We start from the raw sequence: 57671 nt of genomic DNA, 5'->3' as shown, positions 1-57671 counted from the left end.
CTTTTGTGTTTACTGCCGGATAATGTAACGACGGAAGACAAGTTGAGGAAATAACAGCAATGAATCTGGGGGTAGTGGCGGCGATCGCCTATGGAGTGTTGGCTATTGTGGGCGGTGTTCTCGGGTATGCCCAGGCCAAGAGTAAGATCTCGCTTTTAGCGGGCTGTGGATGTGGTGCTTTGTTACTGATTAGTGCCTTGTTGCAAATTCAGGGGCAGTCCTGGGGGCTGATTGTTGCGGCTGTGGTGACGGTTGTCTTGTTGCTGGCCTTTATGATGCGATGGCTCAAAACGCGTAAGTTTATGCCCGCTGGCTTGATGCTAATACTGGGGGTTCCAGCATTAGGTGTCATCATTGGCCAGTTGATTCAAGGCTAATACCGATTCAATATGCTTTCTGTTCTACACACCGTCCAGGAAGGTTACAACAGTAGGCGCTCTTCATATCGAGACAATATTAGAACCTAAATTTAGCCCAAACATGAAATAAACGTGGCATGTCCGCCACGCTTATTTCATGTTTGGGCTTAAGGATTTACAAACTGCGTTTTCCAGGCTTCTTCCATTTGTTCGTAGCGTGTCCGGTTTTGCGGAGTTCCGCGCAGCTCCAGATGGTCAACAACGTGGGGATCGAGCAGAAGTACGACGAAGCAGGGTAGGGGGTTGATGGGGTCAGGGCTTACGTCGAAATCAGTATCGGCTGCACGTTCCTTGCCTGGATAAGGCCATCCAAACTGGCTACGGGCTGCATCTGATAGCTCCTGCCACAAACGCTGTCGCAGGGCTACCAGAGACTCATCGGATGCATCTACCCCGATCGCCTGAATAGGGCCGCTCAAACGAAACTGCTCTCGCGTTTTAGGGAAGTACCAGCAGGCCTCTCCCCAGGGGCGATCGCGCAACTGCTCGACTTTTTCGCTGCGGTCATCGGTGACAAACCGTAGCTGATTGGTATCGTCCCGAAACCCTCGAAATACAACGGTTCGGTTCGCTGGACGACCATCCGCTCGTACCGTTGCCAGTTGCAAATAGCGGGCATAGACCAGGGAGCGGTTCCGGTGGAGGGCGTGGGCCAGGGGCGATCGCCAGGGAGCCAGGGTCATTGACCTACCGTTAGCGTGTAGTTATGGCGAGCACCGGGGTCACTGGTTCCAACCCAGACCTCGTAGCTTCCCGCTGCCCAGTCAGTCCCCTGAAGGCGATCATCGGGGTTGCTGCGCGAGGTATCGTCCCCACAACGCACACCACCGGGACCACGCACAACAAGGGCCGTGTCGTTGCCACCGCTATTAACTTGAAGCGACAGAGTATCAAAACTTTGATCCAGCACCAAAATGTGATCGGGTACTGAACTGCCATAACCCAGGCAGAGGTTGCCGTCGCGATCGCGGGCTGTCACCATTTCGGGCAGGGAGTTACGCCCTCCGGTGTTGCCACGCATGGTTCCTTGAGCCACATTGAACCCGCGTTGTAGGGTAACACTACCAAAATTTGATTGGGCGATCGCAGGCAAGGCGATTAAACCTATTCCCAACAACACCCCAACCACAAGGGGTTTTCTTGAAAACAAATGAGACATGGGACTCCTGATGCGCTTGTTAAATCTATACCAGCTGGTAGATTCTCCTAGTTACTATTGACTATTCCTGGTCCATTGGAGTTCCACACTGGTTCAGGCGTTTTTTAACCCCTTCATTTTCTAGTCGTTCACTACAGGAATCCTGACAGGGTAGATAGGGCAGACCGAGTCTGCCCTGTCTACCCTGCGAAAATTAGTGCAGCCTAATACTAGGGTGCAACGTACACCCAATTCAAAACACTCTCTTAAGTATTGACTTGTGAAGTACAGCGTTTTTCAACCGCTTAAAACCTGGTTGTTTTTGTGAGAGCCGCGCTCCGCGCGGCTCTCACAAAAACAACCGTGTCTGACTCAAGCGCAAGGCGCTGTATTGACTTGTGAATGTTGGCCTCAGTTTGGTTTCAGGAACCTGCGTTCTAAAGATGCGTCCTAACAAATAAGCGGCGCAGAAACGAGCAACTTCTACACTAACTTCACCCGGTTGCTTCACCCGATTGGATAGAACTGTGGCGGGATTTGTGCCTTTTTGGCTGAATGCTACAGTTCTGTTAATTCCAAGGTGCAAGAAGCGATACCAAATTCAAAAACGACCTGGGCTTGAAGTTTGAGCAGGATCTTGTTCAAAGCTAAACGCAACATTTGTTTTCTAAATACCCTCGTGTAGCATTTTTCCTATGGCAATTCGATACGGTACTCCATTGAACGATCGCATCATCGGTACCACCAACGATGATCTAATTTATGGCTATGAAGGTGACGATCGCCTAGAGGGCGGTGGTGGCGAAGATGAGATTTACGGTGATGACGACGAAGATCTAATCTACGGCAATGATGGCGATGACAACCTGGATGGTGGCGATGATGATGACACCATTTATGGTGGGGGTGGCCGCGATGACGTCCTCGGTGGCAGTGGTAATGACACCGTTTATGGTGGCGGTAACGCTGATCGCTTGAACGGCCAGAATGGGCGCGATCGCATTGCTGGTGAAGATGGCGATGACCTGATTCGTGGTGGCAATGATAACGACGAACTCTACGGCGGTGATGATGACGACGTGCTGCTGGGAGACGCCGGAAACGACCTGCTCAAGGGTGAAGATGATCAGGACGAGCTATACGGCGGTATTGGCAACGATAGTGTTTACGGCGATGGCGGTAATGACAGCCTAAACGGGGGTGCTGGAAACGACACCCTGTATGGTGGTATTAGCAATGACCAACTTTATGGCAATGTTGGAACCGATGTATTGCTGGGTGAAAGTGGTGATGACCTATTAGTTGGCGTCAGCTCTGCCAGTACTCGGCCTGGTTTCAATGAACGGGACATCCTCAATGGAGGACAGGACCGGGATACCTATGCTCTGGGTGATGCAACTCGCGTCTACTACGACGATCTGCGGGCAGCTAACGCAGGCCTGAATGATTATGCCGTGATTGCCGGATTCAATACTCAACAAGATGTTCTTCAGTTAAGTGGAAACCGGAATAATTATTTTGTCAGACGTTTGGGAGCGGGTTTTAGTGACCAGGACCTAGGCATCTTCTTCGATAAGCCAGGAACCCAGCGTGATGAACTGATTGGAGTTCTCAAAAACACCACTCGCTTCAATCTGGGTGGAAGCTTTGTGCAATACCTCTAATCACAACTCTGTCGAGAACTAAAAGAAGTGCGTCGTGCAAAGCACGGCGCATTTTCTTTACGTCATGCGATTCGTAAATTGTTGAGTGTGTGTTTCACACGCCACACTCATCACAAGCATTTAGTAGGGGGCTCAGTCTTGCTCAATGACTAGCTTCTGGGAGCCAGACAATAAATGCAGTGCCGCGATCGCCATCCTCCTCGTCGGGCAGTAACCCACTGGCCCCCGCCGGACTGAATGCTTCAACTTCTCCTCGCATCCGCTGGATCAGGTCATGGGTAATGGCTAAACCCAGGCCAGTACCAGGAATATCGGAGGTTGCCTGGATACCTCGAAAGTGCCGCTCAAATAATCGGGTTTGGTCGCCTTGGGGAATTCCTGGACCGTTATCAATGATGGCAAGGCCCTGAAAGTTAATTCCATTCCGTTGACGCCTCAACCCTGCTAAAACTTCGACTTTCCCGCCAGATGGGGTGTATTTTAGAGCGTTATCGATCAAGTTGTTGAAGGCTTCCCGCAACGCTCCTGGATCGGCTTCAATGGCTGGCACGCCTTCGGGTATGAGGATGAGCAGTTGGAGACGACGATCCTGGGCGATCGCCCGAGCCGAATTCAGTAAGGGCTGCAAAATATCGGTTAACTCACAGGCGATCGGTTGCAGTTGTGCTGGGGTCAGGGCATTGACGCCCGGTAAGAGCGGTACTCCAGTAGAACTGGCCAGGGCCTTTGGGTTATTGCGCCAGTTTTCTGGAGGATGGCTCTCCTCTTGACCGGGTAAAAGTTCTACGGGCTGCAGATCAACCACTTGTTCAAATTGCTTGAGCAAGTCTTGTAAATGTTCGCTTTCTCGAACAATACCCTCAGCCAGGTCACGACTCTTGTTATTAGGGGCAAGCCGTTTCAGCAATACTTTTCCAAAGGTTCGCAACGCCATCAGAGGGTTTCGGAACTGATGAAGCAGGTTGTCGAAGAGTTCATGCTGCTGAGCTTGCAATTGTTGTAGCTGATGCAAGCTGTGATCGTTCCAGGCGGCACGACGATCCATGACACAGGCGATCGCCAACGTTCGGGCAACCCGTTCGATCTGATCCTGTTCCACTTCGCCCCACGGACGATCTGAGCGGGCCGTCACCAACAAGCCCAACACAACCCCTTCATGAACGAGCGGCACCATCATTCGCTGAGCCATGGGTAAGGGCATGCCAAAAATAGACGTTTGCTCCTGGGCTTCCACCTCCGGTGCGTTCCCATTGGGAGAACCCGGTAATACAGGCTGCCCCACTTGAGGAAATACCATGGCCTCCCCCTTATGAGAGGGATGAGGATGTAAGCCATCGGATGCATCTAGAGCAAGCAGGGAAAAGACACTGGCCGGATCACGGCTAAAAATGGTGTCTGGATGGGCGGCAATTGGTACCAGATTTGCAGTCGCATCTCCAGCTACCTCTTCCGTTAGGTAGACGACACTCAACGCTGCCCCTAACCCTTGTGTCAGTAGCGCAATCTGGGCCTGGCAAAGGGTGACGAAGTCTGGGCTCGCAAACATCACAACCAAGTTGAACCAAAATGAAGAATCTGTAAGGGATCAAGGCGATCGCATTGAGCTCTAGCCTAGGCTCGCTCTAAACCCGATCCGCCTACTATTAAGCATTAATAATAAAGATAGATAACGGAGTTTGTGTAATGTTTTGTAATGCAAGCTTAAAAGAAGTTGAAATCTCATACCTAAGACGGTATACTAGCGACCGTCAATCTATTTTGTAACCAGAGTTACATCTATCGTAGCAGAGAGGAGGTCAGGAGGTTGGCAAGGAGACGCAAACGTAAGAGCCGTCGTCGTTTGGAAGGCCGTCGGATATTAGAATCCGTACCTCAGTTTAGCATCGAGTGTGGCGAAGATAAGCCTGTAACTGCTGCCCGGAAGTTCATTCACGCTGAAGGAATTGCTCCTCCCGCACTATTGCTTGTAAAGCGTAACGAGCATACCACGGATCGGTACTTCTGGGCCGAGAAGGGTCTGTTTGGAGCGCAGTATGTGGAGGAGAACCATTTCCTATTTCCCAGCCTGCGCACGGATGAAGAGTCTGACATGCTGCCTGTTGCCTTAGGTAGCTAGTAGTCTTCTCTTGCATCGTTGCCTCCCGGTGCCGTGTTTTTCCCTGTTGTAGTCAGGCTGGAGACTCTACTCATCAGTCCCCAGCAGCTTTGTAAACTTCAGATGCCTTTGGTAGTTGTGGTATTTCAATTCTCTTCGAGTTACTGATGAATACAAGTTATTCCTTGGCAATTTCGGAAGATTAGAAAAAATACCGTTGCGGAACTGGAGTGGAATGGGTGGGTGTTACGCTCATCTAGTAAAGCTGTAAGGCTTACGGTTGGTTTATTGTTACCACCTGATTCGACATTGTTACGTAGCTTAAATAACGAAAATAGGGATTGATTCTGTCAATCCCTATTTTTTCAAGATTTTTCTCAGTGAAAGAAAGCGTGGAGCCATAGTTCTCACGCTTTTTTGTTGCCTCTCAGGGTTGGCGATCGCACCACCAGCCCTAAAAGGCTTTACTGAATGTCGCCTGTTGCCTGGGAAATTTCCTCCAGGGGCTCAGGGCTGTAGGAGTGTACCCGCTCCTGAAGGCGGCTAAAGTCAAACGGTTGCTTGTTTTGGGTGCGAGCCAGAGCGATGCCTGCACCCACTATCCCAGTAGAGACCACGAGTGCCGCTGCAAAGCTGACCAGCAAATCACCTCCCATTGGGATAGGTAACCAGGCACTAAAGTCTGGAGCAGGAAAATAGAGGGCCCCCGTGAGGATTCCTAACAGGGCTCCGGCCAGCGCAACTCTTCCCGTCAGATGGCGGGAGTAGAGACCTAGAATTACAGGGGCGAAGGCCCCGGCACAGATGAGATCGGCCAGCAAGAAGAGATACAGCACGTCATAACCCCGAGCCGCGATGAGAATGGCGGGAATGCCTACGGCAACCGTCAGCACCCGAGAGGCCCGTAGTATGCCTTCCCGTTGCATCTGGGGAAACAGTCGCACCAGGTCCACAGTGAAGACGCTGGTGATGCCATTCAATAGAGATGACAGAGTACTCATCACCAGAGCCAGGGCCAGCACCAGTACCAGCATGACAAAGGCTAGGGGCAACCGTAGCTCTTGAATGAGGGAAAAGAAGGCGCGATCATCATTGAAGCCAAAGTGCATCGCTAACAGCCCCAGAGCTCCTGCAACCATGATCATGGGGACAATGACGAGGGCGCTATAGAGAAATGCTTTTTGCACGGTTTTGCCGGTGCGGCTAGCGTAAACTCGCTGCCAGTTACTCTGGTTAAAAGTTTCGGCCGCTGTGATGGCGATGAGCAATGTCAAACCAAACTTAATGCCCGAAATATTAGACCAGGACAATAGTTCTGGAGCCTTTGCCTGAATGGGTTCTAAAGCGGCCTGCCAACCACCCAGATTGCTGGCTGCAACCCAAAGGCTAATCAGTAGCAATGGCACAATAATGACGAACTGTACGGCATCCGTGAAGATTGTGGATTGCAACCCCCCTGCCGTGGTGTAGAGGAAGGTGGCAGTAATTACCACCAACGCTGTCCAGCCCAGGGGAACATTTGCCAGGATTTGAACGGCTTTGGCGATCGCGGTCAACTCAGCACTCAGGTAAATGAACATGTAAAACACGATCACCCCTAAGGTGAGTAGATACATGGCGTTGCCAAACCGCAGCAATACAAACTCATTCAATGAGTGCCCATTCGGCAAAATGCGCCGTATCCGTGGTCCTGCAAAGGCCAGCATGGCAATTGGCATGGCTGAGCCAATGCCATAGCCAATAACTCCAGTAATGCCGTTGGTTGCGCCAACCTGTGGGGGACTAAATAGAATCCATACCCCCATGGCGGAGGCAACGATTGTTGCAAAGGTCATGCCAATCCCGAAACGGTTACGGCTGACCACAAATTCTTCTAAGTTAATGGTCTGGCGGCTGGTGTAGAGAAATCCCATCAGGGCAAATAGCCCTGCCGTAACTAATAACACCAGCACGCTGATAGATTCGATGGACATTACAAGCACCTCATCCAAAATCAAACGCAAATGCTGTGTCCGATTTTCTGAGGGGCGAAGAGCCCCCAAAAATCGGACAGAACGCTAGAGGCGAGGTGTGCCCTGATTACACCGAACGAAAGTTCTACCCCGTCATGTTCTGTAGACATGCATGGGGAGAATGGAGCGATCGCCCGCATCCAAACAACCTTGGGATGGTGGCATCACGTCACAATGGTGCGTTTCGTCGTCGTGGTATCCAAGACCGCAATCAACGCTTCCCTCCGCTGGCATTACCCAGTGGTCTGGCCATTTTACTGACCAGAACGCAGGTTCCAAGGGTATGATCTCAGCCTGCTGTAGCAGGCACCCCTAGCTTGTGCTTGATCATATCACTCCCTTGCAATACCAATTCCATGCGTTGGGTGCTGATTGAAATGAGCAGTGGCTCACCCTTACAGCGCTTGGCGCTTGAATCAGCCACGGTTGTTTTTGTGAGAGCTGTGCGGAGCGCGGCTCTCCCAAAAACAACCAGGTTTTACAGCGCTTTTCAAGCGCTGTAAAACCTCAGTTCGGGATAAGCCCAAATGCCCATAACTCGAACTCAGGCTAGAAAAATGAGAAGTGCTTCAAAAAGTTCTGCAGAATTTGGAAGGATGTAATCTTTGCAACCATCTAATGGATGAGTTCAGGTAACATAATGTAAATGACTGTAATTTTTTATTGCTTACAAACACAATGGCAGGACTTTTTGGTTGGTTCAACGGCAACAAGAACCAGGACGCAAGCGTCCAGACGAATGCAAACAAGCCAGTCGCTTATTTCCTCGAGGCTGATGATGCCAAGACTTTTGGCGACATCGAGTACATGAGAACTGCCAAGGTTGTGAAGCGCACCTTCCCGAAAACCTTCAGTAGTCCTAAGGAGTTTGAGCGGGTTGAATCTGTTTCTGCTCTGGGCAAGATGGCTGTGAACGGCAACCTGGTAGATGTTAGCCAGGTACTAACGCAGAATGGGGCTTCCAGCAACGGAGCCACCAGTAATGGAACCGCTGCTAACGGTGCGTCAGAGCCGCTGACCGATCGCCGCCGTTCTGACACGAGCATGGACATGTTCCGCAGCATGGCTCGTGATATGCGCAAACGCTAAAAAGGGATAAGCTCTCATTTGAAGAGCTAACCCTTTCGGTATTTTTACGCAGACTGGGTCAAAAACCCAGTCTTTTTTATACATTGATGATGCCTGTCTCCATCAACTGAGGGGCAGCCATCAGCAAATATTCGAAAAAGGTTTGGGCGACGACAGAGAGTTGTTTGCCTGCCAGGTTCACGACATACCACTTCCGCTGAATTGGGAAGCCCTGGACATCTAGAACGGCAAACTCTGTGTTGGAGGACTCGGGAGTCAAGGTGTGGCGAGAGAGAACCGAGAGCCCTAAGCCACCGGCGATCGCCTGCTTAATTGCCTCATTGCTACCCAGTTCCAGCCGTACTTTTACCTCCAAATCCTTCTCGTCTAGCATGTGGTGGAAGGCGCGGCGCGTACCAGACCCCGGCTCTCGCATGATAAACGTTTCCTCACATAACCGTTCTAGTGAGATGTCTTTCACTCCAACTAGGGGGTGGTTGCGAGGGGCTACGACAACGAGCGGGTTATCTAGAAAAGGCTGAGCTTTAATATCCAGGTTGTCGGGGAGCTGACTCATGACGTAGAGGTCATCCTGGTTGTTGGCCAGGCGATCAATAACCCGCTCATGGTTGGTGACAATCAGTGAAATATCAACCCCAGGATATTTCTGACAAAACGGCCCCAACAAGCGGGGTAGGAAGTATTTTGCTGTTGTGATAACAGCCAACCGCAGCTTACCCTGCTTCATCCCCTTGAGGTCGGCAACGGTCATCTCTAGCTGCTCAAGTTGGCTAAAAATTTCTTTGCAGGTGTTGAAGAGTTCGCGCCCTGCATCGGTCAGATAAAGCCGCTTGCCTACTTGCTCAAACAAAGGTAAACCGATGGACTTGGTCAACTGCTTGACCTGCATCGAAACCGTTGGCTGAGTAAGGTAAAGTTCTTCGGCGGCACGGGTGAAACTGCCGTGCCGAGCTGTCGCTTCGAAAACTTTGAGCTGGTGCAGAGTAGCGTGAATCAAAGGGGTTCTCCTAGCACTGACATCGTCCTATTGCATAGAAAAAATTCTATCACGGGGATACGAATTAGTGATTTTTTTCTATGGATTTCGGAGCTATTATATCTGCAATGGCAACTATGTTACGTTCCCTTCCAGCAGCACCATGCAATGCGTTTAGCGGTAAACCGATGAAGAGCGGTCGCGCTTCATCGAAGCAGCCCAATGGGGTTGGTTATCGCTTTAACCATGGCATGGTGCTTTTCCCTTGGGGAGGCTTTCAGTAAGAATGCACTAAACAGAGTGAACTTGCACAAGCCCTGTGAAAATTTAAGAATTTGCTTCTGAGGGGGTGTGGAAAGTTGCGGAAAGCTGCGAACCCAAGGTCAGGGTACGGGTTAGCATGAACCCACTTAAGGCCAGCCATAACAGATGTGGGTTATGGAGGAAGCTGGCGATCGCTCCCAATGGCACAAACCCCACCAGAGTTGAAAGCAGAGCCGATTGCCGAAGGGTATGCCCTGCCGTTAACCCGAGAAAATAACCGTCAAGCATGTAGGCCAGGGAGCCAAATCCCAATACGGGTAAGAGCCAACCTACATACTGCTGCACCATCTGCAAGACATCGTTGTGGCGTGTCAGCAGGCCAAAGAGCGGCACAGGAAAGCTAATGAAGACTAAGGCGATCGCCAGCCCCAACCCTAAACAGGTACTTCCAGCCAGTTGGGTGAGCGCTACAAGTTTCTGTCCTTTGCCGCCCCCGCAAAACATACCCGCAAAATTCTCGGTGGCAAAAGCAATACCATCCACAAAGTAAGCAGAAAAGGTAACCACTTGGAGGAGCAAGGTATTAGCAGCCAGGGTGACCGTACCCATAGAGGCGCTGAAGTTGGTGAAGAGGGCGAAGGTACTGATTAATGCAAAGGTACGGATGACGATGTTGCTGTTGAGCCAGAAGTCTGCTAACAAGGTGTCGGAGGTCCGGAGTCGGCGGGCGATCGCCCGAATTCTGGCCCAGTTCCATTCTCGGCTCAGGAGTAAGAATCCGGTCAGCATCATGGCGTACTGGCTAACAGCGGTAGCGGCTCCAGCGCCCTGACTAGCCATCCCCAGGCGAAAGATGAACCAATAGTTCAACACAACGTTCACGCTGTTATTGACCAGGGACATCACCAGAACAGTGCGCCCCCGCTCCCGACCCAGGAACCAGCCCACCAGCACAAAATCCATAAGGGCAGCGGGAGCTCCCCAGATCTGGGCGTTGTAGTAACTTTTTCCGGCTTGCTCTACCTCGGGGGCGGCTTGTAGCAACCAGAATCCGGCCTCTCGGATGGGGTATTGCAGCAGTAGAAGACCGAATCCAACGGTGAGCGCGATCGCCCCATTCCGCAAAAGTGTCAACCAGACGGCTTCGTCGTCACCCCGCCCTACGGCCTGGGCTGTGGTACCAGTGGTACCCATCCTCAGAAACCCAAAGGTCCAGTAAAGATAGCTGAAGAGTACCGCTCCAAGGGCCACGCCACCCAGGTAGCGAATGTCATCTAAATGCCCCAGAAAAGCGGTGTCAACTAACCCTGCTAAGGGCACCATCAGGTTTGACACTATATTGACAAAGGACAAGCGCAGAAAGCGATCGCCAAAGTCAAACCGCTCATTTTTGAATATCACCCAAAATCTCCTGCAATGCTCTCTGACGTACTCATTTTATAAAGTGTGGTTTTGTGTGCTCCAAACCCCTAAAACGCACGATAACTCCTTCTTTTGTGGGTGATAAGGGAATTGTGGGGATCGCTTCTTAGATTGGGTGCATCGCCGGTGTAGACTGGGGTTTGGAAGCTGGAAGGGATTTTTTTGATCGGCTGGTCTGGCTCACCTCCGGTGAGTCAGACGGTCAAGAACGCAAGACATTGGTTGCCATACCGTTTCATAAGTGTTGCGATCGCCCATACAGAGGAGCCTCGAATGCCTGACATTGTTGATATTGCCGTTGGTGCCGATTCCTTTAAAACCCTGGTGGCGGCAGTGCAAGCCGCTGGACTGGTAGAGGCTCTTAAAAGCCCGGGTCCTTTCACCGTTTTTGCGCCCGTAGATGACGCCTTTGCGGCGCTGCCCCCGGGTACGGTGCAAACTCTGGTGCAAAATCCTCCCCAACTGGCACGAATTCTCAAATTCCATGTGGTATCTGGGAAATACACGAAGGCGGATCTGGCTAGCATCGATAGCCTCACTTCTCTGGAAGGGTCACCCATTCCTATTAACTGCAATGGCGTGTTTGAAGTGAAAAATGCCACGGTGGTTGCTCCTGATGTGGAGGCCGACAATGGCATTATTCATGTAATCGATCGCGTGATTTTGATGGGCTAATCCCTAAACTAGACTCCCGGTGTTTCTAAAAACACCGGGAGTCTAATCTTTGTACCTCTGAGGTTATCTACTTGCAAACCCAGCGCCAGAGGGGATGGCGATCGCCCCGTTCTCGAATGTTAACAACCTGACGCTGAAGCCGTTTCAGCTCGCTTTCGGGTAAGCCAAACAGGATGTTGCGACTCTGCCAGATTAAGACGCCGACCGTAAGACCAATGCAGAGGGAAAGGGCGATCGTCACCACGGGGTGAAAAATCAAGGCATAGCGGACGGCTGCCCAGGTGAAGAAAGCGCGTAACAAAGAAATATCACGCCGCAATAACCACAGACTGACAGGCAAAATGGTGGCCCAGGCGACTCCAACCACAATCCAGCGGCCTAATACCTGTAAGTGATGTAGCCGCTCCATCTGTTTGCTCAGTTCTGGCTCGTCTGCGGGGAAAAGAGCACGGACAGTTCCGGCAGCCTTACCGCTGAGTAGGGAACGTTTTGAACGGCCATTAAATTTCATAATTGTTCAGGTAAGAGTGCCTGAAAGATTTGAAAAAGGGGCATTGTTCACGCTTTAAGCATGAGCAATGCCCCTCTCCGGAGGAGGTTAGGAAGCAGAATCAGCAGGTTCTGCTTCGACGGGGGAAACTTGCGCATAGGCGTTCCCCGTCCGTTCCCGCCAGAGTGCTAGCAGGGTACTGGCGATAAAAATACTGGAGTAAGCTCCTGCTACAAAGCCAATAATCAGCGCTAAGGCAAAGTATTTTAAGGTGTCCCCTCCAAACAGGAAGATGGCTACCAGGGATAACAGCGTTGTGAGGGTGGTATTGATCGAGCGCGTCAAGGTTTGATTCACCGCATCATCGACCACTTCATCAATGTGGCGATTGGGGTTAATTTTGATGGTTTCTCGGACGCGATCGTAAATGACCACTGTGTCGTTGACTGAGAAACCCACAATGGTCAGCAATGACACGATAAATAAACTGTCGACTTCAACCTGTAGTGCCAGGCCCAGGATGGCAAAGATTCCCACGGTTATTAACACATCATGGAGTAGCGCCACGATCGCAAATACCGCATAGTCAGGCTGAAATCGGAAGGTCAGATAGACCATGATGCCCAAAAACGAAAGCCCCAGAGCAACCAAACCCGATGTAAAAGTCTGCCGTCCCAGGGTTGGCCCGACGGTATCAATCTGTGTTGATGCGGGATCAAATTCGCCCAATTTCGCTGCTAGCGCTTGCAGCAGTTGTTCCCGCTCTTCGACCTCCAATGTGGAGGTGCGAATCGAGAGAGCTTCTTGTCTGTCACCCACGACCTGGATGCTGCTCCCCTCCAGCCCTTCGGTTGCAAGAATCTCACGCACAACGCCTGGGTCGATAGGGCCGTCGCAACTATTGGATTGGGCGCAGGCCAACTCCAATTGCAGTCGTGTTCCTCCCACAAAGTCCAGGCTAGGACGTAGAGGGGCACCAATTTGTTTCCAGGAGATGACCATTGCCACCAGCCCAGCCAGAATAATGGCGGTGGAAATGCCCCACCAGAGTTTGCGTTGTTTAATAACGTTCAGTTTCATGAGATTGCTTTAGACTGAGTGGCTTTGGGCAGTTTAGGACAGAAGTATTGAGGGCGACGCAGTGTCGGAAAACCTAATACGGTAAGCAAGAATGTACGACTACAGGTGAGCGCGGTAAACATACTCACAACCACCCCCAGGGCCAGGGTAAGGGCGAAACCCTTGACCAAGCCTGTTCCTAGCCAGAACAGAGCAGCACAGGAAATCAGGGTTGTGACGTTACTGTCCAAGATGCTGGAGAAGGCTCTGTAGAAGCCTGACTCGACTGAGCGGTAAAGGGTTTTGCCATCACGCAATTCTTCGCGAGTGCGTTCGAAAATCAGCACGTTGGCATCTACCGCCATACCAATACTGAGAATGAATCCGGCGATACCGGGCAGAGTTAGGGTGACGCCTAATAAGGAGAAGATGGCCAGGGTGAGTATGGAGTAAATGATGAGAGAGATGTCCGCTACGATTCCAGGTAGACGATAGTAGACGGCCATGAAGATCAGGACTAGCGCCAAACCAGCCAAACCAGCGTAAATGCTGCTTTGGATACTGTCACGCCCCAGGGTGGCACCAACCGTGCGGTTTTCCAAGATTTTTACAGGAACAGGGAGGGCACCGCTTCGGAGTTGTAGCGCCAGATCGTTAGCCTCTTCTGTAGTGAAGCCTCCTGTAATAGATGCGCGGCCTCCTGTAATCCCCGTTTCTGCGTACTGCACGCTGACAGTAGGAGCACTGAGCAATTCGTTATCAAGGAAGATACCCAAGCTGCGTCCGGTGCCTGCCACACTCTTGGTTAGAGCCGCAAATTCACTTGCACCCTGGTTATTGAATTCCAGGCCGACTTCCCAGTAGTTGCCATTCACAGGGGCAGCATAGGCATTGCTGAGCTTTTCCCCGGTCAGCTCGGTTTTTTGGAAGAGGCTGGCGATCGCCTCATTCCGTTTGTCTAATTCTTTCTGAGCCTTATCAATAGCGGCTTGATCACCACTTTGTTCGGCCTGCGCCAGCTCGACTAGAGCTTGCTGGCGTAACTGATACTCAATGGGTATTTGTTGTTCACTACCCGCTTGCTGCTCCCGGAAATCGAGCTGAGCAGTGCCTCCCAGGACACGTTCAGCTTGGGCCGGGTCACTCACTCCAGGCAATTGCACCAGCAGTTGGTCACGCCCGATCGTTTGCACAACGGATTCAGAAACCCCCAGGCCGTTAATCCGCCGCTCTACAACGCTGCGAACGGCTTCCAGTTTCTCGGGGGTGATTTCAGGTACGGCTTCGGTGGGTTGAGCCTGAAGTGTGAGCTGCGTTCCCCCCCGCAAGTCTAACCCCAAGGGGATAGGAACTTTAATCAGGATGGTAACGGCGGCAATCACCAGTACCAATACAAGTAGGAGGACGGAACGCTGTCTTGCCATGTCTGTAGCTCATACGACATTCGCTATGATAGCTGGATTTTGCGATGACCGAATGGGGAGTGTTCTAGTCCTATTTTTGGCTGGGAGAGACTGCCTTAGGCAAGCGGTCGGGCTCGATTCACCATAAGAATTGCTGGGGTCGTGTGCGGATAAACGTCTGTTTGTAAATTTTTGATATAAAATCCTATCAATAGTCGGCGATCGCCCCACCCAGAAGCCCGTCTGCTTTCCCTGGAATGGGTTCCCGAACTATCAACCTTGACGCAGTTCGTTTGTATCGTTAACCCTCACGAGGAAAGAACACTATGCCATTCCAACAGCCGCCCCTGCCTTTTGCTACGGATGCCCTCGAACCCTATGGCATGAAGGCAGAAACCTTTGAATATCACTATGGCAAGCACCACAAAGCCTATGTTGATAACCTGAATAAGCTGGTGGCCGGTACCGACCTCGACAGCCAACCCCTGGAAGAGGTTATTAAAAGCACCTACAACGACGACTCTAAGGCGGGTATCTTTAACAACGCCGCTCAGGTTTGGAACCACACCTTCTTCTGGAACTCCTTGAAGCCCGGTGGTGGCGGCGCTCCTACGGGAGATCTGGCTGCTAAAATCGATGCTTCCTTTGGCAGCTATGACAAGTTCAAAGAAGCTTTCTCCAATGCCGCTGCAACTCAGTTTGGTAGCGGTTGGGCCTGGTTGATTGATGACAATGGCACGCTGGCGGTTACCAAAACCCCCAACGCTGTCAACCCTCTGGCTCAGGGCAAGAAGGCACTGCTGACCCTGGATGTATGGGAGCACGCTTATTATATTGACTTCCGTAATGCTCGCCCTGCGTTCATTGCCAACTACCTGGATAAGCTGGTGAACTGGGATTTTGTGGCCGCTAACCTGGCTTCATAAGTCTCGTTTGTATTGCTAGGCTGAATGGCGATCGCTCTTTGGGGCGATCGCCATTTTCTTTAAGTGCTTCTGATAATTTGGGCGATCGCTAATCTAAGTTCGGGTTAAGGGTTTTTTCAAGGCGCACTCCTTGAAAGAGCCTAATTTGTCGTACGCCCTGCGCGCGACAAATTAGGCTTTTGAGATTATCCCGAATTGAGGATCGCTATTAATAATGATGGGATACAAAGTTTAATAACAGTCGCGATTGGAGCGGGGGGCACTAAAAACGTAACGACTGAATTTAAACCTGCTTTCAAGGGAAAAATAGCTTAACTTACTTAGTTCTTCTGTTCTATAGACGACCTTCTTTAACGGCTTAGAGTAGGCAAGTTTCGCAAGGTATAAATCATATAAAACTTTAATATTAGATATTGTCTATACCTATTATTTCTGCCTTCAGATAGAGCATTGGTATTCTCTAACACCATCGACCGTGGCCTTTGAATTTGTTATGGTGAAGTAAACATAGGCATCTTTGTATAGAAGGCGTTGGAAGATCTGATTGAGCTCTGCATCGCTGATTTCTCTTATGTATTTTGTAGTGTTTGTAGGAGCTGTATTCAAAACATACAGAAACCTCCAAATTATATGTAGCTGATGTAATGCTCAGTTTCTCAGATTTATACTTTCCTTCAAACGCTTCTTTAAGTTGTCCTTCCATAAGCTTTACTCTCAATTGCCTGGTTGAAAGTTAATTTTTTGTATGTTTCAACGACTAAAAATCAACTTTCCTGGGTCTGGTTTGGGTAATGCTAGGGTTATGTACACCTTGAAGCTCAAAAAGTTTGTCTTGAGGGGCAGTTTTTACCGCTCCTTTACGCCTTCTTGTTATTCAAAAATTTCCCCTTATGGCGCATTGTGTTCTGCTTAGCCATGCTTCTTAAGGGGGCATAGTATCATCATTGTTCTCCCGAAGGTCATAGGGATTCATGCATCGAGGTTTCATCTATGTATAGTCTGTCATCCGCACTCCACACTGAGGCACATCCGCCTTTGACAGATCCTCAATATTTCCTCAACCGGGAGTTAAGCTGGCTAGAGTTTAATAATCGCGTCTTACATGAGGCGCTAGATCCCCGGAACCCGTTATTAGAACGGCTAAAATTTATTGCTATTTTTAGCAACAATTTGGATGAGTACTTCATGGTGCGGGTGTCGGGCCTGAAGCAACAGGTGGAGGCCGAGGTCACCAAGCGATCGCCCGACGGCCGTACTCCCCAGGAGCAGTTGAAAGCCATTCGCGATCGCCTGCTGCCCATGGTGCAGCGCCAACATCGCCATTTTCAGGAAGCACTACGACCTCAATTAGAAACCCACGGTATTTTCTTTTTAAATTACGAGCAGTTGCGGGCTGACCAGAAGGATTACTTGCAGCGGTACTTTCAGGAAAGCATTTTTCCGGTGCTGACGCCCCTTGCGATGGGTCCCGGCCATCCCTTTCCTTATATATCGAACCTCTGTTTGAATTTAATTGTGGAGTTGCGCAATCCTCAAACGCAGGAGCGGTTGCTGGCTCGAGTCAAGGTGCCCGACACGCTGCCCCGGTTTATCGAATTGCCCGAAAACTTGCGGCAGTTAGCCCGCTCAGGCGAAAGCCTCTGGAGCGGTGTTCCTTTAGAACAGCTGGTTGTGCAAAATCTGGATGAGCTGTTTCCGGGCATGCAAATTGAGGGCCATTATGCGTTTCGGGTCACCCGAGATGCTGATATTGAAGTCGAAGAAGACGAAGCCGACGACCTGCTGCTCGCCATTGAGGAGAAGCTACGGCAACGCCGAATGGGCGGGTGTGTTGTGCGGGTTGAGGTGCAGGCGTCGATGCCATTGCCCCTGCGTCACCGTCTGATTCAGGAAATGGAAATTCTCCCAGAGGACGTTTACGACCTTGACGGGCTGATAGGTCTGCACAATTTGATGGATTTATACACGCTTCCGGCTGATCACTTGAAGGCCGCTTCTATGCCATCCGTGCGTCACCCGCGTTTACATCCACTCTCTAAAAGTTACAAAGGCTATGGCAAGCCCAACGAGGATTTCTTCTCAATTGTGCGGCAGCAGGATGTGTTAGTACATCATCCCTACCAGTCTTTCACGCGCTCTGTGCAGGAGTTCATTACCTGGGCTGCCCATGACCCCAATGTGTTAACGATCAAAATGACTCTGTATCGCACCTCTGGGGATTCACCCATCATGGATGCCCTGGTAGCGGCTGCGGAAAATGGCAAGCAGGTGGCTGCCATTGTGGAATTGAAGGCTCGGTTTGACGAGGAGAACAATATTAACTGGGCCCGGATTTTAGAAAACGCTGGGGTGCATGTAGTTTACGGCCTCGTGGGGCTAAAAACTCACACCAAGCTAGTCATGGTGGTGCGGCAGGAAGGTGACCAACTACGCCGCTATGTCCACATTGGAACCGGCAACTATAACCCCAAAACTGCCCGGCTCTATACCGATGTGGGGCTGTTTAGCTGCCAGGAAGAACTGGGGATGGATGTTACCGACCTATTTAATTACTTGACGGGCTACTCTCGGCAAAACTCCTACCGGAAGTTACTGGTGGCTCCGGTGAATATGCGCGATCGCCTCCTCCGTATGATCGATCAGGAGATTGAGCACCGCCTCCAGGGGAAGCATGCCCGTATTGTGGCTCAGATGAATTCGCTGGTAGATCCCGATTTGATTGTGGCGCTGTATCGGGCTTCTCAAGCAGGCGTGCAGATCGACCTGATTGTGCGGGGGATGTGTGCGTTACGGCCCGGTGTGGAGGGAGTCAGCGAAAATATTCGGGTGATGAGTATTGTGGGACACTTTCTGGAGCATGCACGTATTCTCTACTTCCACAACGGCGGGGATGAGAAAGTCTTCATTGGCAGTGCGGATTGGATGCCCCGCAACCTGGATCGGCGGGTAGAGGTGATGGCTCCGGTAGAGTCGCCCGCTCTCGCCAAGGATTTGCAGGCTATTTTAGGCATTATGTTGGCCGACAACCGTCAATCCTGGGAGTTGCAGCCGGATGGCCATTACATCCAGCGTCGGCCTCGGGGGCCGGGGGGCGAACGCAATGCGCAAAAAGTATTGATGGAATTGGCGACTCAGGCTGCATCTCAAGCGAGCTGATTGCGGTAACTTAGAGCGTAGGCACTTCGTACCCAAACGCATGGAAGTCCACTGCACGCGTCCCCGTTGTCCCCGTCCTCAAAATTTCTTTGCCGATCTGGATGATTCGGCAACCCTGCGTACAATTCAGCAAAAGTACTGTACGGCTTGCGGAATGCCGCTACTACTGGTAGGGCGTTATATTCCGACTCGCTTGCTGGGGCAGGGTGGTTTTGGGGCCGCGTTTTTGGCGCGCGATCGCTACACCCCTGCCATGCGTAATTGCGTTGTCAAACAGTTTCAACCATCGGGCGATCTCAGCCCAAATCAGTTGCAGGTAGCTCAAAACCTGTTTGAACGAGAAGCGGTGGTGTTAGAGAAACTCGGCAACAGCCACCCTCAAATCCCCGATTTGCTGGCTTTTTTTGAGTTGGATGTGCCCAGTCGTACGGCTGGTAAATCGGATAGCTTCTTCTACCTGGTGCAGGAGTTTATCGACGGCGAGAACCTGGAAGAGGAGGTTCGTCGTCGTGGTCCCTTGTCTGAAGAAGACACGGTAGAGGTGCTAACCTCTATTCTTAAGGTGTTGAACTTCGTACATAGCAACGATTCCATCCACCGAGATATTAAGCCTTCTAACATTATGCGGCGGCGGGACGGGCGGCTGTTTCTGCTAGATTTTGGGGCTGTTAAGCAGATTACGGCCAGTGTCGGTTCCCCAGCTGGTAAAGCCTCCACAGGAATTTACTCTCTGGGCTTTGCCCCACCAGAGCAGATGCGGGGGGACGTGGTGTATCCGGCCACGGATCTGTATGCGCTAGCCGTTACTTGCCTGACCCTGCTGACGGGCAAGGAGCCCAATGAGCTTTACGATGCCTACAGCAATGACTGGAAATGGCACGATTTGGTGCAGGTGAGCGATCGCCTCAAACAAATCCTCGAAAAGATGCTGCGGGCCAGCCCTAACCAACGCTTCCAATCCGCTAAGGACGTTGCAGATGCCCTTGAGGCAGCGGGTGCCCCAACGATTGGTCACCCCCTAACATCTTCAGGGGGAGCCGCTGCGGCTGCCGCTCCAACTCCGACCCCGGCTCCAACGCCTCTCCCAACGCCTCTCCCAACTCCAACGACGACTTCCCTTCAGAGCTCTCACCCGGCTCCCCTATCTCAACCGACACAACCGCCTCTTCCCGTCTCACAAACTGCCGGAGCACGTCCCCTTTCTCTGTTGGAATATTTGAGCAGTGCGGCTTTTACAGGATTTGAGGGGGGATTGGTGGCGATCGCCCTGGCCAGTCTTTTGGGGACAACCTTTGTTAGCCCAGTGTTCTGGATTCCCTGGCTGGGTATTGTTGTGGGGCTGATCTACGCCCAATCGCGACGGTGGATTGAGGGCAAGGATTTATGGATTCTGGCAGTTATTACGTTGCTGCTCGTTCTGTTCGTGCCATTCTTGAACACCTTGTTAGTCGGCAATCCACTACAAGTTGTTCCCGTTTTTGCAATTTTGGCCGGATTAGTAGCGGTGGCGTTCGGAATAGTATTCAGGTTGATCTATACGATTACCTCTCGTTTTTTCTAGCAGCTGTCTGGAAATCCTCCCAAGCCCTTCGACAAAGAGGGAGCCGAGCTTGAGAAACCTCTTTGTTAGGTGAGGGAATCAAGGGTTTGACATGGGCTGCTGCTAGAGGTTGCTGCATCTCCGCCCCTGGCATCCATGACCCCTAAAAATGAAGCGCCAACTCTGCTTGTGTTGTTGCTAATGACCATGACTCTGCTGACGGGCGGGGTTTGGTGGTCTGCCGGACGCATGAATCTTGATCATCTGCTGAGTTTGAATCCGCAGATCTTAACGGGGCGATCGCCCACCCGCCTTTCTCCAGTTCTGGCCGAGCGCTTTAGTCAGGGGGAACGATTGTTGATTGAGATGGGGGCGTTGCCAGAGAAGCAACTGGGGGTAACGGCGATGGCATCGAGCTTATATCCTGAAGCCGCGCAGTATTTTGAGGCATCGCTGGCGGTAAACCCCAATGACCCCGAAGCGTTGATTTACCTCAACAATGCTCGTATTGGGCAGGGGCTTGCTTACACCCTGGCGGTGGTGGTACCCAGCGGACGTGACCTCAGCAGCACATTAGAAATTTTGCGGGGGGCCGCTCAGACCCAGAACGAGGTGAATCAGACTGGGGGAATTCAGGGGGTGCCACTGCGATTGGTGCTGGTCAATGATGATGGGGATGTGGCGATCGCCCCCCAAATCGCCGACCTACTGATACAAAACGGGCAAATTTTGGGGGTGGTGGGTCATAGTACGACTGAAGCGACCCAGGCTGCTGCCTCCCGCTACGAAGACGGCGAACTGGTTGCCATCTCACCCCTCAGCACCGCTACCCCACCCCCTCGCGAAAAACGCTTCACCTTTCGCACCCTACCGGGAGATTTCATGATGGCTCGGGCTCTGGCCCATCAGATGTTGAATCGATTGCAACAGCAAAAGGTCGCGTTGTTTTATAGTTCCACCAGTGCATCTAGCCGTTCTCTCCGTTTGGAGTTGGGTTCGGCACTTACAGTTGAGGGTGGGCAATTGCTGCGGGAGTACGATCTGGCTGGCCCAGGCTTCAGCCCGGTTGATAGTTTTAATCAGGCTGCTTTGCAGGGAGCAACGGCATTGATTTTACTCCCGGATGCCGCGCAGGTCGATCGCGCGTTGCAAGTGGTGCGGGTAAATCGGGGACGGCTGAGTTTGCTGGGCGGCAGTGAGCTTTATAGTGCCAAAACCCTGGAGATCGTTGGGCCAGAGTCGGTGGGCATGGTAACGGCAGTGCCCTGGCATGTGCTGACGGATCCAAACTCACTATTTGTGCAGCGATCGCGCCAACTCTGGCAGGGGGATGTGAACTGGCGCACAGCGATGACCTACGATGCAATGCAGGCTCTAGTCGCAGCAATGCGTCAAAACCCAACCCGCAAAGGCATTGCCGAAGCACTACTGCAACCCAACTTCTTCGCAGCAGGTGCGACCGGAGTGGTGCAGTTTTTGCCGGGGGGCGATCGCAGCCACGCCAGCATTCAATTTGTGCAAGTGCAGCCGGGATTCCGCTCAGGCTATGGCTATGACTTCGTGCCCGCTGAATTCGCCCCTGTGTTCGAAGAACCCACATCTCTGGGTTTCCTTCCGTTAGGCCAGAAGACGCTGTTCTAGTACTTCACAGCAAAAACAAACCACTACTCAACCTCAGTTCGGGATAAGCCGAACCGCCCATTGTTGCGTGCGCGAAGCGCACGCAACAATGGACTTTTTCGAGTGCCGCGCGACGCGCGGCACTCGAAAAAGCCCTTAACCCGAACTGAGGTTACTCACAACACAAATTCCTAAGGAGTCCAACAAAGACCTCCCATTTTTTGGGGAAAGTGCACGGCGAAGCCGTGCACTTTCCCCAAAAAATGGGAGGTTCTTTTCTAGCAATCTCCTAAGTCCTAAAAAATAATTTTTAGACGTCCGTGATAAGTGCGGAGCACCGTGTTTCCTACAATAAAGTAGCGAATTCAACAGTCTACCTGTCGACACCCTCAAATTGCAGGCGATCGCAACGGTGCCAACTGCGAAACCAACCAGGCATAAACACAGCTCCGAACGATTGCCACCTCAATACTCTTGCTGACATGGCTAAAACAAACGAAACCTCTAAGCTGATTGTGTCCTTGGTCATTACTCTGGCCCTCATTGGGCTTGGTTTTTCATGGCTGACCCGTAACCTCAATCTGGGTAGGATTCTGCGCTTTGGGCCAGCGGCTCAATCCCCGCTCGATCTTCAGCCAACGCCTTTACCCACAACGGTTCCGGTTGGGTTTAGCAGTTTTTACAACCCTGACGCAATCACCCGCATCAGTCAGGGGGGGCGTCTCCTGTTTCCCGATGGTGTCACGATTCAGAAGGAGGGAGCAGTCGCCGCATTGAATGAAGGTGACCTTCAGCGGGCAATCAACGGTTTGGAAGCTGCCCTGCGATTGAATCGTAATGACCCCGAAGCCCTGATTTACCTGAACAATGCGCGGATTGGTTCGGGTGCGTCCTTCAGCATTGCCGTCGCTGTCCCGATCAGCACAGATCCCGACGGCTCTCGGGAGATTCTGCGGGGTGTTGCCCAAGCCCAAACGGAGATTAATCAGGCCGGGGGAATGAAAGGAACACCCCTGCGAGTTTATATCGCCAACGATGAGGGAGATCCGGAGATTGCCAAGCAGATTGCGATCGCCCTGATTGGAGACCCCAGCATTTTGGGGGTGGTCGGCCACTATGCGAGTGATGTCACCCTTGCAGCAGGGAATGCTTATGATGCTTTAGGTCTGGTGGCTATTTCTCCTGTCAGCACTTCGGTCACCTTGTCTAACCGCAGCGACTATATTCTGCGCACGGTACCCAGCGATTCTGTAGCAGGTAGTACGTTGGCCACTTACACGCTCAATACCCTTCAGCAGCAAAAAGCAGCGGTTTTCTACAACTCCAAGAGTGGTTATAGTGAATCGCTGAAGACTGAATTTATCTCTGCACTGCTACGTGGCGGTGGCCAAGTCGTGGGTGTGTATGATCTATCAGCTCCTAATTTTGATGCAGAGGCACAAGTCCAACAGGCGCAGTTGGCAGGGGCTACGGTGTTGGCGCTTCTGCCCAATACAGGGCAACTCGACAATGCTTTTAAGGTGGCGCGCGCCAATTACGGCAGATTTGCCCTATTAGGGGGTGACGATATGTATACGCCTAAAACCCTGCAAATGGCAGAACAGGGGACGGCGGAAATGGTCGTGGCTGTTCCCTGGCATATTCTGGCTCATAACGATTCTCCCTTTGTAGCTGCATCCCGTCAGCTCTGGGGTGGGGATGTCAATTGGCGTACCGTAACGGCCTATGATGCTACCCAGACATTGATTAGAGCCATTCAGGAAGCACCTGCTCCGACGCGTCAGAAGATTATGGAAACCATCCGGTCGGATTCCTTTACGGCAACGGGTGCAACGAGTAATGTGCAGTTTTTCCCATCGGGCGATCGCAATCAAAATGTTCAACTGGTAAAAGTACAACCAGGAGGGCGATCGGGTAAGGGCTTCGACTTCGTCCCAGTTCCCTAGTAGGATCCGTCAGGACTTATGCATTTTAGGACTTACGCGAGTTCATCATATTTAAGTATTTGTGTTGTGTGTGGTGTGCGAAGTACACCCCACACAACACGAATGCGTAACTCCTGTGCATAAGTCCTATGGGTTTTTGGGTAATTCCGTGGGATAGTAGTTGGGTTGTCTTGCCGTGCAGGGCGCAAGCCCAAGTCGGCAACTCTTTTCAGCGGACAGGGCTATGGCTATCGAGTGGCAATCTGCCGGAACTTACGAAGACATTCTCTATCACAAGGCAGACGGCATCGCCAAAATTACGATCAACCGTCCTCACAAACGGAATGCGTTTCGTCCTAAAACCATTAACGAGCTATACCACGCCTTTTGTGATGCGCGGGAAGATACCAGCATTGGGGTGGTTCTACTTACAGGGGCCGGGCCTCATACGGATGGGAAGTATGCTTTCTGTGCAGGCGGTGACCAGAGTGTGCGGGGTAAGGGCGGCTATATTGATGACTCCGGTATGCCCCGGTTAAATGTGCTGGATTTGCAAAAGCTGATCCGCTCCATGCCGAAGGTGGTGATTGCTCTGGTGGCAGGGTATGCGATCGGGGGAGGCCATGTGTTGCACATTGTCTGTGACCTCACCATCGCCGCTGACAACGCCATTTTTGGACAAACTGGCCCCAAAGTTGGCAGCTTTGATGCCGGGTTTGGAGCCAGTTATCTGGCGCGTATTGTCGGTCAGAAAAAAGCCCGAGAGATTTGGTACCTGTGCCGTCAATACAATGCTCAGCAAGCTGAGGAAATGGGCCTGGTAAATTGCGTTGTGCCCGTTGAAGAATTGGAGGCAGAAGGGGTTCGTTGGGCGCAAGAAATTTTGGAGAAAAGCCCGATCGCCATTCGATGCCTTAAGGCAGCTTTCAATGCTGATTGCGATGGTCAGGCTGGGCTGCAAGAACTGGCGGGTAACGCTACCCTGCTGTACTACATGACTGAGGAAGGGGCTGAAGGGAAACAGGCGTTTTTGGAGAAGCGATCGCCTGACTTCCGCCAATACCCCTGGCTGCCGTAAGAGAATTAACGTCCATATTTGCAAGAACGAACTGCGTCCGTTCTTGCAAATATGGGAATTTAAATGTGAAGCCTGAAAATAGCCCGCCGAAGGCGGGCTATTTTCAGGCTTCAATTCAAAACGAGAATTGCTGCCATCAGGGCAGGTTTTGTTTAACGTTTTGGAATAATCCAAGACGTTATTGGCTAAACCTGCCCCTACAAAGGATCGTGACCCCTGAGATCAGGTGATCACCGTGGGTTTATCCATGCCTGTGAGCTCCCGAATGTTTGCCACTTCTTCTGCGATGTCGATGAGCGGCTTCAGCGCTACTTGTGGATCCAGGTCGTGCTTACTGGCATCAGGTTCGTAGCTTTCCAGGTAGACTCGCAGGGTAGCTCCCTGGGTGCCTGTGCCGGAAAGGCGGAACACGACGCGAGAGCCATCGGTGAAGACAATACGAACGCCCTGATTTTGGCTAACACTGTTATCGATCGGGTCGGTGTAGCTGAAGTCATCGGCGTAGTCTACGGTGTAGCTGCCGAGTTGCTGGCCTTTGAGGGTGGAGAGGGCATTGCGGAGGTTGGTGATGAGCGTGTTGGCGCGATCGCTGGCTACACCCTCATAGTCATGGCGTGAGTAGTAGTTGCGGCCATAGGTTTGCCAGTGCTGTTTGACAATGGCCTCCACCGATTCTTGACGCACTGCCAAAATATTCAGCCAGAACAACACTGCCCACAACCCGTCCTTCTCCCGCACGTGGTTGGAACCAGTACCGAAGCTTTCCTCGCCGCAGAGGGTAGCTTTTCCTGCATCCAGCAGGTTACCGAAAAACTTCCAGCCGGTTGGGGTTTCGTAGCAGTCAATGCCCAGTTGAGCGGCTACGCGATCGGCGGCGGCACTGGTGGGCATGGAGCGGGCTACCCCGGCGATGCCATCTTTATAGCCGGGAACCAGGGTGGCGTTAGCGGCCAGGATGGCAAGGCTATCGCTGGGAGTAACGAAGAAGTTCTTGCCCAGAACCATGTTGCGATCGCCGTCTCCGTCGGATGCCGCTCCAAAATCTGGTGCATTATCCCCAAATAGGATTTCGACCAGCTCATGAGCGTAGACCAGGTTGGGGTCAGGGTGACCGCCACCAAAATCCTCCAAGGGCACGCCGTTCATGACGGTGCCAGCAGGGGCACCCAGACGTTTCTCAAAAATGGCGTGGGCGTAGGGGCCTGTAACGGCGTGCATCGAATCAATGCACATCCGGAAATTACCGGCAGCAATGAATTCTTTGATGCGATCGAAGTCGAATAACGTTTCTAGCAACTCCTGATAATCCGCAACGGAGTCAATCACCTCAACGGTCATCTCGCCCAATTGAGTTTCACCCAAACGAGTCAGATCCACATCGGCAGCTTCGAGGATTTTGTATTCGCGAATCTCCTTACTGTGGGCGTAGATGGCATCGGTAATTTTTTCGGGAGCGGGGCCGCCGTTACCCGTGTTGTATTTAATACCGAAGTCGCCATCTGGGCCACCGGGGTTGTGGCTGGCAGACAGGATAATGCCTCCGAAGGCGCTGTATTTGCGGATGACGCAGGAGGTGGCCGGGGTAGAGAGAATGCCGTTTTGTCCTACTTTGACGCGCCCGAATCCGTTGGCAGCGGCCATTTTCAGGATGATCTGGATGGCTTCGCGATTATAGTAACGTCCGTCGCCGCCCACGACTAGGGTTTGCCCTGCAAATCCCTCCAGACTGTCAAAGATGGCCTGGACGAAATTTTCCAGATAATTGGATTCTTGGAAGGTCTGTACGGCTTTACGGAGGCCCGAGGTTCCGGGTTTCTGATCCGAGAATGGGGTCGTTGCGATAGTTTGGATAGTCATAGGATGGGGTAGCCCCGTCAAATGTGGGATTTAGATACTGGACAGAAGGGCGATCGCCCCCGACGGCGGTTTGTCGCGATCGCAACAGCCTCTGACACGCGCGTTATTCCTTTCGACAACTCTATAGAGCCATTTTGGGTACATCCCGTCAACTCCAATGGGACAGGCTTCGTGTAAATCTTATACAGCCAGGGCTTTCGCAAGTTGATGTCGCTTTTGGAGTTTTTTAGACAGCACTGTATTTACAGCATTTTTGTGGTGTGTGATGTGCAAAGCACATCACACACCACAAAAATGCGTAAGTCCTATCAAGAATCTAGTTGTTTTCTCGCCTCAATTTGGTCGTAGGTCATTTTGCCCTCGGGCATTTGAGCCAGCGCTGCGGTTAGTTGCGTGCCGTTTGGGTCATCGCCGAGCCGGTAAAGACTCATCGCGATACGTAATAGGAAAGAGCGGGCTTCTTGGGCTTGAGCGATCGCCCAAGCTTTATGGAACAGCGATCGCGCTTGCTCCTTGGCCTGGGTACCGTCGCGGGATAACAGAACCTCGCCCTTGAGGCGGTAGAGTTCGGCGATGTAAGCACCTTCGCCATAGGTTTGGACATCGTCCAACCCCTGGTCAATGGTTTCAAAGGCACCGTCTAAGTCTTCAGCGTCAAGCAAACTTTGAGTGAGGAGCATGGAGAAGAACCCGATGCCCAGACAGGCACCGCTGTCACGCAAGCCCGCGATCCCCTCCTTCATCATGGGCAGACCTGTATCGAAGTCACCCAGCCCCACTAGCGCGCGGCCCCAGAGAATGTTTCCAAGCACGATCCACAGGCCCAACTCCTTTTCCTTAGCCAGATTAAGCATGGCTCGGGCCACTTCGCGGGCCTGAGCGAATTCATGGCGGCAAATGTAGACCCAAGACACGGTTTGTAGCGCCTGGGCTACAGAAAAAGGGTGATCGAGATTGCGGGCTATAGCCAGCGCTTTTTTAGCGCGGGCCAGTGAGGAATCCGGGTAGCCGAGGATCCAATCCCCCCAAGAAATCCAGGTAGAGAAGGCAATGTAGGGGTCCATCCCAAAGCGGTGTACGCGATCCTTATGCGCATCGCCGCGCTCATAAATCTCGTCGAGGGTTGAACTCTTCGAGCGGGCTAGCTTGAGCTGACCTAACCAGAACAAAGTATTGCCAAGGGCTCCAGCGGCTTCCATCTTCAGTCCGTCGTCATCTGAGTTGTCAGCGATGGTGTTGCACTGCTCAGCGATATCGCGGCATGTCTCCAACGGCCCAACGAACAGGTAATAGCTCCACAGTCCCCGGAGAATCGTGTGCATATCCGGTATGTTACCGACATCCTGGCAGAGGGCACGCGCCCGCTCATACACAATACGCACCTGCTCTGACTGATACCCCTGGGTCATCACCAGCGGGTTGGCTTGTTTCATCCGAAGCTGCAACTCCAGGCTGTTGCGCTCCTTGCCCTCTTCCAGGCTGTTGAGCATCTCGATCGCCTGGGCGTAGCGTTGCTCGGCCTCCGTGTAGGCCGCGATTCGCATGGCGCGATCGCCCGCGAGTATGGCGTACTGAAGGGCTTTGCCGCTGTCCTCAGCTTGTTGATAATGGTGAGCCAGCACCGAGTAGTAGGGAGCCAGCTCTTTGGCATGGTGCTCCTCGTACCACATGGCCGTAGCACGGTGCAGCTCTCGCCGCTGCTTGTAGAGCAGCAGGTTGTAGGCTACATCCTGGGTAATAAGGTGCTTGAAGATGTACTCTGGCTCGGGGTCGTTTCTATACAGGGGAGTCATTTCGAGCTGCTCCAGCTCTCCCAGGACTGCCCCCAAATCTACATGCTCTGGCAGGATCGGGTGAATTTGACTCAGTGCTGAAATTGCGAACACCCGCCCAATGACGCTGGCAACCTTCAGAGCCATCTGGTGCTCAGGGTCAAGGCCATCGATACGCCCAAGCACGACCCCCTGAACCGTGTCGGGAAAGCCTAGATCATCCAGCTTAGATACTTCTTCGCGGAGGCGACAGGTTTTGTCGCTGATGTCGAGCAGCTTGGCTTCTCGGATCGCGTAGGTCAGTTCCTCTGCAAAGAAAGGGTTGCCTCTGCTCTTGCTATGGACGAAGCTCACTACCTCTGTCGGCACCTGGGTAACACCGAGACGCTGGGCAACGAGTGCTCCGGTATCATTCTGATCGAAGTCCTGAAGCCGAACGTGGGTTGTCTCCTCGCGGTCGAGCAACTGACGGAAGGTTGTCGCTTGAGGCCCAACTACAGCACGGGTTGCCACAACGACCAGCAGCGGATTTACGTCCTCAATGGCATCTTCAAGCAGCTGCCACGAAGCTGAGTCAAGCCAGTGGGCGTCTTCAATGAGAATGGTGGTCGGGGTGCGCTCAGCCGATGCTTTTAGCAAACTCAACACTAGAGCCCTGATAGCGGCGGCTCGAGCTGGCCCCTCCAGAGCAACGTCAGCTTCAGGAAACTCGAGCGGGAGGATGTCGTTGAGCAGCGAAACATCATCGGCGAGGGCAGGCCCAACCGCATTCAAGACCTGCTCACGGTGCATTTCCAGGGTCGCACCGCGCTCAAGGGCAAATAGGTGTGTCAAAATGCCACGCCAGCCGTGGTAAGGGACATTCTTTTCGACCGCATCCCCAACACCGCGCAACGTAACGACACCTTCCTCATCTGCCATCCGACAAAATTCTTGGGTCAGGCGTGACTTACCGACCCCTGCCTCGCCCTCAATGACGATTGTTTGCGTTCCTTTGCCCCAAGCCAGCATCTTCACGGCCTCTTTCAGCAGATTTCGCTCCTGGAGGCGACCGACGATGTCAGAAATTTGGGGGCGCTGGAGTTGCTCACGCAGGGGCACGTAGACGGAGACAGATTGATTCTTACCTTTGACCCGGATCGGCCCCTTCTTCTGATAAACAAACAACTCCCGAGTCGCTCGATGGGTATTGTCGCAGCAAAATATCGGAACCTGACTGTTTGGGTCGGCGATCGCAGCCTGCATCAACCTTACTGCCAGGTTGATAGATGCCCCAATCACCGTATATTCGCACCGCTGCTTATCACCTCCAACCACACCACAGAATGCTTTTCCTGTCGTTACCCCAATCGCGTGGCGAACGCCCAGCCTGTCGAGCTGCGCGTGAATATCAAGAGCTACCTGGACTCCACGGGTGGGATCGTCCTTATGGGCCAGGGGAGGCAGCCCCAACGCCGCAATGATATAGACGCCCTTCTCATCGACGCTGAGCTTGTTCAGCGTTCCTTCTCTGCGGTTCAGTGCCGTTTGAATGTCTTGGACAACGGTTTGAATCAACGACAGTTCTGCGTCGTCGTGGAAGCCTGCGAGGCTAATAAATAAGGTCGTCACCCTCCTCAGCTCGGACATATAAGCGGCCTGACCCGCTGCCGCTCTAGCCAATAGAACGCTGGGGATATACGCCCGTAATGCCTCGATATTCTGTGCTGGCGATCGCTCCATTAGCGAAGAGACTGCCACAAGCTCAGTGACAGCTTTGATAACTCGGGCATACCCTCCGGTCTTTGGCTCAAGCAGAAAATTGCTCTGAGCCAGCTCACTAGCTTCGGGCGACAAAATCACTTCGCCGCGTTGAGCGCGATCCTGAGCCAGACAGACCTGCTCTACAGCATCGCCGCGCACCATGTAGTGCCACTTGCGGTAAATGCCGCCGACGTGGAACACCGTGAGTGAACCGACCCCAACCCCAATACGCATGGAGATGGAGCGTCCTTCGGAGGCGGCAAAATCCGCCAGGACATGCTGAGCATCAATGGCACATTGGGTGGCGATCGCCACGACAGCGGAGCGATCGGCCCCATCTCGGATAGGCCAGAACGCGTAGAGCGCGTCTCCTGCAAAGTGCAAGACATCGCCCCCGCTACTGGCGATCAACCCCTCCAGGCGTTCAAAGATGCCGTTAAGGATGTGAGTGAGCACCTCGGCCCCTTCCGGCCCCTGCTCGGCAAGCCGCTCGGACAAAGCCGTGAACCCCGAGATGTCCGCCATCAACATCGCCCCCACCGGAGTGTCGCTGAACGCCTCTTCTAGAGAAGGCGAAGCATCCTGAAACCGGTCAATAATCAGGTTCGGGATGTAGCGGGTGATGTCATCAATCGGGTATGCCATTTTCATGTCAACGGTGGGTGTGTGTCATCGGGGCACCCTAGTATCTTGGGGCATCAGCTTGCTTACCCTTTGATGAGGTGAGTGTTAGAGGCTTGCCTCATCAAAGAGTAGGCAAACTGACGCCCAACTGAACTAGTCAGAAGCAAGCTGCACGGTTTTCTCCAACTCAAGCCTGAAACTTGACATAGCTTCCTGCATAGCCCAGGTCTTCCATCATCGCCTGCATTACCTTCAAAATGCCAGGGTCATCACGAAACGCGATGCGGTGGGCCTGGCTGGGGGCACCAATCGGTTGAGTCGCCTCGATGCCAATGGCATACAGTTCCCCGGCCTCTCCGGTTTGGATTTTTGCCGCTAGTTCCGAGTTGTCGAAGGTAGAGCCATCCAGACCCAGCCAGGCCAACATATCAGGGGCCATGATAACGGGCTGCGATAACTTACTAGAGTAGGCCAAGATGTTTTCGTTAACCATGTAAACGGTTACAATTTCCTCGCTACCGCTCACCTGCAAGGTCAGCGTCGCGTGATCGTGTCCTTGCTGAGTAGCAACGGCCATCTTCAGCGGCTTCATGGGTGCCCCGCCCAGTACCCGGCTCTTGAGGCCAGCGGTTTTCAAAGCTTGCTGCACATCCTGTAGATAGTTGCCTTGACTTTGCCGGATTGCGGCTCCTACGGCAATGGCATTGCTAAGACCTCCAGGAACGGCAAATTTCTTGAGTTCTGACCCTTTCATTAACCATGTGGCAATGGCACCGAGCAGCCCGTAGGCGGAGCTGCCAATGACCGCGATCGCATTAGTCTGAATCTGGCTGGTTGTACAGGCCTGAAAAACGGCAGATTGATACTGGGTTGGGTCGTTTGCATCGTTGGCGATCGCTGCCCCACCCCGCTGAATCAGCTCGTTTTGTAGCCCGAAGGTGGTTGCGGCGATGAGTGGCACTGCCCGCCCACAACCATCGGCATCGACCACGGGAACGCCCAGGTCACACGCCGCCAGAATGGGTGCGATGCTGTTGACCGCACCTATTTCACCTGGCACCACAAACGATACGCTGACGCCTGCCGATTTTTCCAGTGCTCTGATGCAGCGCTCTAACGAATTGAAGCTGGGGGATTTCAAATTGGCTGCGGCGATCGGCGATCCCAAATAGGCAGACATGACAACCCATTGGTCATCGCCGACCTGATCGACCCCGACCATGGGAATCACCTGGCTCGGATCAAGGGTTCCGAGCATATCCCGCCCCATACTTTTCGGACCACCGCCTCCCACTGAAAGAAAGGCGGCACCATCTAATAGGTCTTGAAGAGACTGATGATCCACCGTCAGCACGGCCTCGTTGCAGCTAATGGGCTTTAGAGGCCGCACCAAGGGCGTTCGAGGCTCCCGCGATTGAACTGGCAGCTCTTCGTAACGGTTCAAGCTGGTAGCGTGGTGCACGCTAAGGAACATGACGGTATCTCCATTGCAGTGAGAGGTTGTAGCAGCGACACGCCCCTAGTGTTCTATCAATTTTTAAGTGTCGGGCACCCAACACTTAAAAACTAATAAGAATTTTTTGACCGGTCTTTGACTCGTCAAAAAATTCTTAACGGAATACTAGGGTCTGTTTTAAGGGTTGTTTTTTCGTGTGCTTCGCGCACGAAAAAACAACCCTTCCAGCAAGTTTCAAAACTCGCCTTAGTGTCTGGGTTCATAGACAATTTTCGTATCGCTGAATTGAGAGGGAACTTCAGAGCGTTGGATATCCGCTCCTTCCGGATACGGTGTTAACCCCTGCTCATTGGTAAACAAGTTGGTCGGATCGTATTTTGTCTTAACGAACAGGAGTGAATTAAACACGTCACCCCAGTAGTTCCAGCGATAGTTGATATTATTCCGGTTTGGATAATTCTGGTATTTGTGCCCGTTAGAGTATTTTTGGAGCAGTGCGTTGAACCCTGTGAGCCATTCTTCCGCCTCTTTCTGGCCACTCTTGGGCCACTTGTCACTGAAGAACGAGTCTATGAAGAAATCGAAATCGACGTCGCGGTGAATGAAGGCGTTGGGGCGTTGGGGTGATGCTGCGGCTCCCCCATAGACCTCAAATGCACACAAGTTATAGAGGTTGGGTGTGGTCTTGAAATAGTCAATGATTTCGGTCCATTCGCTCGGTTCCAGGGTGCGCGCAATGTAGTTGCTCTGCTTGCTTTCAAAGACGGTTTCTAAATCTGGTGGGATCTCCCACCAATTGAGCAAGAAGTCGCTGAGGTTTTTGTATCGCGCCACCTGCTCCTGCAACAGGTTCGGCGTACCGATAGTCATCAAAGGGGCGATCAAGCCCTTGCCCTCCTCCCGTGGGCCTGCATACATTCCCATGAACAAGAACGAACAATCTTCCGCGCCGCGAATTCTGGAAAAGGCACATTGATACCCAAGTTTGGGCGTCAATCCAGTCTGCATATAGTTTCTCTGTAACTCCGGTAGCACCTGAGCGGCCTGATCAATGGGCCATTCAATCACAAACGCCCATAGATCGCTGAGCGGGGCCGTGCGATATTCCACCTCAAGGAGTATCCCCAGGGTGCCACCCGTGGCTCCTCGTATCGCCCAGTACAGGTCAGTGTTCTGAGTTTCATCGGCAACGACGATTTTGCCGTCAGCGAGCATCACTCGAACGCGTTCAACGACATCACAGTTCAAACCGAAGGTACGGGAAGTAAAGCCGTAGCCACCGCCCTGCATGTGACCGGCCACTCCTACCGTCGCGCATTCGCCACCCGGAATATGTAGCCCATAGAGATCTAGCTCAGCGTTGACCAATCCAAGGGTAGCGCCCGCCTGTACAACAGCGGTCGTCCGATCAGGAGATACGAACACCCCGTTGAGGTTGCTGATGTCGATCACCATACCATCGACTACAGAGTATCCGGTGTTGCTGTGTCCTCCTGAGCGAACAGCGAACGGCAGTTCATCCCGGTATTTCGTGACAAGCGCCAAGCATGCAGCAACATCTGATTCAGCCGCACAGTAAACGATGATGCAGGGATAGGGGAGATCGGGGACTAGGGAATGTCCTTTTCGATCTTGGGGGTATGTCGGATCGCCTGGAAGCACGATCGTGCCTTGTAAGGATTGCTGGAACGCTTTCAGTTCTTCATCGCTAAATGGAAGCCTGCAACGTTCAGCGTCTGGTAGTCTGGAGAGCGACTGATGCAACTGCTGTTGACGCAGGGCTAAATTCGCATTGGTGAGCATTGCCATGACTGCCTCTCCTCATCTCATATGTAGTTAGACCTTGGGTATGGAGGGCGTCCCCGCCTGTACCTAGCGATCGCTAATGCAGTTTAAGTCGACCTCAGGCAGGTTGACAATTATTTTTTATTGTGCAGTAGTTGAGCCGATCGCCAGATATGGCTAAGAAGTAGAAGCGCCTGTTGAGAATCCAGCATTTAATGTGTGCACGTACACTGGAATAAAGCCCAGTTAGATGTTTGTAAGGGAATGGCCCTCCGGGCCATTCCCTTACAAACATCTAACTGGTTTGGTTTTTAAACTGGTGTTACGTAGGCTGTGCATGGGAGGGTGAATGACTCGTTCAAAACAGTTGAAACTGGGGGCGTTTATGCGTCCGGTTAGCATCCATACGGGTGCCTGGCGTTATCCTGGGGCGTTGCCTGATGCCAACTTCAACTTTCCGGCGCTCAAACAATTCATTCAAAAACTGGAGCAGGGCAAGTTTGACGCCTTCTTTATGGCCGATCACTTGGCGGTTTTGAATATGCCCATTAACGCCCTGAAGCGGAGTCATACTGTGACTTCCTTTGAGCCGTTCACCCTGCTTTCCGCCCTGGCTGGCGTCACCGAACATATTGGGCTCGTCGCCACTGCTTCAACGACCTACGACCAGCCTTATCACGTTGCTCGCCGCTTTGCCTCGCTTGACCATATCAGTGGTGGCCGTGCGGGCTGGAATATTGTTACGACGTACAATCCAGACGCTGCGCTGAACTTTGGCCTGGAGGAGGAAATGGAACACGGTGAACGCTACAAGCGGGCTCGTGAATTTTATGATGTGGTGATAGGGCTTTGGGATTCCTTCGCCGATGATGCGTTTATCCGAGATGTGGAAGCAGGGATTTATTTCGATCCGGCAAAAATGCATATTCTCGATCACAAGGGAAAATATTTCTCGGTGCGGGGGCCCTTAAACATCGCCAGGCCGATTCAGGGCTATCCTGTAATTGTTCAGGCGGGTGCTTCGGAAGCGGGACGACAACTGGCCGCTGAAACGGCCGAGGTGATCTTTTCAGGCGTTAACACGCTAGAGGCTGGTAAGGCATTTTTTGCAGATGTTAAACGTCGTGCCCAGGCTGTTGGTCGTGATCCTGACAGCATCAAAATTTTGCCGGGTGTTCTGGTCGTGGTGGGCGAAACGGTCGAAGCTGCCCAGGCAAAGCAAGCTCACCTGGATAGTCGGATACACTACGACAGTGGGATTAGCAGTCTGAATCTGGCACTGGGCTATGATGTCTCCGGTTTTGACCCGGATGGGCCGTTGCCGGAAATTCCAGAGACAAATGGTAGCCAGACGGGGCGCGATCGCATCGTTGCCCTGGCCCAACGTGAAAATTTGACCATTCGCCAGCTGGCCCAACGAGCTGCCAGTTATGGTGGGCTGATTTTTGTTGGTACGCCCCAGACGATCGCCGATGACATGGAGCAATGGCTCATGGAAGAAGGATCGGATGGCTTTAATGTGATGTTTCCTTTTCTGCCGGAAGGGCTGAATGATTTTGTCGATCAGGTGATTCCAGAACTTCAGCGGCGTGGTATCTTTCGCAAAGACTACGAAGGAAAAACGCTGCGCGAAAACCTTGGCTTGCCACGCCCTGCCAACCGCTTCTTTGAGCAGTGACGTGAACACAACATCGGTTAGCGGAGAGGTGGATAAACCGCAACTCTTGGCTTAAACCTGCCTGCACGGGTTAATGGAATAACCCGTCTGTGAAGTTGAGTTTCGATTTAACAGCCAAAAATTTTGTTTGCCACAGCTGTTCTGCTGATTCCATTTTCCATCTACTAAGCCATCAATGTTGTGATTGGAATTTTGACTGTTTTATTGGCGGCATTTGTTCTGACATTACATAACATTGTCGTTCGAGTTCTATTCTCTCATCAGGTCTTTCTAGGGTTATTTTCATTGGGAGGCTATGTAGCCCCCACGTTTCATAACTCTTTTCTTTTGATGTTCATGCGGATGTTACTGGTTGTTCCCCTCATGGCATCCCTGGCACCCAAGTTGCATCCCAATGCCACGAAAGACATTCAGAAGCTATTTTTGCCGGATAGCCGGAAACTTCTGGCCCAAACGCTTGTTTGTGGTGTTCTGATGTTTGTTTATATTTCAATTCTGTATGTTGCGATCGGTTCCATTCCGGCTGGTATTGCTCTGACGCTGTTCAGCACGTATCCGGTATTTACCGCTTTGTTATCCTGGCGCTTCTTTGGCGATCGCCCCACCTTGTTCAAATGGGGAGTGGCTGGCATCATTCTGTTGGGTACCGTGCTGACCATTCCTCAATCGTCAGCCATGGCTGATGGGCCTCTGGTGGCGATCGGGGTGGTTGCCAGTATTAGTTCTGGGGTCATCTATGCGTTTTACTCCGTGCTGGCTCAGAAGGTTTTTGAGAAACTGCATCCGGTGTCGTTTACGTGGATGAGTTTTGCCATGACCTTGTTACTCTCAGGCCTGAGTCTGTTGGTTTATCCAGCGCATGATGGACAACTGGATTGGACTCCCCTGTGGATTGGTGGGTTGTTATCTGGATTATTCAGCTTTTCAGGCCACGTGATGCATAATCTTGGCATTCGGATGATTGGTGCAACGACTGCCTCCATGATTAACTCCAGTAGCCCAGCCATCACAACAATTCTGGCCTGGGCTGTGATTCATGAAACGCTCAATGTTGTTCAGATGATTGGAATTTTGGTCGTTACTGTAGGGATTGTGCTGCTCAGTAGTGAACGCGTATTAATGCGGCGATCGCAATCCTAAATACGGCCTGAGCCTGGTACACGACTTGAACCCTTCACGCTGAGTTAATTGAAATGGCTTATTCTCAGAAGAAAAAAACATCGGCCAAAGCAGACCAGATCAACGAGTCGGTCATTCGTGAAATGACGCGAGTGGCGTTGCAACATCAGTCGGTTAACTTAGCGCAAGGATTTCCAGATTTTGCCTGCCCTCCAGAGCTGAAGCAGGCGGCCTGTGACGCGATCACGCAGGATGTGAATCAGTATGCCATTACGTGGGGCGATCGCTTGTTTCGCCAGGCCGTTGCTGACAAAGTGCAATGGTATTTGGGCTTAACGATTGATCCCGAAAAGGAAATTACCGTGACCTGCGGTTCAACGGAAGCTATGGCGGCAACAATGCTGGCCCTGGTTGAGCCGGGAGATGAGGTGATTGTTTTTGAACCGTACTATGAAAACTACGGCCCTGATGCAATCCTGGCGGGCGCAACTCCCCGCTATGTCACCTTGCATCCACCTGACTGGACATTTGACGAGGCTGAGTTGAGACGGGCTTTTAGCAATCGCACCAAAGCCATTATCGTCAACACACCACACAATCCCACGGGCAAAGTTTTCAGCCGCGACGAGTTGACGCTGATTGCTGAACTTTGCCAGCAATGGGATGTATTAGCTTTTACTGACGAAATCTACGAACACATTCTGTACGACGGCACCGAACACATTGCTATTGCCACGTTGCCGGGAATGGGCGATCGCACCGTCACCATCAACGGATTATCTAAAACCTATAGCGTCACGGGATGGCGAGTGGGATACATTCTGGCTCCCGCTGAATTAACAAACGCGATTCGTAAAATCCATGATTTTTTGACGGTGGCGGCACCCTCTCCTCTACAACGGGCCGGAGTTGCAGCCATGAAACTTCCCCCCACGTATTACGAGAATTTAGCCACAACCTATCAAGCGAAGCGACGTTTCATCACACAGTTATTAGACGATATCAATGTGCCTTACTTTCAGCCGCAAGGCGCTTACTATGTGTTGGCGGATATTTCGCGGTTTGGCTACACGAACAGCGTTGAGTTTACCTATTATTTAATTCAGGAAATTGGTGTGGCTGCAATACCCGGTTCCAGTTTCTTTAGCCAACCGGAATTGGGACGATCGCTCATTCGCTTCTGCTTTAGCAAAACCCCTGAAACGTTAGAAGCCGCGAAAGAAAAGCTGTTGAAACTGAAACATTAACTCGACTGTATAGCAGAAATCAACCAATATTGGGTGGTCTGGGGTGCTTTGCATCCTACACCACCCAATATTGGTTTGGGTATTCGTATGAGCTAATAAAAATGCGATCGCAATCAATGAAATGCGATCGCATCTTCTCAAATCAAATTAGTACCAGAACCTGACAGCTCCACAATTCGCTGACAGTGGTTAATTTTTTGTGCTACACGCACAAAAAATTAACTCAAATTAAGCAACTGGAACTGGGGAGGTCTGTACCTTCACCGCCTCTGCCAGGGAGCGTAGCATCTCAGCCGTTGTCTCAAAGTCTACGCAGGCATCAGTAATGCTCTGGCCGTAGGTCAGTTGAGACAGATCGGCACAAATGGGTTGGTTGCCCGCCACTAAATGGCTTTCAACCATGACACCCATGACGGAGGAGGAACCCGCCCGAATCTGGTTGGCGATGTCTTGTAGAACAACGGCCTGGCGGGTGTAGTCTTTGTCAGAGTTGCCGTGGCTGCAATCGATCATCACTCGTTGATTCAACTTGTGGCGAGCCAGCTCTTTTGCCGCCTTTTCAACGGAAGCCGCGTCATAGTTGGGGCCGTTTTTGCCTCCGCGCAGAACAATATGGGTGTCGGGATTGCCCGTTGTGGTCACAATGCTGGCGAGGCCGTGGAAATTGATTCCCAGGAAGTGATGGGGGGAGCTAGCCGCTAGCATTGCGTTCACAGCCGCGTTAAGGCTACCATCTGTACCATTTTTGAAGCCGACGGGCATGGAGAGACCAGAAGCCATTTCTCGGTGGGTTTGGCTCTCGGTGGTGCGAGCCCCAATAGCTGTCCAGGAGATAACATCGGCCAGATATTGGGGGATGATGGGGTCAAGTAACTCTGTGGCGGCAGGCAGACCCAGTTGAGCCAGGTCGAGCAGCAATTTCCGGGCCAAACGTAGACCTGTGTTAATGTCGTAGCTGCCATCCAGATGGGGGTCGTTGATCAGCCCTTTCCAGCCAATATTGGTGCGAGGCTTCTCAAAATAGACTCGCATCACGATTTCCAGCTGATCAGACAGCTCAGTGCGGAGCTTGAGCAGCTTCTGACCATATTCGTAGGCCGCATGCACATCGTGGATAGAACAGGGACCAACGATCACCAGCAGACGTTGATCCTCCGCTTGCAGAATGTTGCGGATGCGATCGCGGGTATCCGCTACGAGAGTAGCCACGCCCTCTGTAATGGGAAGTTCCCGATGAATGAAGTCCGGGTTTAACAGAGGACAAGTTTCAACAACGTGCAGGTCGTGGGTTTGGCGCATTTGATTTGTAATTTTTTTAACAAAAAACCTGATATCTCCCCTTGGCAGCTTATCAGGTTTGTTTTCTACTCTGACTCTGACTTATAAACCCTCTCAACGACAACAAACTTTTTTGAAAAATTACACTAGATTGCACAAATCCTCATGGAAGGCACGTATCGCCATACTCTAGCTTCATAAGGATTTGAAATAGACCATTTTTTTAATCTTAGATTTTACGTGTATTCTTCATACACCAAATCTAGTGCTTCACAAAATAAACGTTAGGAGAGTAATGCGGCGTGCGAAGCATGCCGGGTCACCAAAGCTCTTGTTACCTCAATACTCCGGACAGTTTTTCTGAAACCTTTGATTTTGCGTGTGCAAAGCGCACGCAAAATCAAAGGTTTCAGAAAAACTGTCCAGACTAAATGTTGCCTGACGCTGGCTACAGTTCTGGATGCTGGTGGGGTGGACATCTTGCCAGACCCACTAAAAGGAGGGTGTTTTTAGGCTGAGTTATTTCTAATCTTTAGGGTATTCCCCTATTTGCCGATACCCTATGTACCTCGTGACCACCAAAGCCGAGCGTCTCCCGCGCGATCATCAAATTGTCATGGTGGATGGCACGGTGCCGGATTGGGAGGCGAAACCAGGCGATCTGCATTGGGATCATCACCGTTCAGGTGGGGCAGCTGTGCAGATGGACGAAATTCCAATGCCAGAAACGAAAACACTCATCGAAGAACGGGCAACAGACGCTTCTCCCTGTTTTGTCACCACCATGGTTGATCCGGATGCCTGTTGTGCAGCCGCCTGGGTACAGTTACCCCGTGAGGTGCTAACGCCCGAAACGATCGCCAGATTTAAAGCGATCGCCTGGGATTGCGACCATCTCACCGTCCCCGATGATCTGAAGCCCTATGCTGAGTTTGCGGCCAAGGCTGTGGTTGCCCTAAAGAACTCCAGTGAGGGTATTGCCTCTGATCTGGGGTTGCCCCATGAGCGGAAGGAATGGGAGGACGAACATTGGGAGGCGTATTCGTCGGAAGCCTTTCGGAGGGGAACGGAGTGGTTGATTGAGGCAGCGAAGGGCGATCGCCCCTACCCTGGTGAAAGCGGCGAGGCTGACGACTATTGGCAACAGATGGAAGCGGATACCCAGATGCTGATCGACGAAAACCGTATTCGCTTTATCACTACAGACCGAGGGGATGTTGCGGTTTGTGACCAAACCAGTACGAGCCATGGAATTGATCCGCGATCGTTTTACCAGGCTCTTCCCAGGCTGCATAACGCATCGACCAAGCTGCGTCCAGAAGCCATTACCATTCGGGATCACCGGACTGGTGGAACGCAATACACGCTCGGCAGCATTCCCTTGCATCCCAAACAGGACACCCTCGATTTCACCCAGGGAACCTTCGACCGACTCAGCCGGGCGGAGCAGGAAAAAGACCCCGAAGCAGGCTCTTGGGGTGGGCGTCGTACCGTTGGCGGTTCTCCCTGGAACACTCCTTCAAACCTCACGGTAGAGGAAATTGTTGCGTTGCTTGATGAGTAATCGATGGAATTTTGCACGCCGCATGGGGAAGAGTAGGGTGCAGCAGAATTGGCATGGCCCGATGAGCCGGGTGCCATAAAAATTCTTGAGAAAACCGGGCGTTGCATTCTTTCACCGATGCTTAATTGTGGTCTAACGCCTTGATTTAAGCACGCTCAAAAATTTCGATTGAGGCCCCTTTCCGGTTGTCGGAGTTGGGGGAATGGTCGTTTTTTAACACTTGACGACAAATATATGACGATAGACCGGGCTGGTAATAGCTTTGATACAGCCAGACGAGTGGCGTTGAATTCGCGATCGCAAACTTTCCGCGATTCCCTCAGTCACACTGACCGCAATGATTTCTACCGCTTTCGCTTGGCCCAGCACAGCAGTTTTCAAATGGCTCTGTCTGGCTTAAGGGCAGGGGCCAATGCGTTGCTGCTCAACCAGCGGGGGCAACGGGTGGCTACTGCCCAGCGTCCAGGTCGGCAAGCAGAGCAAATTCAACAGCAATTGGGGGCGGGTACCTACTACTTGCAAGTGTCTCGGGTGGACGGCAGCACCTCCTACAATCTGCGCATGTCGGCTGTGCCAGATTTGGCAGGCGATCGCCGGAACCAGGCTCGCTATCTGGGGCCGTTGGGGCGTCGGCAAGTGCGGGAGTCGATTGGGGGGAGCGATCGCCAGGATTGGTACCGTGTTCAGGTGAATACCCGTAGCCGTCTGTCACTGATGTTGCATCGCCCAACGGCTGACCTGGGCCTGCAACTGTTATGGAGCAACGGTGCTGTGCTCCATCAATGGCCAACGACGAATCACCTGGTGCAGCAAACAGTGGCTCCTGGCACCTATTTTGTGCGGGTAGCTCCGCGAAGTCCTCATGCCAGGGGCGCTTATCAGTTAGATCTAAGAGCGGCGGCTCTACCGACACCCTCCAAACTGCGGTTCAACTTTACCTATGGTGAAGGAGTGCCACCTTCATTTCGGAATGCTCTGGAGGAAGCGGGGCAGTTGTGGTCACAACGGTTGACGGATGATGTGCAGGTCAATATTCACTTCCAATTTGATAACGATGTGGCCGGTGGGGCTTCTACGCTGGTGCAGTATACCTATAGCCAGGTACGGCAGGCGTTGGTGAGCGATCGAACATCAGGGAGGGATGCGATCGCTCTGCAATCTCTCCCGAATAGCCCGGCTCTAAACTTGTTGATGAATTACACCAGCGACAACCCCAACGGCTCCGGCAGTGCTGAGCCCTATCTGGATAACGATGGGGATGCTAACAACCGACTCATCCGGATGACGACGGCTAACGCGAAGGCGTTGGGGTTAAACCTGGCTCAAGGAGTTCCAGCGGGTACCTTTGCAGGGGGTGACTCCCGCTACGATGCCGTGATGCTGATGCCCCAGTCGGGGCTGTCGGGCTATGCCTGGGATACGAATCGGAAGGATGGCATCGCCTCTGGTGCGGTGGATTTGGTTGGAATTTTGGCTCACGAAATTGGCCATATCCTTGGTTTTTCTAGTGGTATCGATGCCCTGGATCAGAGCAACACGCAGGCTGATGATCAGTGGACCTGGGTGAATACCCTCGACCTGTTCCGCTATTCCTCGGACAGTATGGCGGCAGGGGCAGGTGTGCGCGATTGGACGGTGGGTTCCCATGATGCCTTCTTTTCAATTAATGGAGGGACAACCCGCCTGAGCAGCTTTGGCACCGGAATTTACCACGGCAACAGCACTTTTCCGGGCCACTGGAATGATGACGCTTCCGGGATTATGTCGTCGACGCTGGCTCCTTTTCTGGGTCAGCCTGCCCCGATTTCTCAAACCGATATGACGGCTCTGGATGTAATTGGTTGGGATGCCAGAACAACTTAAGCGCTGCGCAATCTCCAACGCCTATAATCAATAAGGATATTCCGGCAGCGATGGTCTGCCTTATTTCTGCGCCCTATGACCCGTAACGCTCGTCGCTATCACATCACCACCTTCGGCTGCCAGATGAACAAAGCAGACTCCGAACGGATGGCTGGCATCCTGGAAGACATGGGCTTCCAATGGTCAGAAACGCCTGATGATGCAGATTTAATTCTCTACAACACCTGTACCATCCGCGACAATGCCGAGCAGAAGGTTTATTCTTACCTGGGGCGGCAGGCCAAACGTAAGCAAGAGCAACCTGACCTGACGTTGGTCGTGGCCGGATGCGTGGCCCAGCAGGAAGGGGAAGCCCTCCTGCGCCGCGTACCCGAACTGGATTTGGTCATGGGACCGCAACACGCCAATCGACTGGAAGACTTGCTGGAACAGGTGTTCCAGGGTAACCAGGTAGTGGCAACGGAACCCGTTCATATCTACGAAGACATCACCAAGCCCCGTCGGGATAGCAAGATTACCGCCTGGGTAAATGTGATTTATGGCTGTAACGAACGTTGTACCTATTGTGTAGTGCCTAATGTGCGTGGGGTTGAGCAATCCCGCACGCCCGAAGCCATTCGTGCCGAGATGGAGGAGTTGGGACGGCAGGGCTATCCAGAAGTGACCCTATTGGGGCAAAACATCGACGCTTATGGGCGCGATTTGCCCGGTAGCAAGCCTGATGGTAGCCATCTGCACACCTTCACAGATTTGCTGTACTACGTCCATGATGTCCCCGGCGTAGAGCGTATTCGCTTCGCCACTAGCCATCCCCGCTACTTTACGGAGCGATTGATCCGCGCCTGCCACGAACTGCCCAAGGTGTGCGAGCATTTCCACATTCCTTTCCAATCAGGGGATAATGCGCTGCTGAAGGCCATGTCACGAGGCTACACCCGCGAGAAGTACCTGCGGATTATCGATACTATTCGTCGCTATATGCCGGATGCGGCTATCAGCGCAGATGCCATCGTCGGCTTTCCGGGTGAAACCGAGGAGCAGTTTGAAAATACCTTGCGGTTGGTAGAAGAGGTTGGTTTTGATCAACTGAATACCGCCGCCTATTCTCCTCGCCCAGGCACTCCGGCTGCGCTGTGGGAAAATCAACTTTCGGAGGAGGTGAAGAGCGATCGCCTTCAACGTCTCAACCACCTGGTTGCCACCAAAGCAGCGGAACGGTCCCAACGCTACCAAAACCGCATCGAAGAAGTCCTTGTAGAAGACCAAAACCCCAAAGACCCCAGCCAGGTGATGGGCCGCACGCGCACCAATCGTCTCACCTTCTTCAATGGCGACATCGAAGCGCTGCGAGGCAAACTGGTGAAAGTGCAGATTACCGAAGTGCGAGCGTTTAGCTTGACGGGAACAGCGTTGGAAATGGCGATCGCATAAGCAATGCTGAATGATTAACGCCCAGCATCTGCGGACAATGCAATACTTCCTGCGCGGAGCACTTGCCAGCCATCCTCTGTCCATTTCGCCACAGTAGATGGCTGCCCAGAGTTTGCAGCTTTGTTGCCCAGGTTGTCTGCCAAACTCCCTTCCAGGGCTTCTAATTCCGCTGGTGCAAAGGTCAACACCTCTGGGAATTGCTCGTTAATCTCTGCAATGGTTTGGAGGGGTGGTTTCCCGGAGCGGTTGATGCTGGTGGTAGCGAGTGGTCCTGTGTGGCGGAGCAAATGACGGGCGATCGCTCGATTCGGCACTCGTATGCCAATGGTGGTTGGATCGCTAGGGTTCATGGCAGAGGGGAGGCGATCGCTCGCAGGTAACACCAGGGTCAGCGCCCCCGGCCAGTAAGTATCTACAACGCGTTGCCATATGGCCCTTTCTGTATCGGTTCCGGTTACATAGGGCCATAAATCCGCTGGGTCGCCACCCATGAGAATGAGGGGTTTGGTTTCGCTGCGTTGTTTGGCGGCATAAATGAGGGCAGCAGCGTCAGGGCGGCTTGCGAGGGCAGGAACCGTGTCAGTGGGAAAGCTGATCAGGCGATCGCCCTTCTCTGCCGCTTCCACCAGAGTTTTGAATGAAACCTGTGCCATTGAATTGATGGATGAAATTAGTTGTGAAGGGTGGGGCGGGTGCAACCTGCCCCATCCTTCACAACTAATAATAGGATTGCTGTATCACAATGAATGACAGCAGATTGAATGGATACGCCGCCACCCAAATTTCTTGGGATGTCTATTGAGGAAAACACTGGCTATGAGTGAGCAGGCAGCACAGGTACGGCAACAGCTAACAGAAGAGTTGCATTCTTACTGGCAAGAGCGGTATCAGGCCTATCAGGAAGGGCGAGAGGTGGGGCGATCGCTTAACCTGATGGCTCAACGCATTCAGGCCGCTGATGCTCAGTTACCTGCTGCTGTAGAAGAGGCTTACCGTTTTTACCAGGAGAACTTAGTGGAGCGGGATATCGGCACTGTGTCTCTGTCCCATTTGCCCATCAACGGCATCCCCGTTTACACCATCATGGCCTCAACCGATGGAGATGATGGTTGGTTAGAGGTCTACGACGATGTGGGGGAATGCTTGGGAGTTGGGCGAACGTATTTAGAGCTGGTGAACTGGGGCGATCGCGACACGCTTCGTAATCAGGTGGAAACGGGGGAGTATCCGCCAGAGATGGATCGAGGCCAAACCCTCTGGGCGCAGGATTGATATCAAACTCTTTGGGCGCTAGCAAAACGCTCATTGCCCGATAAATCATGATGAATGGCGATCTGCTGGTAATGACCGTTTTGACGCAATAACTCAGCCACATCAACCCCCTGCCCGGCCATCATTTCAATAACCCAAATTCCCCCTGGCTTCAGGTAATTCGGAGCTACATGGACCAGGTGCCGGATCGCGTTTAGACCATCCTCGCCCCCATCAAGGGCTAGATGAGGTTCGTGATCCATCACCTCTGGTTCTAGCGTGGTAATAACGGCTCGGGGAATGTAAGGCGGGTTAGATACCATGCCACACAGTTGGCCATGCAGAGAGGTGAGAGGCGAAAACCACTCCCCCTGATGAAACTGAATGCGATCACCCAGGCCATTCTCAATCGCATTTTGTTTGGCCACCGCTAATGCTTCTGGGCTTACATCCACGGCATGAATATGAGCTTGGGAAAAAATGCTAGCCAGGCCCAGAGCGATTGCCCCACTCCCCGTTCCCAGATCCACCCAGTGCCCACTGTGAAATTCTGGGTCGGACGTCAGCTTTAGAACCAAATCAATAATTTCTTCAGTCTCAGGGCGGGGGATGAGAACAGCCGGAGTCACCCGCAGAGAAAATTGTCGCCAGGGAGTACGCCCCGCCAGATATTGAATGGGTACCCGCTCGGTAAGGCGTTGTTGCCAGAGTTGTTGCAACGCTTCCAAAGAGGTGAATAAAGATACGGCTGGGCGATCGCGCAACGTGCCCAGCCGTAACTCTAAACCATTTAAATCTGCAAGTTCTTGCAGAAGCCAATCCACTTCATAGGGAGGGATGTGAGCGGCGATCGCCTGCTCCTGAGCCAACTGATGCCATTGCCAGAGGGTAGAGCCCGAAATGGAATACTCGGCTCTACTGGCCTCAGGGCGATCGGTATTGTCAGGAGCGTGGCTCACGATGTTGCCCTTACCGCTGTCTGGGGTTTGCACCAGGAGCTGCCTGCTGCCCACCGAACTCTTCTTGGATATATTGCAAGGACTCGGTCGGTGGCACCAGAAACAGATTGTTCAGGGAGGGATCATCTTCAGACCGCAACACACTGATCAATGCTTCCAGGGTCGTGACCTGAATTTGCATTGTGTTAGCCAGGGAGGGATCCTGCTGAGAAACCCGGGACAGCAACGATTGCACCTCTTGCTGCTGGAAGTAAAGGGGGATTACCTGATTCTCACCCTGGGTAATGGTGAGGTAGCCGCCGCCATTCTGCGTGGATTCGGCATAAAACACCGGCACACCCTGAAATTCTTCTGCAGCTTGGCCCTGCTCTTGCAACAAGGTACGAGCCGCTGCCACCTGAGCGTCTCCAGGAACCAGACTAAACCGAGGAACATTACTTCCTTCCGGCGCTTCCGAAATCAGACGGAAAATTTCTCCCAGAGAAAGGGGTTTGATAGCAACCTGGCCTGCCAGGTCGGGGTTGGCTTGCCGCAGTTGATCCAGGAATGCCTGAGCATCCTGCCAGTTCATATAAACCTCGGCCACAGCGACACTTTGATCCCCACGAGTAACCGTATTGACGAGGGGGGCTCCATCGGGGGTAGTAATCGCAAATACGGGAACAGAACGGAGTCGAGCGGCAACCTGCTCATCGGTTAATGCTAAAACCTGATGGGCTGCGGTGATGAGGGTTCCCAGCAAGATGCTGCCCGCTAACCCTAGCCTGAGACCCCAACGAGTCCAACGTTTCATAACGACTCCTCGGCTATGCCTGAAAAACAACAAATACCTGGCCTGGAAAACGACGCATTAAACCTAATGACGACGAGAACAAGTTTCAAAATCCCAGCGGTATGGAACTCTTAGGAATTCTTAGTACTTGTAGCACAGTCCGGAAACTTCAGCTATGACTCTGTGGCAGTGTAGCAGGTGGCGATCGCCCCAATCAAAATGCCCAACCCTTTTTATGAACAGCTTTTGAACTCAAAGGCTGTCCTATAAAAAATATTAATTGGGGCAAATTTGTCAGCACGAGATCGAGAATGCAAGACTAATCAACGCATTCTCAAAACGATGCTAAAACTCAAAAATTAGTTCTTGGGTTCCCACCTGGCAAAGCGCAAGCCCACGGTTGCAGGTTCACATTGAAGTCATCCTTGTTACTGCGTCATCCCCTACAAAAAGTAGACGGAGAGGCGGGTAAAAGGTTTCTCTTCTAATATCAGATCGAATATCAGAGGAAAGTTTGGGTGAAGGAAAACTCTACTCTGATAGTTCTTAGATGAGCAATGAACTGAGTTACAGAATTTGGCTACGAATTATACATGAGTGGTTTGTAATACACTCAACTGATCTATATTTTGGTCGTGTTTCAAACGCGTGGATGGGATGTGGTGAAAGGAGCACTTCGCGTTCCTTTCACCACGCGTTTAGAACACGACCCACACCGACTTACTGGAAGCATAAGATTGGCCTGTAGGAATATTTTCAAATTTGATTGTTTGTGCATCTTGCGTGCAAACCATCAGCTTTGCAAACATTCTCGAACCCGCTATGCTATGTATCCGAATCTGCATTCGGTGATTCCACCCGAATCCCTTACTGGCGCGATAGTATTTCACTTTCTACCTGCCGTACTTTTTTTGTAATTGTTTCGAGGACACCTATGAATAGCCCCATTCGCTGGTTTGCTCGCTTGGGTCAGGGGGGTGCGATCGCCCTCCTCCTTCTAGTAACCGCCTGCCAAAATAACACCTCTACGGCTGAGTCTCCAGCAGCATCGGCTTCTGCGAGTCCTGCGGCGGCATCTGCCGATGGCCCCTTCAAATTGGGTAGCTTGATGCCGCTGACGGGAGACCTGGCCCAATACGGGCAAACCATGCAAGATAGCATCAATTTATTAGTAGATACGACCAATAGCTGTGGCGGGGCTTTGGGCCAGCCTATCGAATTGATTTCAGAGGATGACCAGACGGACCCAGCAGCAGGGGCGGCTGGTATGACTAAACTGGCCGAAGTGGATAGGGTTGGTGCGGTGGTTGGGGCTGCAGGTAGTGCCGTCTCCAGTGCTGCTGTAGATATTGCTGTACGAAATCAGGTGGTGCAAATTTCTCCCTCCAGCACCAGCCCCTCCTTCACCGATCGGGCCAAGAATGGCGACTTCAAGGGTTTTTGGGCGAGAACGGCTCCCCCCGACACGTTCCAGGGGGATGCACTCGCCCAACTGGCTCGGGAGCAAGGCTTCAACACTGTCGCTGTGCTTGCCATTAATAATGACTACGGTAATGGTCTGCTAGAAGCTTTTGTGCCTGCCTTTGAGGCGTTGGGTGGCACGGTTGTGAATAAAGACAACCCCACCAAGTACGCTGAAAACGCGACGACCTTTGACTCTGAATTGCAGTCTTCTTTTGGTGACAAGCCCGATGCAGTACTGGTCATCGGTTACCTGGAAACGGGCAGCTTGATCCTCAAGTCGGCCTACGAGCAGGGGTTGCTGGGGGGTGACACCAAAGTACTCCTGACCGATGGGATGAAGAGTGACGAGCTGGCAGAGAATGTTGGCAAAGGTTCGGATGGTCAGTTCATCACCACAGGTGTCATCGGTACTGCCCCAAGCGCGGGTGGCCCGGCAATCGATGCGTTTACAAAGCTGTATCAAGAGAAGTTTAACCGTGCTCCCAACGTGTACGATCCTAACTCCTGGGATGCCGCAGCAATCCTGGTTTTAGCAGCGGAAGCGGCTAAGTCGGGTCGGGGAGCTGACATTGAAGCCAAGTTGGATGAAGTGGCCAATGCTCCGGGTGAGGTCGTAACGGATGTCTGCAAGGGTCTGGAGTTAGTACGGGCTGGAACCGACATCGATTATCAGGGAGCCAGCGGTACCGTAGACTTCAACGCTCAAGGTGATGTGGTCGGTAGCTACGATGTATGGACGATCGGTGACGATGGCAAGGTGAAGGTTGAGTCAACCATTAATGTGGGTGGCTAACGCTTCTACTGACATCCACTCCAGTTAGTCAAATGGGCTGATAAGTATTTAATATGGGGCGCAAAACACCCCGTATTAAATACTTTGCGCTGTACCGGAGCAAAATTGCTAGACCTGATGGCTTTCTATTGGGTATGGCATGTAACACGCCATACCCAATAGAAATATGTAAATTCTGTATTTAAGAAAAAAGGTGCCAGAGGCACCTTCCCAAGGAACTTTAGATGAACACTTCGGTTAATTCATTCAATTGAGCATCGAGTTTGAGGGCGAAACCTCCAGGCTAGCTATTGGTAGAGATAATAGCGATCGCCAACTCGATTCAACTCAAACAAATCTTACTGACCAACTGTTGCCAGCTGCTTTTGCTGTTTTAGAATTTGGAGCTGCTGAAGCAGAGCATCGGCCTCGGCTTGTAGATGGAGCAACTCAATTTGCTGCGGTTTGCTGTAGGGAAGCCGGGGAGCCGCAGGCGTCAGAACTGCGACGTTGGATTGGCTAGCAGCATCAACAGAAGAATTCGATACCAGGGTTTGACTAGTCATTTGTACTTACTCACGCCACGAGGGTTATTGTATCTCAAACCTCGGCTCTGATTGTAGTGAAAGCTGCATTCCTGAAACCGGGGTCTGTGGCAGTTTCGCAATTGGTAGTGTTTTTTGCGTCATCCTATAGACACAATCCTCGGGCGATGACGCCAAATCAGGAAAATTTTATGTGGGCTCTGTACACATAAAAATTCCTTGATTTGGGCAGCAGTTCTCATGATGGGCTTCAAAGCCAAGATTGGGCTCCCGACGGGCGCGCAATCTTGGCTTTGAAGTCCAAAAACCGCTTGCCTTCGGCAAGCGGTTTTTGGGGCTGATTTTATACTGAGAACTGCTGTTATTTGGATCCCGAAAGCCGAAAAAGACAAAAAACGCTGTAATAAAAGCTATCGATTTTGAGTGGCTTGGTAGAGTCGCGATAGACTGGACTGATAGGCATGGGGCATAGACTCGGGTATTTACGTTGCCCTTCATCGGGTTCTGTTTCGTTCTGACGACCCCTGCCCAGCAATCAACCCGATGTGTTACATGGGGCTGGTCTGTTCTATCCTGACTAATGCCAGGATTTTCAACGTTTCTCGTAGATTGGCAGACGTATCGTGACAGTAAGTATTGATGCTCCGAGCGGGGAAATGTATCCCCAACCTGCGATCGCCGCTAACAGCTCTTATCAGGGCTGGCGTGGCCTGATTGAGACCTATCGCCCCTTCCTGCCGGTAACCGACAAGACTCCGGTCATTACCCTCCATGAGGGCAACACACCGCTGATCCCGGCCCCGGCGATCGCTGCCCAGATTGGTCGGCAGGTGGAAGTCTTCGTCAAATACGATGGCTTAAACCCCACAGGCAGTTTCAAAGACCGGGGGATGACCATGGCCATCTCCAAAGCGAAGGAGGCCGGGGCAGAAGCGGTCGTCTGTGCCAGCACGGGCAACACGTCGGCTTCCGCAGCGGCCTATGCGCGGCGGGGTGGAATGCGGGCCTTCGTACTAATTCCCGATGGGTATGTAGCGTTAGGTAAGCTGGCTCAAGCCCTGCTCTATGGGGCGGAAGTGCTGGCCATTCAAGGTAACTTTGACCAGGCTTTGCAAATTGTGCGGGATGCAGCCGAGCACTATCCTATTACCCTGGTGAACTCTGTTAACCCCTATCGCCTGGAAGGTCAGAAGACCGGAGCATTTGAAATTGTCGATGTATTAGGCGATGCCCCCGATTGGCTCTGCATCCCGGTGGGCAACGCAGGTAATATTTCTGCCTACTGGATGGGCTTCTGCCAATATCACCAAATTGGCAAGAGCACACGCTTACCCCGCATGATGGGCTTCCAGGCCGCAGGGGCAGCTCCCCTGGTGGGTGGATCTCCAGTCCCGCATCCTGAGACGCTGGCCACAGCCATCCGGATCGGCAACCCTGCCAGTTGGTCGAAGGCGATCGCCGCCCAGGAAGCCAGCCAGGGACAGTTCAATGCGGTCACGGATGAAGAAATTTTGGCAGCCTATCGATTGCTGGCTGCGGAAGAAGGCGTATTTTGTGAACCAGCCAGTGCTGCCTCGGTAGCGGGTTTGCTGAAGGTAAAAGATCAGGTGCCCACGGGCGCACGGATCGTGTGCGTGCTGACGGGCAACGGTCTGAAAGACCCCGACACCGCCATCAAACACTGCGAAAACCAGGTGAAAGCTGGAATTGCGCCTACTCTAGAATCGGTAGTTCGTACGATGGGGTTTTAGGGGCAGATTCATTCCCGTGACTCTCTCCACTGACCTGGGTTGGGACGCTGGATTTAACCAGGTGTCCTCCTCGTACCCGGGTCAGTTGATCCACGGTATCCCCAAGGGCGGCCGTTAGCTCTCGGCGAGTACGGGCATGGGTTTCCTGCTCTGCTTTGATTGCGCGGGTCAGGCGATCGCACTCCATCAATGCCTTTGTCAACGCCTGACGCAGCTCGTCAGGTGTTTTTAATGTACTCACCAACTCCTGTACTGCTTCGGGCACGCTGGGGTCGGTCGCTACGGGTGGGAGGGGAGGGTTTCCCTGGAGCTGCTCTAGCTCGTCCTGCAATTCCTCAATCTTGCGTTGAGAGAGGGCTGCTTCCGTACGTCGTTGCTGAGCTTCAGTTTGATAGAGTTCGCGCCAATTCATAGCGCTGGCGAAGGCCCCATCTCGCTCTTTGTGGGCATCCTCCAGCTTCTGCTGCAAATTCTTAATTTCCCCTAACCATTGCTGGACATCGTGGGACATTTCCAGTGCTCCTGATCCAATCCAATAGGTGAAAAAACGTGAGAGCCTAAAACAACAGTCGTGTCATTAACGGAGGAACCGGAAGAATGATAACGACCAGGACGGTAAGTGCCAAAAGGCCAAAAAAGTCGCGTCGATTGTCTAACTCGCTTACATCATTCAGGGCTGGCTCGTCCATGGCGGGAATAAATAGCAAAAGGATAGCCCACAACAGAAACTCCTGCTGCACAAATGAGATAAATAACACCAACAACCGGGCAATCTGACCAATTGTTGCGCCCATCCGTTGGCCAAACATGGCATGGACGATGTGGCCGCCATCTAGCTGGCCAACTGGCATGAGATTCAGGGCGGTAATGACAATGCCAATGCAACCGGCGATCGCCACAGGATGCAGATCAATAGTCTGTTGAGCTGCTAACTGGCCCCCCAAAGCCAATCGGCTCAAAATCGCCAGCAACAGAGATGACTGTGGATCAAACGAGTTGAAATTAAGAATGCTGGAGGTTTCGGTACGATCAACAACCGTTGAGTGCGCCAGCCCCCAAAATAGGAAGGGAAGGGAGGCCAGAAAACCTGCCATTGGCCCTGCAATGCCGACGTCAAACAAAGCTTTGCGGTCTGGAACGGGCGATCGCATCTGGATAAACGCCCCAAAGGTACCAAACGGAAAAACTCCTGTAGGGGGTACTGGAATAAAGTAAGGCAATGTGGCCCGCATGCCATTGCGACGGGCTGCGAGGTAATGAGCCATTTCATGGATACCCAGGATGGTCATCAAAGCGAGTCCGTAGGGCAAGCCAAGCAGTAAAACTGATGCATCCCCAGGCAATTCCTCAGCAGTTTTGCCCAACAGGACGATGCCCCCCAGAGTACAGGTCAGCAACGTTAAGGCCGACAGCACCAGCGCTACAATAGGACGTCCATCAGAACGCTTGGCTGCATCTCCCCGTCTGGCCTGTACATTGGGAACCAGAGCAAAGAAGGGTTTGCCGTTGCCCCCTTCTTGAAAGATGACGAGGAAGCGATCGCCAAACCGCATTTCGATGTTCTCGCGGATAGTTTGATAGGCTACCTCGGGCGAAGCGCGCAATTGCCCCCGGCAAATCAAAGCCTGGGGGCGATACTCGACATTTTGTAGGTAATAAACCGTCCAGGGAAAGCAAGTGTGTAGAGTTGCTTCTTCTTCGCGGTTGATGGGTTTGATAATGCCTTTTGGGTCGAGGGAAGCAGGGGGGATGGGAATGGTTTCAGGAGTAGAGGTTAATGTCTCCGATGGGGGCGGTGAGACGGGACGGCCCCACTGGATCAAAAACCAATAAAGAATTGGGCAAAGTACGAAGGGCCCTAATAATAGAATGGTAGGAATTTGAGCTTCTTCACCTTTCATCAGGATCCACCCCGTCCAGATTAGAGCGGGGGTCATCAGCACCAACCACAACAGCCATACAGGGGTGCGTGTGATAGTCGCCACACTCCGCTGTACCGTGAAGTAGGTGAAGAGTCCTAATATTCCTAATAGAAGGAACCAAGCCATGCTATCTAGTGGGCGCTAAGAGGGCTATGAATCAGCGGCAGTTAAGTACCCCACTGAATTTAATCGGTTTTAAGATGCACGTCATCACCCTAGATAGGGGATACACCTCTTCGATCATGATAGCTTTTTCACCCTGAGCCATTTCATCAATGCTTTGGGCAGTTTTGTGAGAATTACTTCTATATTGGTAAAGCTCATACAGAATTAGCCCTACTTAAAAAAATGTTTAAGCTGCTTACTATACCAAATCTGGTTGAAAAACTCGGAGGTAAGCTCCTCACCAGGTAAAACCGCTCCACAGTTTAACCCAGTGAAATAAGTCGCTTTACTAACCTGAGTTCGGATTATGGACTTTTTCGAGGCGCACACCTCGCCTGCCTCTGGAAACAGCCCATTTTAATTAGACCGAGTTGAGGTTACTTACAACATTAGTTCGGACAGTTTTTCTGAAACCCTTGATTTTGCGTGCGCTTCGCGCACGCAAAATCAAGGGTTTCAGAAAAACTGTCCAGAGTATTGTTACAAGAGAAACAGATGTTTTCTTGGAGGTAAATGGAAACAACGTTCCTCGCTTGTTGAGTATTTAATATCTAAATGGTTGATGCTTATAGCTACTTACTTCTGGTGCATTTACAGCGCTTTTCAAATGCTTAAAATCTAGTTGTTTTTGTGAGAGCCGTGCGGAGCCCGGTTCTCACAAAAAAACGTGGCTGATTCAAGCGCAAAGCGCTGTGGGTCTTAACTTAACTCAATTAACTTTCAGCTTAAGGATAATTTCGTCCAATGCATTGAGTCGTAAACCGTTATAGTTTGAAAGGCTGGGAAAAAGCCTGTTTAGGGCTAATATGGGTTGGAATTTTCAGAGCTGTTGATGGGTATTCGCACAACCTACAAAAGCGCAACCCTTCTCGGCACTCCTTCAGGCAAACTATATTTTCAAGGTTATGGCATCTGGACCGACTGAATTTGACTTGCTTCAACCTCCCGCAGTGGGCTCAGGGAAACTTCCCCGCCTGGTTGTAGAGGGGGTGTTTGCCTTTCCGCCCAATCGCAACACCATGGGAGGAACGGCTTACCTGGTGGTGGAGCCAACAGGCAATATTCTGGTTGATTGCCCGGCCTGGGATGAAACCAACGTCGCCTTTTTGCAGGAACAGGGAGGGGTGCGCTGGCTGCTGCTAACCCATCGTGCAGCCCATGCCCATGTGCGGGAATGGAACAATGCGCTTCACTGCGAGATTTTAATTCAGGAACAGGAAGCCTATTTGCTTCCTGGTATTCCTGTAACCCCCTTTTCTGATGAATTTCAAATCAGTTCTACCAGCTGTGCTCTATGGACACCGGGTTATTCTCCAGGTTCGTCCTGTCTTTATCACGCCTTACAAGGTGGACTGCTGTTTACAGGACGCCATCTTTTGCCCAACCAGGCAGGTGATCCCGTTCCTCTGCGGGTTTCTAAGACATTTCACTGGCCCCGCCAACTTCGTAGCCTGGAGCGGTTGCAGCGAGAGTTTTCGTCGGAAACATTGCAGTGGATTTGCCCCGGAGCGAACACGGGTTTTCTGCGGGGGAAGCGGGCGATCGACCAGGCTTACGAACGGCTGGGCCAATTGGACGTGGAGAGTTTGAGGAGCATGCAACCCGGGTTGTAAGGGTTGCTTCAAAAATTACTCATACCGTTTTTACAGCGCTTTTATGAAGCTGCGGAGAGTGGTGTGTGGCACTACGCTCCACACACCACTCTCCGCAGCTTCACATTGATTTGGTATATAGCAATGTGCAAGTGCGTTAAGTACAGCAACGGTGGTGTGGGGCACGAAGTGCCCCACACCACCGTTGCTGTACTTAACGTGCACAGCGCTATAACGTGCAGATTGCATAGCTCCTGCATTGTAAGCTTTGCAAAATTAAGATTTGCGCGAAGTCGGCGGATGCAACGCGTGGCTCGGTGGAAAGAGGGGAATGCTGAAATTAAGCCTCCTTGAGCCGTGAGCTATGACTGATTTTCTGGTACCCACTGATTCTGTATTACCTTCCGAGGCGGAAGCCACTCCAGATTTAAGTTCCTGGGTGCTGCGTATTACAGCATCGCCAGATCAACGGGTACCAAGGTTGCGGCAGGCAACCCAGGTTTTAGCCGCCATGCAGCAATTGGTGGAAATTGTTCAGGGGGTGCGATCGCCCGATGGTGGATGGGATCCCGATCGCCCCGCTACACCAGAGAATTTGCTGCCCTACGTCTTCGAGGAGGCTAGTGACTTACTGGATGCCCTTGAATCTACCCTGGATAGCTTTTCCCGTCGACCCAGTGAAGGGGCCGAATCCTGGTTATCTCAAGACCTGTGGCAAAACTACTGCTTAGCAGAGGATTTTGCCCCGCAATTGCTCTGGGGTATTGCTCGCAGCGCTTATGGTGTAATGCGGCTGCTGGAGGGGGTACGGGCTATTGTGCAGGAGGATGGGCGATCGCCTCGAGAATCTCATGGCATCGTTCGGATGACGGCTCTGCTCCAGATTCGGATTGCTGACCATAGCCAAACGATTGACCTGGTGACTCACCATCCTCCGGAAATGACCCTGGATACTACCGTTCCTATTCAATTGCTGGAAGGGTACCCCATGACTGAACCCCGTCCCGCTGGGGAACTGTTGCAAGGCTTTGTCCAACAAATTCGGATGACAACTCCAGCAGTTCTAAGCTTTCTCAATGGAGTTGCGGTTACAGGTCTGACCCCTCAGCATCGTTGGCAGACAGGTACCCTGCAATTAAAGATGGGGTTGGAATTTATCCCTGACTATGAAGTGACCCGAGCTGCGGTTGCCCTGCCCCAATCAGTGCCGATTCTCAAATTTACCGATACGGTGTGGCTAGAGGCTTACCGCACAACTGTTTTACAGCAATACCTGGCGACCTTGATTCCGCAACTGTCGGCCTACCAAAACATGGCCCAGGCCGACTTGCCACCGCTGGCTGACGATATCCTGCCACTGCTGGTACAGAATGCCTGTGAAGTGGCCAATCTGCTCGAATCTGCTCCTCCATTTCTCGCCCAACGCCCAGCAGAAGCGGGCGTGCCCTTAGCGGATCTGCTGCCGTGGCTCCTCTGGTGTGTGAGTCGCAGTGCCTATGAGGTGATGTATCTCATTGGTGGGCTGCGCTGTCGCTTGCTGCAACCCGGGCAGGCCTGGCAGTCTGGACTGCTGCGCTTATTGCTAACTCTTAAGGTCAGCACACCTGAGCATGACTGGTACTTTGATTTAGCAACCGGTCACATGCCGGAACCTGATGTCTTTCCGTTGGAGCCGGATGTAGTAGTTCAACTTCCTAGCCGCTTGGGTGGTAGCCAACCTTGCCTGATTGAGCAGTGGCAGAGCCGCGTGATGGCGGCGATCGAAAGTGCAACCCCTGAGTTGCGTTTTCTCTTGGAAGGCACTGCGGTAGATATTCTGACAAGGGAAGCCGAGGCAGTTCCGGCATTGGTGCAGTTGTTGGTCGATTTTGATTTCCTGGCTGATCTTCAATCCAGCTAGTACGCTGAGGCGGAAATCCATCACCTATGTTTTTGTGTGGGGTGCGAAGCACCCCACACAAAAACATAGGATGTAAACTTAGGCCGCAGCCTACTAGTGGGTCATTTGACTCGAATATCGCCATTTTTTATAGGCGGCTGTCAAGATAGTAGGGAACCCTTGGGTGCCCTGCTATGACCCGTCGCCAAAAACATCCCCTGCGTGATCTGA

At 52.2% G+C, this 57671-nt stretch carries 43 protein-coding genes and 1 riboswitch; of the genes, 23 read left to right on the top strand and 20 right to left on the bottom strand.

Annotation, left to right across the window (positions count from 1 at the left end; all coding sequences use genetic code 11):
* The first annotated feature begins 59 nt into the window (after nucleotides 1-59).
* Nucleotides 60-377, top strand: coding sequence for a TMEM14 family protein (locus H6F91_RS15785; RefSeq protein WP_190772250.1), 318 nt, complete (start codon nucleotides 60-62; stop codon nucleotides 375-377).
* 149 nt (nucleotides 378-526) lie between these two features.
* Here H6F91_RS15785 and H6F91_RS15780 read toward each other — a convergent pair whose 3' ends face one another.
* Nucleotides 527-1102 carry an Npun_F5749 family FMN-dependent PPOX-type flavoprotein gene (locus H6F91_RS15780; protein WP_190772249.1) on the bottom strand — a complete coding sequence of 192 codons (576 nt, stop codon included), beginning with the start codon at nucleotides 1100-1102 and terminating at the stop codon, nucleotides 527-529.
* The gene (locus tag H6F91_RS15775) at nucleotides 1099-1578 is read right to left on the bottom strand and encodes a hypothetical protein (protein WP_190772248.1); all 480 of its coding nucleotides are present in this window, start codon (nucleotides 1576-1578) and stop codon (nucleotides 1099-1101) included. The genes H6F91_RS15780 and H6F91_RS15775 overlap by 4 nt, the downstream gene beginning before the upstream one ends.
* 674 nt (nucleotides 1579-2252) lie before the next feature.
* Between H6F91_RS15775 and H6F91_RS15770 the strand changes: the two genes are divergently transcribed.
* Nucleotides 2253-3221 carry a calcium-binding protein gene (locus tag H6F91_RS15770; RefSeq protein ID WP_190772247.1) on the top strand — a complete coding sequence of 323 codons (969 nt, stop codon included), beginning with the start codon at nucleotides 2253-2255 and terminating at the stop codon, nucleotides 3219-3221.
* A 142-nt stretch (nucleotides 3222-3363) separates the two neighbouring features.
* Here H6F91_RS15770 and H6F91_RS15765 read toward each other — a convergent pair whose 3' ends face one another.
* On the bottom strand, nucleotides 3364-4767 hold the full coding sequence (locus tag H6F91_RS15765) for a HAMP domain-containing sensor histidine kinase (protein WP_190772246.1): 1404 nt from the start codon (nucleotides 4765-4767) through the stop codon (nucleotides 3364-3366).
* A gap of 258 nt (nucleotides 4768-5025) precedes the next feature.
* Between H6F91_RS15765 and H6F91_RS15760 the strand changes: the two genes are divergently transcribed.
* Nucleotides 5026-5337, top strand: coding sequence for a DUF3155 domain-containing protein (locus tag H6F91_RS15760; protein ID WP_190772245.1), 312 nt, complete (start codon nucleotides 5026-5028; stop codon nucleotides 5335-5337).
* Nucleotides 5338-5780: 443 nt separating this feature from the next.
* Here H6F91_RS15760 and H6F91_RS15755 read toward each other — a convergent pair whose 3' ends face one another.
* Nucleotides 5781-7289, bottom strand: coding sequence for a Na+/proline symporter (locus H6F91_RS15755; RefSeq protein ID WP_190772244.1), 1509 nt, complete (start codon nucleotides 7287-7289; stop codon nucleotides 5781-5783).
* 241 nt (nucleotides 7290-7530) lie between these two features.
* A riboswitch (TPP riboswitch) is annotated at nucleotides 7531-7652 on the bottom strand.
* Nucleotides 7653-8006: 354 nt separating this feature from the next.
* Here H6F91_RS15755 and H6F91_RS15750 point away from each other — a divergent pair.
* Nucleotides 8007-8417 carry a hypothetical protein gene (locus tag H6F91_RS15750; protein ID WP_190772242.1) on the top strand — a complete coding sequence of 137 codons (411 nt, stop codon included), beginning with the start codon at nucleotides 8007-8009 and terminating at the stop codon, nucleotides 8415-8417.
* A 76-nt stretch (nucleotides 8418-8493) separates the two neighbouring features.
* Here H6F91_RS15750 and H6F91_RS15745 read toward each other — a convergent pair whose 3' ends face one another.
* Together H6F91_RS15745 and gntT are read right to left on the bottom strand one after the other, a co-directional pair.
* On the bottom strand, nucleotides 8494-9414 hold the full coding sequence (locus H6F91_RS15745) for a LysR family transcriptional regulator (protein WP_190772241.1): 921 nt from the start codon (nucleotides 9412-9414) through the stop codon (nucleotides 8494-8496).
* 306 nt (nucleotides 9415-9720) lie between these two features.
* The gene (gene gntT / locus H6F91_RS15740) at nucleotides 9721-11058 is read right to left on the bottom strand and encodes a guanitoxin biosynthesis MATE family efflux transporter GntT (protein ID WP_347280044.1); all 1338 of its coding nucleotides are present in this window, start codon (nucleotides 11056-11058) and stop codon (nucleotides 9721-9723) included.
* 294 nt (nucleotides 11059-11352) lie between these two features.
* On the opposite strand from gntT, the gene H6F91_RS15735 reads away from it, so the two are divergent.
* Nucleotides 11353-11754 carry a fasciclin domain-containing protein gene (locus H6F91_RS15735; RefSeq protein WP_190772240.1) on the top strand — a complete coding sequence of 134 codons (402 nt, stop codon included), beginning with the start codon at nucleotides 11353-11355 and terminating at the stop codon, nucleotides 11752-11754.
* A gap of 67 nt (nucleotides 11755-11821) precedes the next feature.
* Here the strand turns inward: H6F91_RS15735 and H6F91_RS15730 are convergent, their stop codons facing one another.
* From H6F91_RS15730 to secD, 3 genes are all read right to left on the bottom strand, one after another.
* Nucleotides 11822-12265 (bottom strand): hypothetical protein, encoded by a 444-nt coding sequence (locus H6F91_RS15730; RefSeq protein WP_242035815.1) that lies wholly within the window; start codon nucleotides 12263-12265, stop codon nucleotides 11822-11824.
* An 87-nt stretch (nucleotides 12266-12352) separates the two neighbouring features.
* Entirely contained in the window at nucleotides 12353-13324 is a 972-nt protein-coding gene (gene secF, locus H6F91_RS15725) for a protein translocase subunit SecF (protein ID WP_190772239.1), read from the bottom strand.
* A complete protein-coding gene (gene secD / locus H6F91_RS15720) occupies nucleotides 13321-14727 on the bottom strand; it encodes a protein translocase subunit SecD (protein WP_190772238.1) in 1407 nt (468 codons plus the stop codon). Before secD ends, secF begins: the two co-directional genes overlap by 4 nt.
* Nucleotides 14728-15032: 305 nt before the next feature.
* Between secD and H6F91_RS15715 the strand changes: the two genes are divergently transcribed.
* The 6 genes from H6F91_RS15715 to menB all read left to right on the top strand — a co-directional run bounded on the left by H6F91_RS15715 (nucleotide 15033) and on the right by menB (nucleotide 24951).
* Nucleotides 15033-15632 carry a superoxide dismutase gene (locus tag H6F91_RS15715; RefSeq protein ID WP_190772237.1) on the top strand — a complete coding sequence of 200 codons (600 nt, stop codon included), beginning with the start codon at nucleotides 15033-15035 and terminating at the stop codon, nucleotides 15630-15632.
* Nucleotides 15633-16622: 990 nt separating this feature from the next.
* Entirely contained in the window at nucleotides 16623-18788 is a 2166-nt protein-coding gene (gene ppk1 / locus H6F91_RS15710) for a polyphosphate kinase 1 (protein WP_190772236.1), read from the top strand.
* A gap of 40 nt (nucleotides 18789-18828) precedes the next feature.
* The gene (locus H6F91_RS15705; protein WP_190772235.1) at nucleotides 18829-20349 is read left to right on the top strand and encodes a serine/threonine-protein kinase; all 1521 of its coding nucleotides are present in this window, start codon (nucleotides 18829-18831) and stop codon (nucleotides 20347-20349) included.
* A gap of 135 nt (nucleotides 20350-20484) precedes the next feature.
* Nucleotides 20485-21969 carry an ABC transporter substrate-binding protein gene (locus H6F91_RS15700; protein ID WP_190772234.1) on the top strand — a complete coding sequence of 495 codons (1485 nt, stop codon included), beginning with the start codon at nucleotides 20485-20487 and terminating at the stop codon, nucleotides 21967-21969.
* 461 nt (nucleotides 21970-22430) lie between these two features.
* Nucleotides 22431-23894 (top strand): ABC transporter substrate-binding protein, encoded by a 1464-nt coding sequence (locus tag H6F91_RS15695; RefSeq protein ID WP_190772233.1) that lies wholly within the window; start codon nucleotides 22431-22433, stop codon nucleotides 23892-23894.
* 223 nt (nucleotides 23895-24117) lie between these two features.
* Entirely contained in the window at nucleotides 24118-24951 is an 834-nt protein-coding gene (gene menB, locus H6F91_RS15690; protein WP_190772232.1) for a 1,4-dihydroxy-2-naphthoyl-CoA synthase, read from the top strand.
* A gap of 222 nt (nucleotides 24952-25173) precedes the next feature.
* Here the strand turns inward: menB and H6F91_RS15685 are convergent, their stop codons facing one another.
* Nucleotides 25174-26808 (bottom strand): alpha-D-glucose phosphate-specific phosphoglucomutase, encoded by a 1635-nt coding sequence (locus tag H6F91_RS15685; RefSeq protein ID WP_190772231.1) that lies wholly within the window; start codon nucleotides 26806-26808, stop codon nucleotides 25174-25176.
* Between the two features lie 21 nt (nucleotides 26809-26829).
* On the opposite strand from H6F91_RS15685, the gene H6F91_RS15680 reads away from it, so the two are divergent.
* Nucleotides 26830-26985 (top strand): hypothetical protein, encoded by a 156-nt coding sequence (locus tag H6F91_RS15680; protein ID WP_190772230.1) that lies wholly within the window; start codon nucleotides 26830-26832, stop codon nucleotides 26983-26985.
* A gap of 131 nt (nucleotides 26986-27116) precedes the next feature.
* Here the strand turns inward: H6F91_RS15680 and H6F91_RS15675 are convergent, their stop codons facing one another.
* From H6F91_RS15675 to H6F91_RS15665, 3 genes are all read right to left on the bottom strand, one after another.
* Entirely contained in the window at nucleotides 27117-30968 is a 3852-nt protein-coding gene (locus H6F91_RS15675) for an adenylate/guanylate cyclase domain-containing protein (RefSeq protein WP_190772229.1), read from the bottom strand.
* A 166-nt stretch (nucleotides 30969-31134) separates the two neighbouring features.
* Nucleotides 31135-32421: a DUF917 family protein gene (locus H6F91_RS15670; protein WP_190772228.1), complete on the bottom strand. Its 1287-nt coding sequence runs from the start codon at nucleotides 32419-32421 to the stop codon at nucleotides 31135-31137.
* 228 nt (nucleotides 32422-32649) lie between these two features.
* Entirely contained in the window at nucleotides 32650-34212 is a 1563-nt protein-coding gene (locus H6F91_RS15665; protein WP_190772227.1) for an FAD-binding oxidoreductase, read from the bottom strand.
* Between the two features lie 325 nt (nucleotides 34213-34537).
* Here H6F91_RS15665 and H6F91_RS15660 point away from each other — a divergent pair, with 325 nt between their 5' ends.
* The 3 genes from H6F91_RS15660 to H6F91_RS15650 all read left to right on the top strand — a co-directional run bounded on the left by H6F91_RS15660 (nucleotide 34538) and on the right by H6F91_RS15650 (nucleotide 38232).
* Nucleotides 34538-35866 (top strand): LLM class flavin-dependent oxidoreductase, encoded by a 1329-nt coding sequence (locus tag H6F91_RS15660; RefSeq protein WP_190772226.1) that lies wholly within the window; start codon nucleotides 34538-34540, stop codon nucleotides 35864-35866.
* A 180-nt stretch (nucleotides 35867-36046) separates the two neighbouring features.
* On the top strand, nucleotides 36047-37006 hold the full coding sequence (locus H6F91_RS15655) for an EamA family transporter (RefSeq protein ID WP_190789397.1): 960 nt from the start codon (nucleotides 36047-36049) through the stop codon (nucleotides 37004-37006).
* A 53-nt stretch (nucleotides 37007-37059) separates the two neighbouring features.
* Nucleotides 37060-38232 carry an aminotransferase class I/II-fold pyridoxal phosphate-dependent enzyme gene (locus tag H6F91_RS15650; RefSeq protein WP_190772224.1) on the top strand — a complete coding sequence of 391 codons (1173 nt, stop codon included), beginning with the start codon at nucleotides 37060-37062 and terminating at the stop codon, nucleotides 38230-38232.
* Between the two features lie 228 nt (nucleotides 38233-38460).
* On the opposite strand, the gene H6F91_RS15645 is transcribed toward H6F91_RS15650, so the two are convergent.
* Nucleotides 38461-39531, bottom strand: a complete 1071-nt coding sequence (locus tag H6F91_RS15645) for a 3-deoxy-7-phosphoheptulonate synthase (RefSeq protein WP_190772223.1) — start codon at nucleotides 39529-39531, stop codon at nucleotides 38461-38463.
* 541 nt (nucleotides 39532-40072) lie between these two features.
* On the opposite strand from H6F91_RS15645, the gene H6F91_RS15640 reads away from it, so the two are divergent.
* The 3 genes from H6F91_RS15640 to miaB all read left to right on the top strand — a co-directional run bounded on the left by H6F91_RS15640 (nucleotide 40073) and on the right by miaB (nucleotide 44368).
* A complete protein-coding gene (locus tag H6F91_RS15640; RefSeq protein WP_190772222.1) occupies nucleotides 40073-41074 on the top strand; it encodes a hypothetical protein in 1002 nt (333 codons plus the stop codon).
* 234 nt (nucleotides 41075-41308) lie between these two features.
* The gene (locus H6F91_RS15635) at nucleotides 41309-42937 is read left to right on the top strand and encodes an NF038122 family metalloprotease (RefSeq protein ID WP_190772221.1); all 1629 of its coding nucleotides are present in this window, start codon (nucleotides 41309-41311) and stop codon (nucleotides 42935-42937) included.
* A gap of 75 nt (nucleotides 42938-43012) precedes the next feature.
* Nucleotides 43013-44368, top strand: coding sequence for a tRNA (N6-isopentenyl adenosine(37)-C2)-methylthiotransferase MiaB (gene miaB, locus H6F91_RS15630; protein WP_190772220.1), 1356 nt, complete (start codon nucleotides 43013-43015; stop codon nucleotides 44366-44368).
* 14 nt (nucleotides 44369-44382) lie between these two features.
* Here the strand turns inward: miaB and H6F91_RS15625 are convergent, their stop codons facing one another.
* A complete protein-coding gene (locus tag H6F91_RS15625) occupies nucleotides 44383-45021 on the bottom strand; it encodes an L-threonylcarbamoyladenylate synthase (RefSeq protein ID WP_190772219.1) in 639 nt (212 codons plus the stop codon).
* Nucleotides 45022-45184: 163 nt separating this feature from the next.
* Here H6F91_RS15625 and H6F91_RS15620 point away from each other — a divergent pair, with 163 nt between their 5' ends.
* Nucleotides 45185-45640 carry a hypothetical protein gene (locus tag H6F91_RS15620; RefSeq protein ID WP_190772218.1) on the top strand — a complete coding sequence of 152 codons (456 nt, stop codon included), beginning with the start codon at nucleotides 45185-45187 and terminating at the stop codon, nucleotides 45638-45640.
* A 2-nt stretch (nucleotides 45641-45642) separates the two neighbouring features.
* Here the strand turns inward: H6F91_RS15620 and prmC are convergent, their stop codons facing one another.
* Together prmC and H6F91_RS15610 are read right to left on the bottom strand one after the other, a co-directional pair.
* Complete coding sequence (gene prmC, locus H6F91_RS15615; protein ID WP_347280043.1) at nucleotides 45643-46611, bottom strand: peptide chain release factor N(5)-glutamine methyltransferase; 969 nt, start codon at nucleotides 46609-46611, stop codon at nucleotides 45643-45645.
* Nucleotides 46589-47371 (bottom strand): Tic22 family protein, encoded by a 783-nt coding sequence (locus H6F91_RS15610; protein ID WP_190772217.1) that lies wholly within the window; start codon nucleotides 47369-47371, stop codon nucleotides 46589-46591. The genes prmC and H6F91_RS15610 overlap by 23 nt, the downstream gene beginning before the upstream one ends.
* A gap of 913 nt (nucleotides 47372-48284) precedes the next feature.
* Here H6F91_RS15610 and H6F91_RS15605 point away from each other — a divergent pair.
* Nucleotides 48285-49607, top strand: a complete 1323-nt coding sequence (locus H6F91_RS15605; RefSeq protein ID WP_190772216.1) for an ABC transporter substrate-binding protein — start codon at nucleotides 48285-48287, stop codon at nucleotides 49605-49607.
* Nucleotides 49608-49945: 338 nt separating this feature from the next.
* Here the strand turns inward: H6F91_RS15605 and H6F91_RS15600 are convergent, their stop codons facing one another.
* On the bottom strand, nucleotides 49946-50152 hold the full coding sequence (locus H6F91_RS15600; protein WP_190772215.1) for a hypothetical protein: 207 nt from the start codon (nucleotides 50150-50152) through the stop codon (nucleotides 49946-49948).
* 635 nt (nucleotides 50153-50787) lie between these two features.
* On the opposite strand from H6F91_RS15600, the gene thrC reads away from it, so the two are divergent.
* Nucleotides 50788-51882: a threonine synthase gene (gene thrC, locus H6F91_RS15595; RefSeq protein WP_190772279.1), complete on the top strand. Its 1095-nt coding sequence runs from the start codon at nucleotides 50788-50790 to the stop codon at nucleotides 51880-51882.
* Here thrC and H6F91_RS15590 read toward each other — a convergent pair.
* Both H6F91_RS15590 and H6F91_RS15585 read right to left on the bottom strand, forming a co-directional pair.
* A complete protein-coding gene (locus H6F91_RS15590; protein ID WP_190772214.1) occupies nucleotides 51845-52393 on the bottom strand; it encodes a hypothetical protein in 549 nt (182 codons plus the stop codon). The two genes, thrC and H6F91_RS15590, sit on opposite strands and share 38 nt — an antisense overlap.
* Nucleotides 52394-52439: 46 nt before the next feature.
* Entirely contained in the window at nucleotides 52440-53930 is a 1491-nt protein-coding gene (locus tag H6F91_RS15585) for a site-2 protease family protein (protein ID WP_190772213.1), read from the bottom strand.
* A gap of 944 nt (nucleotides 53931-54874) precedes the next feature.
* On the opposite strand from H6F91_RS15585, the gene H6F91_RS15580 reads away from it, so the two are divergent.
* A complete protein-coding gene (locus H6F91_RS15580; protein ID WP_190772212.1) occupies nucleotides 54875-55582 on the top strand; it encodes an MBL fold metallo-hydrolase in 708 nt (235 codons plus the stop codon).
* 343 nt (nucleotides 55583-55925) lie between these two features.
* The gene (locus tag H6F91_RS15575) at nucleotides 55926-57461 is read left to right on the top strand and encodes a hypothetical protein (RefSeq protein WP_190789396.1); all 1536 of its coding nucleotides are present in this window, start codon (nucleotides 55926-55928) and stop codon (nucleotides 57459-57461) included.
* Nucleotides 57462-57671: the final 210 nt, after the last annotated feature.

This window comes from Leptolyngbya sp. FACHB-8, assembly GCF_014695575.1.
Classification (GTDB): domain Bacteria; phylum Cyanobacteriota; class Cyanobacteriia; order Elainellales; family Elainellaceae; genus Vacuolonema.
This window is presented reverse-complemented; position numbering and strand designations above follow the sequence as displayed.

Bases quoted from the DNA above. Each gene is read 5' to 3' on its own strand.
- H6F91_RS15605 (WP_190772216.1), top strand. From the start codon at position 48,285: ATGAATAGCCCCATTCGCTGGTTTGCTCGCTTGGGTCAGGGGGGTGCG.
- H6F91_RS15715 (WP_190772237.1), top strand. From the start codon at position 15,033: ATGCCATTCCAACAGCCGCCCCTGCCTTTTGCTACGGATGCCCTCGAA.
- H6F91_RS15765 (WP_190772246.1), bottom strand. From the start codon at position 4,767: ATGTTTGCGAGCCCAGACTTCGTCACCCTTTGCCAGGCCCAGATTGCG.
- H6F91_RS15695 (WP_190772233.1), top strand. From the start codon at position 22,431: ATGGCTAAAACAAACGAAACCTCTAAGCTGATTGTGTCCTTGGTCATT.
- H6F91_RS15780 (WP_190772249.1), bottom strand. From the start codon at position 1,102: ATGACCCTGGCTCCCTGGCGATCGCCCCTGGCCCACGCCCTCCACCGG.
- H6F91_RS15730 (WP_242035815.1), bottom strand. From the start codon at position 12,265: ATGAAATTTAATGGCCGTTCAAAACGTTCCCTACTCAGCGGTAAGGCT.
- H6F91_RS15610 (WP_190772217.1), bottom strand. From the start codon at position 47,371: ATGAAACGTTGGACTCGTTGGGGTCTCAGGCTAGGGTTAGCGGGCAGC.
- H6F91_RS15680 (WP_190772230.1), top strand. From the start codon at position 26,830: ATGTGGGATTTAGATACTGGACAGAAGGGCGATCGCCCCCGACGGCGG.
- H6F91_RS15645 (WP_190772223.1), bottom strand. From the start codon at position 39,531: ATGCGCCAAACCCACGACCTGCACGTTGTTGAAACTTGTCCTCTGTTA.
- H6F91_RS15705 (WP_190772235.1), top strand. From the start codon at position 18,829: ATGGAAGTCCACTGCACGCGTCCCCGTTGTCCCCGTCCTCAAAATTTC.
- H6F91_RS15770 (WP_190772247.1), top strand. From the start codon at position 2,253: ATGGCAATTCGATACGGTACTCCATTGAACGATCGCATCATCGGTACC.
- H6F91_RS15665 (WP_190772227.1), bottom strand. From the start codon at position 34,212: ATGGCAATGCTCACCAATGCGAATTTAGCCCTGCGTCAACAGCAGTTG.
- menB (WP_190772232.1), top strand. From the start codon at position 24,118: ATGGCTATCGAGTGGCAATCTGCCGGAACTTACGAAGACATTCTCTAT.
- thrC (WP_190772279.1), top strand. From the start codon at position 50,788: ATGTATCCCCAACCTGCGATCGCCGCTAACAGCTCTTATCAGGGCTGG.
- H6F91_RS15620 (WP_190772218.1), top strand. From the start codon at position 45,185: ATGAGTGAGCAGGCAGCACAGGTACGGCAACAGCTAACAGAAGAGTTG.
- H6F91_RS15735 (WP_190772240.1), top strand. From the start codon at position 11,353: ATGCCTGACATTGTTGATATTGCCGTTGGTGCCGATTCCTTTAAAACC.
- H6F91_RS15590 (WP_190772214.1), bottom strand. From the start codon at position 52,393: ATGTCCCACGATGTCCAGCAATGGTTAGGGGAAATTAAGAATTTGCAG.
- H6F91_RS15685 (WP_190772231.1), bottom strand. From the start codon at position 26,808: ATGACTATCCAAACTATCGCAACGACCCCATTCTCGGATCAGAAACCC.
- H6F91_RS15640 (WP_190772222.1), top strand. From the start codon at position 40,073: ATGTACCTCGTGACCACCAAAGCCGAGCGTCTCCCGCGCGATCATCAA.
- H6F91_RS15660 (WP_190772226.1), top strand. From the start codon at position 34,538: ATGACTCGTTCAAAACAGTTGAAACTGGGGGCGTTTATGCGTCCGGTT.
- H6F91_RS15600 (WP_190772215.1), bottom strand. From the start codon at position 50,152: ATGACTAGTCAAACCCTGGTATCGAATTCTTCTGTTGATGCTGCTAGC.
- H6F91_RS15675 (WP_190772229.1), bottom strand. From the start codon at position 30,968: ATGGCATACCCGATTGATGACATCACCCGCTACATCCCGAACCTGATT.
- H6F91_RS15580 (WP_190772212.1), top strand. From the start codon at position 54,875: ATGGCATCTGGACCGACTGAATTTGACTTGCTTCAACCTCCCGCAGTG.
- H6F91_RS15670 (WP_190772228.1), bottom strand. From the start codon at position 32,421: ATGTTCCTTAGCGTGCACCACGCTACCAGCTTGAACCGTTACGAAGAG.
- H6F91_RS15700 (WP_190772234.1), top strand. From the start codon at position 20,485: ATGACCCCTAAAAATGAAGCGCCAACTCTGCTTGTGTTGTTGCTAATG.
- H6F91_RS15635 (WP_190772221.1), top strand. From the start codon at position 41,309: ATGACGATAGACCGGGCTGGTAATAGCTTTGATACAGCCAGACGAGTG.
- H6F91_RS15650 (WP_190772224.1), top strand. From the start codon at position 37,060: ATGGCTTATTCTCAGAAGAAAAAAACATCGGCCAAAGCAGACCAGATC.
- H6F91_RS15575 (WP_190789396.1), top strand. From the start codon at position 55,926: ATGACTGATTTTCTGGTACCCACTGATTCTGTATTACCTTCCGAGGCG.
- miaB (WP_190772220.1), top strand. From the start codon at position 43,013: ATGACCCGTAACGCTCGTCGCTATCACATCACCACCTTCGGCTGCCAG.
- H6F91_RS15750 (WP_190772242.1), top strand. From the start codon at position 8,007: ATGGCAGGACTTTTTGGTTGGTTCAACGGCAACAAGAACCAGGACGCA.
- H6F91_RS15585 (WP_190772213.1), bottom strand. From the start codon at position 53,930: ATGGCTTGGTTCCTTCTATTAGGAATATTAGGACTCTTCACCTACTTC.
- ppk1 (WP_190772236.1), top strand. From the start codon at position 16,623: ATGTATAGTCTGTCATCCGCACTCCACACTGAGGCACATCCGCCTTTG.
- H6F91_RS15625 (WP_190772219.1), bottom strand. From the start codon at position 45,021: ATGGCACAGGTTTCATTCAAAACTCTGGTGGAAGCGGCAGAGAAGGGC.
- secF (WP_190772239.1), bottom strand. From the start codon at position 13,324: ATGAAACTGAACGTTATTAAACAACGCAAACTCTGGTGGGGCATTTCC.
- H6F91_RS15775 (WP_190772248.1), bottom strand. From the start codon at position 1,578: ATGTCTCATTTGTTTTCAAGAAAACCCCTTGTGGTTGGGGTGTTGTTG.
- secD (WP_190772238.1), bottom strand. From the start codon at position 14,727: ATGGCAAGACAGCGTTCCGTCCTCCTACTTGTATTGGTACTGGTGATT.
- H6F91_RS15785 (WP_190772250.1), top strand. From the start codon at position 60: ATGAATCTGGGGGTAGTGGCGGCGATCGCCTATGGAGTGTTGGCTATT.
- H6F91_RS15755 (WP_190772244.1), bottom strand. From the start codon at position 7,289: ATGTCCATCGAATCTATCAGCGTGCTGGTGTTATTAGTTACGGCAGGG.